We start from the raw sequence: 57,671 nt of genomic DNA on the forward strand, positions 1-57,671 counted from the left end.
TCCGCCTCGGGGGCGGTGGCTTCCTCGGTTTCTGCTTCTTTAGGTTTGCCGGCACCTTCGAGAAGCCGGCTGAGAGGGCTTTTGTATTTGAACATGGTGACGACACCTTTTGTTACTGGGCACAGGCTTTCTGACCTGTGGGGCTGCTACTCACCTCTGCGCAGGATCGCGCAGCGGTACTGATGATTGAAAACTCTTGTCACTCATACTTTCCGCGGCGGGCCGGTCCCCGTCGGGGTAGCGCTGACTTTTGCGCGACCCTCAGCAAACACACACTGGCGGACTACAATTGAACCGGTCTGATCACTCCTGCACCAATTGCATGACAACTTCTGCCTCGGCGCCGTTTCTTAACACCGTCAAACGGGCCTGAGATTTGTCTTCAGAAACAAGGCTGCTCAGGATGGTATCCAAGCTTTCCGGTCCATCGATTGCAGTTCCGGTTTGCGCCTCAGAGACCAAAACGTCGCCTTCCCGCAAACCGCCTGCCGCATCGGCCGGAACGGTTTCGGTGACTGTCGTCCACGAAGCGCCGTCCGAATTGCGGATTTCGAACCCGTATCCGTTTTCAAGGCCAACCATGCGAATTGCAGGCAAAGCCAGTAGTCCGTTCTGGGCGCGTGTCTTCCCTAGCGCCCGATAACGTGCGGTGATACGGATAAAACCGTCAGGATCGACGTTCAGGTCGTTCAGAACTTGCGCAGCAAAGGTGGCGTCAGCCTGAACAGGTTTGCCGTTCAAAGTGTAAATGGCCGCGCCACGCCGAACCCATTCACCGATTATCGACATGTCGCGGGTTGCATCTACGCCCGTGACTGCGATCACGTTGCCCGTTGAAGCCCGGCGCTTGGAGGTCTGAAACGGAATTTCAACGTCCCAGTGGGAAAACGCAACCTGAGTTTCCGCAGGTGTGCCGGTTTCCACCGGGGCGGGGGCTTCTTCGGTTGGGGTTCCGGCTGCCGGGGCGTCTGCCTCTTGTGTGGCAGCCGGTTGAACCAGGGTCTGCTCAATAGGTTCTGGCTCGGGTTCTACCTGCTTGGGTGCCTGTTCTGTCGCGACCTCAGGTGCGGCCTGAGTGTCTTCTGACAACACTTCAACTATGGGCTCGGGATTTTCTATGCTGGGGGCCAGCGATACTTCTGCGTCTTGGGTTGCGTCTTGTGCGGGTGCATTGTCCGTGCCGGACATCAGGAAAAACCCACCGGCTGCCAACGCTGCCGCGACGACCGCGACGCCAGCAATCAGTTTGCCGCTGCCGCCCGATCCGCTTTTGACGACAGTGTCCACTGCCACCGGCGGTTCTTCTTTTGGCGTGAACTGGGCTAGTTCATCTTCTTTCTTGTCTTCATTGCCCAGAACAATGTCCGAGTTTCCGGCCAACAATGCCGTTACAACGGCCTCAGCATTTTCGCTTTCGGCCTTGATGCGGGCTTTCTCGGCGGCTTCATCCTTTCGGTCCATTGCGACGATCACCGAAACGGGCCGGTAATCGAACGAGTCAAACATCACGCCCGGACCACGGAACATACGCAGCCAATCCAGCGCGCTTTGCATACGATCCGTTGCGTGGACTTCCATCGCCTTGTCGATCGCTTCCAGGAACCCTTCCGGATACCCATTAAATCGACCGCTCAAAGGCTCGTACGGGTCTTCCTGGCTGTTGTTGAAGGCGTTCAGACGCGTTTGGCCGTCAATCGGGCGTTCACCGCTGATTGCGTGATACAGCGTCGCTGCCAGAACATACAGATCACTGCTGGGCCCTTGCTCGGCCCCGCGGACGTAGAATTCGTGTGGCGAATAGCCATCCTTGATCACACGCAGCGTCAGAAGGGCGGCGGATTGGTTGGCGGCCTGTTCCCGTGCCGCGCCAAAGTCGATCAACTCGGGCTCACCATTCTCGTCGATCAGAATGTTGTCGGGTGAGATATCCCGGTGCAACATGCCGCTTTGGTGAATGAAGGACACCGCAGAAAGCATTTTCTCGGTCACCTGAACGATAAAATCAGGGCCTGCGTCGTTGTCTGGGTTTTCGACATAATCCAGAAGATCGGATCCCTGGATGAAATCCATGGCGATGTAGGCGGTATTGTTGTCCTCGAACACCTGATGAACGTCGACGATGTTGGGGTGGACAAGGCGCGCGTGATTTCGGGCTTCCTGAATGAACAGATCAATGATCGAGCGTAGATCGCTTTCAAATCCAGGTTCGACAGGCTCTACAAGATCGCCGTTTCGGCGGCACAACGCCCCCGGATAGCATTCCTTGATGACGACTTCCCGCTCAAGGCTGTTGCGTGCCAGATAGGTGATACCGAAGCCGCCATTGCTGAGAAAGCGCAGGATCTCATACTGCCCACGCAAAAGCTTGGCGCCCGGTTGAAGTCCCTCAATTTTCGGTTCGTCGTGCGTCGCATCGACAGCCTGGTTGTGGCTCATTTCTTCCCGCCCGTTCTAATCATTTTGCGGTTCATTTAACGGGGCAAACAGCCCAACAACTCACAACCAAACACAACCGCAGGACACTTGAGACTGTTAGACGTTTCAAATTTGACTTTATTGGGGCCGCCTCATGGCTTCACTGAGAACGGGAATCGCGGAAAAGCTAAATATAGTAGGATACTTTTGCAAAAAACCTAAATATTGATATCTGGTGCGCAATAAATGCGGACTGAATCGCGAATTTGCAATGATTGGTGGCTGATTCCGAAACAATAGCGCCCCGATTCTGTGGTCTTCGAATCGCTGCCTTACTGCTCAATTATAGCGCGAAACAGTCAGGTGCCGGTCTTGGACTGTACTGAGTCTGCGCGGCTACCGGCCCACGCAAGGTTGTCGCTGAGCTGAGCCAGAATGCTGATCGCATCCCTGAGCGGGGCGTCACCGGACTCAAACTGGAGCAACAGCAACAGGTCAGTGGCCTTTTCAAACTCACCCGGAATCCAATCGGCCTCAGAGTTGATTTCCCCACCTTGCTCAAGACGCTCGGCAAAGTCTTCGACAATTTCCTGACAACTATGCAGGAAGGCAGATGGTTCGATGTCCGAGCTTTCCCTCAGATCTTCGTAGATGCTTGCAATCGCGGCTAGCCAGTCCTCGAGGATCGGGTTTTCCAACGCCGGCATTGCGGCTTCCAGCGTCATTTGAATTGGCGAAATTTCGGGTAGGCTCGGTTCTGCCTCGGGCGGTTCAAACGAGTCTAGATAGGGCATCAGATCCTGCTCAAGATCACTGCGCGCGGCTTCGATGTCCGACAGGCGCCGGTTCGAGGCAATTTCCAGTATATGCTCCGCCAGGTTTTGGCCCCCGCAGGTCTCCCACAGGGCAAAATCAGGTTCAGGTTCCTGCGACATGGCACGAACAGCAACAGGAGTTCCAATCGGAACCACAGACCGGAACATGTCGCCCTTTTCCTTGTTCAGGCGCGCCAGTATCCGATCCATTGAGTCTTTGACGGGTGGAAGATCGGCATGAGTAACTGCCAAGAGGCTATTGGCCCGTAGTTCCTGCGGGACCTGTGACCAAAGATGACGCTCGGTTTCCCGCCACGCGCTGGTGCCGTTGGTGCACCAGATTGCACAGTCGACGAATTTCAACAGATCAAGCGTTGGTTTGTAGGACTCGTCCAATGCGCCTGCGCCGGGAAGGTCAAACAGAGAAATCTCTTGCAGGGCGGGGGTGTTCAAGCCGACGGAAATAAAATCAGGATTGTCTGCCGCTGCCTTTTCCAACGCGATGCCCGAGTAAACTTTGGGCTCTTTGCCCCACCACCCGACGGTAGTTTCTGGTGCCTCGGCATAGGCCACGATCACCAGCGGCAGTTTCAGATGCTGCGGCCCGGTCGGCAAAATATCCGCCCCGGCCAGCATATTGGCCAGGCTGGACTTACCAGCCCCGAATTCGCCCGCAAAACCGATATTCACCGCGTTTGAAAGCCGCTCGGCGTGGGCCAGCGCCCGTTCGCGCAGGTCGTTCAGCACCGGGTCCAGCGGCAGTTTTTCAGTGACGGTCAGAAAGTGCTCGAGTTTGCGCACTTCCTGCTCGGTTCGGGGAAATTCGATCATTCCGCAGCCTCGGGTAGTATCTTGTTAGAGGAGTCGGGGCCAAAGACGGCTTCCAGTTCATCCGCAACACGCTGGGCGCTGTCAAACGCGTGCTGAGCCTCGGTTCTGGCGTTCGTCTCACCAGTACCAGAGCGGTGTTCAAGGTGACCCGCCAACAACGCCAGATAGTGATCCAGCACGGTATTCAGCCGTTCCATCAGGTCTGCGCGCGCGGTGTCCACCAGATCGTCGCCAATCATCTCGAATTCCTGAACGATCATCTGTTCAGCCCGCGAAACGACACTTTTTCTGGAAATCAGACGCGATAACCAAGTGACGCGTAATTCCACCGTGATGCCCCGTGTTAGGGCCGTGGTGTCCGGACGGAACCACCTGACCGCGCTGGTATTCATTCGATTGTCCGTCGTGTCCTGCCAGCCAGGAAGCGAGCGCAGGGCCGCATTGCTTTGCATGTCGACAGCGTACAATTCGCTAAGCATTCTTTGCCGCACAACCTGAGTTGCCCCTTGCACCAGTTCGCGCATGCGATCGCGCAGCGGTCCAAAGTTTAGTTCCGTTTCACCGCCCTTGGCCAGCAACGGAGACGCCCCACCGGGCCCTCTGACAACGCCCGAGACAGCCTCGGCCACCGTGTCGTCCATGACGCCACGCAGATTTGCCAGCACTTCGTCCATATCATTGACGATTCCAGCGGTCTTATTGCTGACCAATTCCCGAAGGTTTGCCAAAGTCTTATCGTTTTCAGACCCTGTGTTCGGGCTGTCTGCGGTTTCATCGTCAATGGCACGCAGATGTGCCTTGGACCGCTCAACTTCACCTTGGGCAAAGCTGTTGAGGTGCTGCCATGCCATGCGAAGATGTTCGTTCCGGGGCCCGTCATTCAGGGCACTGGTCACATGCCGACGCAAGTCAGGAAGGCCAGAAGCAATCATCGCCGCAAAGCGCAGCACGCCCTCGCGACTGATTGGACCGGGGCCTTGTTTGATCTCTTCCACACCGTCCAGATATTGTTTCATCTGTTCGGGATGGGCCCGCAACCAGGCTAGGACATCGTCGTGGTTAATACCGGTTTCATCGCCGGTCAGTGCATAGTGCGCCCATTGCGCGCTGCCCATCAGAACATCAATGTCAGAGTTGCCCAGTGCTTTGTCCAACCCGTCCATCACATCGGAACGTACTTTGGTGGCGTCATCTGCGCCCCCACCAAGTTCATCGACGCGGTTGATGAAGACAACAATCTGACCCAATTCAAGCGCCTGCATCAGGCGGAACAGTTTCAGGTCTGCTCGTGACAGTGCCTGATGCGCTGACAGAACCACAACAAAGAAATCGGATTCCCTAAGATACTGACGCGAAATTTCTTCGCGGATCAGAAGGGGATCGTTAACGCCCGGCGTGTCCGTGACCGTCACCGGAAACGGGAAATGACCGATGTCGAAAAACACCTCGGCCTTGCGCGTGATGTCACTGTACAGCCCACGATCCGAACCGGGATCATACACGCCATCCTCGGACGGATCATCGCCCGCGCAGACATAACGCGCCAAGTCTTCGGATGTGAGTTTTTCCAGATCGTGATGCTGGCCCAGCAGATGTTTGTAGCTTTCACCCAAGCGCAGCTTGGCGCGGGTTTTCATCGCGTCGACCTGCTCTTCGATCATCTCGCGCTTATAGCTGTCCTCATCATCGGGGAACATGTTGCGCAGCTCTTCGCCTTCCGCGATAAGGGCCTGCCACTGGCGATTGTCAAAGAAATGGAATTCTGCTCCGTCGGTTCGCCCGGACGGGTGACCGAAATGCATGTCGGTGATTACAGTCGTCCACGGGTTTACGTCCGAGGGCAAATACCCGGCCTGCGCGGTAAATCCATTGATCAGCCGGGATTTACCCGCCTTGATTTGCCCGACAAACGCGATAGACGGCTTCAGGTTCGAAAGATCGCTGACGATCCGCGAGATGAACTGCTGGGTCTCTTCATTGCTGACCTCGTTCATCTCTTCGGCGATGCGTATCAACTCACGTCGTTGAATTTCACTCATAACACTTACCCTGGCTAATCCTAATCAAGGATTGAATTCGTTGAAAATTTGAATGTTAGGGGCCGGTTCAAGCGTCGGCCTCGGTGAGAGTTTTCCAAAGACTGACAACTGCGCCCAATTTTCGCGCCTCGTGCACGGCTGCCGAGATCTGGCTGCCATCATGCAGGACCGCCAGTGCGGTTCCCTTCCCGCCCGAGGGTCTCAGGACGATCAGTTGGGGAAGTTCCAGTTCCGCCGACGTATCCTTGTCCCAACCGGCTAGATCAGCAGCGAATTGTTTAAGCAGGTCACTGTCGGCATACATGGGCTGTTCGGGGGTACAGGTTCCGTCCGCTTGTATGGCTTCACCATCAGACTTGTTTATCTGAACACGTCCCTGCGCGAAACGCTCGGTACCGGCATAGAATTGGCTGGCCAACCCGTCCGAGGTGTCGGTTAAATCGTCTTCTTCATGATCCGGCACGATCGAGACGACGGGCTCCGCAGGAAGCTCGATCGAATGGCATGCGTCCGAGATTTCGCGGAAGGTGATCCCGACATCATCAGCCTCCAGCGCGATATCGGGTTGCAGAGAGATCAGCACCATTGGCCCCGGTGCGGCGGCGATATCGGATACAAGTTGGGCAAGCTTTTCCGCAAGATTTTCGCGTGCTTCCGTTTCAAAGTCAGGAACAAGGCCCGAACGCACACGAAACACGTCCGTGACCCGAGAGCTGTTGACTTCGATAGCAAGGCAATCGCCATTTGCGGCGGTGAATTCCAAGCGGCGGGGCAGAACCGTGCCACGAATTGTGCGCAGGACCTGCTCACGACGGGCGGTCGCAGTCTCTGCCGTAAGCGTTACGGCAGGATTCAGGCGCGCGACCGAAGTGCGTCCAATATCTGCGAGCAGATCGAGTATCGCTGTATCCATAGTATCGAGACCTCTTTATCCGCGCTTAAACTGCAGCCGCAACCGGCCCAAGGCTGAGATGCGATTTGGTCAGCGCCAACCCAACATTGGCGCTGTTGCGGCAGGTGTAACAGACCACGTGGTCCGGGTAGGCTTGGGTCCGCAGGAAGATATTCAGACGATCTTTTGAAAACACGGCGATCTCGCCAAATCCCGACTGCCCGGCTTCCTCGGTTCCGTTTGCGCGCAACAGCTCTTCAAAGCCGCGCACACCGCGGCCCTGAAACAGGTTGGCCACCGCTATGGCCAAGCTGTCCAGCGCGGTTGCGTCTTCTGGGCTGGCGAAACTTGTTCCCAGCAACATCCCGGTCTCCATATCGACATACCCGGCTGCAATACAGTCGGGTATGGTATGAATTGCGGTATTTAAAGCTGCTTCGATAGACATCTTGTGCCCTGTTTTTCTGCCCTATTTTTTCTACAACACATGCCACTCTGCACCGTTATTGTCATTTGGCTTCGGGATGGAGGACACCGAATCTTTGGACTTGCGGGCGTTGTGTTCTGCCGCAATCTGGTCGAACTCCTGCAGGAAGGACCGGAACATTGATTTCAGGCCTTCCGCATCGTCTGGCAGGTCTTCATCTTCCGTAACCTCGCGCCACATGGCAGCAGCACTTAGGGGTGATCCCGCCGGGACACTTAGTAGATCTTCCAGCCTTTCGTTCTGAGCGGGTGCATCAGTTGCACTACCACTGGTCAGCGGAACAACCTGCATGTCTATCAAGCCGTTGCTTTCAGGCTCTGGCTCGAATTCATCTTCCCCGTCGGTCGTCTGCTCTGCCATGAGGGCTGTAATGGACGACACCGAGGCATCTGTACTCAGTTCGCCGCTTGCGTCCTCAGTGTCTTCCGCCTGCTCGGGGGTATCCGCCAATCTGTCTTCCAGAGACACCATGAACCCGTCGGGTTCAATCGCACTTTCTTCCGGTTGATCCATTTCAGGCTCTGAAGTCAGCTCAAGGCTGTCCTCTTCGAAAGACTCGGAAGGGATTTCAGACAGGTTCAGATTCTGGCTTGGCGTTTCCTTGAAAAAGGCGCGCAAGTCATCCTCTTGCTCTTGCGTTTCAGCGATGGGGGCCACCTCGGACGAGGTTACCATTTCAGCCCGCAGGCGATCCGCTTCATCCGAGTTAATTCTGGACGCTCGGGCGGTCTCTTCTGTTCTGGTTTCTACACGGGCCGGGCGCACAGGGAAGTTGGTGACGACTTCGTTGTCAGCTTCGCTGTCGGCGATAACCGGATCGACCAGTTTCAACGGCCTTGATTGTTCGGCATTTTCTGCTGCCTTTCTTGGCCGCAGCGGTTGCACAGGCTCCGCGATCGCGAGGCTGCTGTCGACCTGGTAACGCGCCAGCAATTCGGCGCGGTTGTCCATGATCTGTTCGGTGATCTCCAGGAAGCTGTCGACCATTTTCCCGCCGCCGCTGCGCGCCCAAAGATCGGCGTCACCGCTTTTGTCGCGTGCGGTAATGGCGTCGCGTGCTGAAAACAGGATTGAGCGGTTGAACAGGTGACCTGCTTCACGATTGACCCGACGCAGAACTTTCTGGCGGTCCTTCGAAGCCAGCACATCGGCCCGCGTTACCAATAGCAACGAGTTGTTTTGCAGCCGCTCGGGCAGGGAAACCCAAGTCGCACGTTCGGTTTCGCGCCAGGCTTGCGTCGCATGGGTGCACCAAAGAACCCCATTTGCTTGCCCGACGGCGCGGCGCCAGACGTCGTCCGAAATCTTCGGGTCGGAAATTCCGGGCGTGTCGATCAGGTCAACAGCTTCCAGAATATCGGATTCAAGGAAAATACGGATGAACTGGACGTCGTTGACGCCAACCGTTTCCAACTGATCCAGTCCGATAGCCTGACGGGTGCCGTCATGACGTTGCACATAGGCCGACTGCTTACCCCAGCTAAACCAAACCGGGGGCAACTGCGTCGCCGTCACCTGCGTCGGCAAAGCGTGCGAGCGCAGCAGAAAGTTCATCAAGGTCGATTTACCGGCGCTGAACTCTCCCATAAGCGCAAAAATGGGTTTGCGCCGTGACCAGTGCTCGATACGATTCCAGGCCTTGGTAGAAACGAAGCGGGTTTGTGAATCTTTTGCCATGGTGATACTCATGCTGCCTCGTTGCTTAGATCTTTGAGAATGTCGCCCAGAATGTCGTCGCGGGATTTTTGCGGCACCATTCCAGCCATCATCGCTGCGTTCCGGTTGGGGTCATTCTCGGCGGCTGCCGAAATGCTCAGCAATGTCTCTTTTTGCTCGCGCATAAAGTCAGACAGGCTGGCACGGACGTTTTCCAAAACCGCTGCAATCTGGTTTTCTTCGATATCCTTGGTTATCGAGTTCGCTTCGGATGCAATCAGACGGGTGTAATCTGCGGCATATGCCTCGAACCCTTTTCGGCGTTGCCACCACCGTCGCCACCATGTGCTTTGAAGGTCCAGAGCAATGGTGCGCCCGATACCCAATGGCGGTGGCACCCGGGGCACGATCGGGGCTTCGATCGTGAATTCGCCCAAATGGTTGCCCAACAACTTTTGATACAGCGCCTCAATGTCTGAAGCCGCTGATGCATACAGCGCCCCGGCGTCCTTGCGCATGGAGCGCGCAAAGCTGAAATACGCCGCTTTTTGCAGGGTTCTCAAACCAGCAGGATCGTATTGCCACGTCCCTTCCTCACCGTTTTGTTCAAGATGTGCAATCAGCGAGTCCGTCGCGCGTTTGACAAAATTTGTCTCGGCAGATTTCAGCCTTTCCAAAACCTTATCGCGCAGGGACGAGGTCAGATCAGCCGCTTTCTTTTCGTATTGTTCAGTGACCTTTTCGATGGCCTCTTCGGTCGAAACGCCATCCAGATCGCGGACAACGCCTTCGCCGCCTGACAGTGTTTTGGCAACCGCAGTTGCGCGGATCTGGCTTGCGATATTGCGTGCCTTGTGGCGCACCCGTTCCAGCAGCCGGTGCCCCGCGCCTTCGGCTATGCGTTCATTCATGGCCAGCAACAGATCCGGCAACCCGGACAGCGCCCAAATCTTGTCCAAAGACGGGGCCTGATCCCCAAACCCGGCCGCCAGATAGAAGGTGTTCAACGCCTGACGGGAATCTTCGTTCAAAATGTCAGGATTGCCCGTAAGCGCGGCTTCGGCCCAAAGCGCGCTGCCGAACACGACGCTAGTGTTTGCGTCGATATTGTTTTGTTTCAACGTGTCCTGGATCCGGTCGCGAATTTCAGGTACCTGATTAACCGGATCGGCCAGTTCGTCGATCCGGTTTACGAACAGAATGATCTGACGGTTCTCGAACTGCGCAATGATCCGCATCAGCGCCATGTCCATGGTCGTCAGGGCCTGACTTGCGGCCAAAACAACGACGCACACCTCGGATCCGCGCAGGCTGCGCAGGGTTATCTGCTCGCGCACCATGAAGGTATCGTTGACACCCGGCGTGTCGCAGAGTTTCAGAGATATCGGGTATTGCGGGATATCCATGTACAGTTCCGCAGATTTTGTAACATCTGCAAACCGCCCTGTTTTGGGGTTGATGTCAGGATCATCCTGATCGCCCAGGCACACGTAACGCTGGATCAGTTCTTCGTCGAAATAGTCATACTGATGGCTCTGGCCAAGGATCAGGTCGAAGTGTTTGCCAAGGCGTTCTTCGGACTTCTCCTTCATCTCTCCGATTTGGCGGCGAATGTCGTCCATTTCGTCGTCTGCGCCGGCCCGGTTGGCCAATTCGCCAAGACGCCCGCCGCCCACCATCAGGTTATCCCATTCTTCCTGCTCAAAGAATGTGAACTTAGATTTGGTGTCGCCTTCGGTACGTGTGTTGATGTTCAGCGTCGTGACAACCGACGTCCATGGGTTCACGTCAGACGGCAAAAGGGCAGGGCGCCCGGCCAGAATGTTTACGATCGAGGACTTGCCGGCCTTGACTTGCCCAACCAGTGTCACGCTGGCGGTGAAGCTTTCCATACGAGTCTTGAGCGTGGCAAGACGGGCGGATGAGCGCGCGTCCGCCACCTCTGTCAGTTGGTCGATCTGCGTGGTCAGGGCTGCCATCGCCGATGTCATGGGCGTTAGCGCCTCGTTTCCGACGGACAGAAGATGGTCATTGCGCGCCATGATTAGCCTCCGGTTCCTGTTGCCGCCATGTGATGCTGCACCTGATCGGTTTGGGTGCTGGTCAGCAGATCAATGCGGGCAATCAAATTCAGTGCGTTGCCCAAAATTGCGGCCTCGGCGCTGGGGGAAATCTTGTCGAAAGCGGTCTCATCGGCCAGAACTTCGATTGAGCTGAACTGCTCGCTGTTCTCCAGACAAGCTACGCTGCGTCCGGTCGGAAACCCGGCGGATTTGGTTTCAGGCAGCGGCATACGCGAGTTAGCGAGCAAATAGTGGCCACCCGAATGCGTGCGGAGCGCGACACCAAAACCCGTGTCGGGGTGGTCGCGGCTCAGGGTCTTGAGTTCACCGAGAAAGCTCTCGCGTGCAAGACCAACAGCGTCTTGCTCGGCAGCAGCGGAAGTCATCATATTGGTCACGGTTAAGCCCTTGTTTTTGAGTTGAGCAGATAGAACTCGTACAGCGCCCGAAGGCAAAAAGACTCAGTAAGTCCACATGCACATCAATGACCCCCAAGGCGGAATTTGTTTGACGCGAATAAGATTTTTTGGCGTTTGAATTGTGGCGCAATTGTGATGCGGTGGCTGTGCCGCGCTTTCACTTAGAAAGGCATTACATGATTTCACGCTGGTTTTATTGACTGCTTTCGCACCTAAAGACGGCTCTTGGTACATCAATTTGTGCAAAGCCAAGAACGGGTGCCGCCAGGTCACAAAGAATATTGAGAACGGGTGCACTTTCCCCCTCGCACTTGGTTTCAAGCTTTGCTATTGACCCGGTCATCGTGCGGGTGTGGCGAAATTGGTAGACGCACCAGATTTAGGTTCTGGCGCCGCAAGGCGTGGGGGTTCAAGTCCCTCCACCCGCACCATTTTTTCAAACACAAATATCGGAGTTCTAATGCGGCGCTTTTCGCCTGTCAGCTTCGATGGATTTCTTCACAATATCTACTGAAAAATAGGGCTGTAGAGAGTGCTCGAAAGACACGCTAACGACCGAATGCCAGTCAGTTAGTCTCTTTTTGGGACTTCCTCTTTGAGATCGACTTTCTCTAAATTAGTGAGGAAGTACCAAACAAAAAAAGAGGACATCGAGTTGGTTAAAGTCGCTAAAATTTCAATCATTGCATTGATGGCTGCACTTCCTGGCATGAGTTTCGCACAAGAGGTTACAGGTGTCGCGACCTTGGGATACGGCACTGGAGACATTTCTGACGGAGGCGGAGACTTTGGAAGTTTCACTGCAGACGCTATTGCAACCGTAAACTTCGAAAATGGCCTGTTTTGGGGCCTTGGTGCAAAATACATCTATCTAGACCCAGATGACGTCCCGGGTGACGAAACCATCTATAATCTGGACACCAACCTGAATTATCAGTTCTCGAACGGAGCCGTCATTGGCGGCTACATTGAATATGCTGATGACGAGATTGACACTGGGCTGGGGTTTGATCTTTCCGGGAATTCTACATCTTACGGCGTTTCCGGCGGATATGTTTCGGGCGGCGCAGGCTTTGAGGCTTGGGTAGGTCAAACTGATACTTCCCCCAGCCTTCCGGGGGGTGATGATTTCCTCGATTACGGCGCGCTATTCCGTTATCAGCTAAGTGAAGAAGGCGTATTCGGTGGGCATATCGCTCGTAGCGATGCCTCTGTCGGAAGCGTAGACTTGGACCTGTACAGTTTAGGACTTGGCGGTCGTTTCGAGTTCGCACCTGGCTGGGGCGCATTTGGCGGCATCTCACGTCAGTCCCTCACAGACTTTGACGTCGACGCAACCACCTTTGGCCTTGGCGTCGATTACAACTTGGTAAACGTAACCGGCTTCCCACTTCAGCTGTCCTTGGAATTGTCCCGCACAAACCTGGATGCTGGTGGTGCCGACGCTGACATTGACACAGTACGCTTCGGTCTCACTGTGCCATTCGGGGGGAGAATCTCTGCGACACCTTTGAACAGCGTTGCGCGCGCGGCGATGGCACCGCGTTACAACACATTTAATACGCTGGTTGATACAGCATTCTAAAGAATTGCCTGTAGCTAATTGAAGGGGTGGATAGTCCAAATTTCCGCCTCTTTTTCTTTGCGAGCAATAATTGTGGAAGCGCTAAAGCCGCGTCAAAGTACGCGGGCAAGAAAGGCCTTGGTTCTGGGCTCGCTGGGGTTGGAAAAAAGCGTTTCTGGCGGGCCTTGTTCCAGGATTCGGCCCGCATCAAGGAAACACACCTTGTCGGCTAGTTCACGTGCAAAGCCCATCTCGTGCGTAGCAAGAACCATTGTCATCCCCTGTTTTCGCAGGTCGCGAAGCACGTCTAGAACTTCGCCGACCAGTTCAGGGTCCAGCGCACTTGTAATCTCGTCAAACAGCATGATCTGCGGCTCCATCGCAAGCGCCCGGATGATTGCCACACGCTGCTGTTGTCCCCCTGATAGCTGATCCGGATAGTGATCCATCCGTTCACCCAGACCGAAACGGGTAAAAAGTTGCGTGACCCGGGGGCGCAGGTCTTCTCTGCTCAGCCCACGTACGCGACGCGGGGCAAGCATCACGTTCTCCGCCGCTGTCATATGCGGGAACAGGTTATAGCTTTGAAAGACTATGCCGATCTTCTGGCGTACAGGCTGAGGGTCCAGGCCCGGCTCGGAAATATCTGTCCCGTCCAGCCAGATCGAACCATCGTCAATCGGTTCCAACAGATTCATACAGCGCAGAAGCGTAGACTTGCCTGAGCCAGACGCGCCGATCAGGCACACCATCTCACCTTCAGCGATATCAAGATCAATGCCTTTGCAGACTTCGTGGTCGTCGAATCGCTTTCGTACCCCGCGCAAGGATAACTTCGCCGTCATGTGCGCGCCTTGTTTTGTTTGTTCATCAGGTAATCCGCGTATCGCGTCGCAGGTATGGTCAGTGCCAGAAAGATCAGCGCAGCGCCGACATAGGGCGTGAAATTGGCGTAGAGCGATTTATAGACACCCGCCTGACGGAAAATCTCGACCGGGCCGATAAAAGACAACAGCGCAACGTCTTTCTGCAGGGCGATGAAGAGGTTCATATTGGCGGGAACCACATTTCGAATGGCCTGAGGCAGCACAACATAGCGCATGGTGTCCCGATCGCTGAGGCCCAGTGAAGCCGCTGCCGCGCGCTGTGAATGGTGGATCGAGTCGATTCCCGAACGGATTACCTCGGCCACGTAAGCGGAGTAGACCAGAACCAGTGCCAAGGTGCCCCAGATATACGGGCTGTTCCATGGCCTTGGCAGGCCCAGACCGGGTATGCCAAAGCCGATAATGTAGATGACAAGTACGACAGGCAGGCCGCGGAAGATGTCGGTATATGCGATCCCGAATAGTCGCAGTGGAAACAACGCGGGCGCGCGGGTGTCCCGACACAGCGCGATGGCAAGGCCAGTGATCGCGATCAGCGGCGCGGACCACGCAAAGATCATCACGTTCACAAGAAAGGCTTCTAGTAAGCCGGGAAAGGTTGCTGTGAACACCCTGCCGTTGAAAAAGGCGCGTTGAACCGCATCCCAACCGGGGGCGAGCGGAACTAGAACGACGAGCGCTAGGATAACGCTGACCGTCGAAATCAAGGCGATCCGATTGGACCGCCGCCGTATCCCGGCCTCATAGATTTCGCGACGCGTTGGCGTTGTGGTCGAACGCTCGGCTACGCCTTTTTGCAACGATGTTTCGTCCATTTATTTGATGACCGGCACACCCGTCGCCTCGGACAACCATTGCGCTTCTATGGCCGCAAGCTCACCGCTTTCGGTCAGTTCCGTGATGGCTGCGTCGACACACTCCCTCAGCGCGCTGCCGTCTTCCATCAAAAGGCCGAACTGGTCGGGGCTTTCCGATTGATCCGGAGGGAACTGTCCCAGCAAGGCGCCACCTTCCACCACAACGGCCGACAGATACAGCGCGGTCGGCAAGTCATAGAGTGCGGCATCAATCTGGCCCGCCATGATAGCGGCGTTCACATCGGCGTTGTCGTTGTAAAGCAGCGGCTCATCCGTGGGCTGGATAACTTCGTTCAGCATGGGAATCGCTGTGGTGGTGGCCACCGCACCCCATTTTAGCCTCTTGAGGCTGTCCAACGTTGCTTGGGCACCTGAATCGACAACATTCTGGGTGGTCAGAACCGCCATGGCAGATGTGTAGTAAGGCAAGCTGAAATCGACCATTTCCTCGCGTTCAGGCGTGATCGAGTATTGCTGCATGTTGAAGTCAAAGTTCTTGGCTCCGGGCTGGATCGCCTCGTCAAAACTTGAGCGGACCCACGTTACGTTGTCTTTCCCGAAACCCATTTTTTCGGCGATGGCGTAGGCGACAGCGGCTTCAAACCCTTCGCCGCTTTCTGGCGCGTCGTTCATAACCCAAGGATAATAGGCCGGGTTTCCGGTCGCGATTGTCAGCGTGCCTTCTGTCAGTGTTTTCCCTGCCGCGCAGGTCCCGTCGCCCGCAGCAAACGCTGCGGTTGCAGAGACAATTGCGGTCAAAGCCGTGCAAGCAATCAGTTTCATCTAAACGACTCCCTATTTTTTGATTGCGCACAGGTTCTTACGGGCAGGCGGATTTGTCTAGGGCAACAGTCGTATGGGCTTGGGCACCCGGCTTCCAAGACAGACGTCAATTTCAACGCACAGGCTGGAAGCAAAAGCTTGAGCGCAGTATCATGGCGTGGAAGGAGTGTGATATGGCGCCCAAAACCGCAGGTTCCACACCGCCGGACAGCCCGGCCCAATCCCAACCGTCCATACAAGCGGTCAGGAAGGTGACTGCGCAGGACGTTTCAGCGTCATTGAAAGCCGGGTTTTCAGACTTTCTTGCGCGCCCTGTGATGAGCGGTTTTTTTGGTCTGTTCTACGCGGTTTTCGGAATTCTGTTTGTGTGGTGTCTGGTCTGGCTGGGCAAAATCTGGATGATTATTCCCGCCGCCGTCGGCTTTCCTTTGGTCGCACCTTTCGCGGCGGCAGGATTATATGAAATGTCGCGGCGGTTGCAGAAGGGTCAGAGCTTTGGCTGGTCTGAAATCCTTACTGTCATGGCCAATCAGCGGAAACGTGAAATGGGTTGGATGGCCTTTGTTACCCTGTTCATTTTCTGGGTATGGATCTATCAGATACGGCTATGGCTGGCGATTATTCTGAAAGATGCCTCTTTTTCGAATTTTGACGGGTTCCTGAACACCATATTCTTTACGCCGCAAGGGTGGACCTTTCTTGTAATCGGGACCTGCGCAGGCGCGTTTTTGTCAACCGTCCTGTTTTCGGTGACGGTAGTGGCCATGCCCATGTTGCTTGACCGGGAAACCGATTTCGTCACAGCGATGCTGACGTCAATCCGGGTGGTGACGGAAAGTCCGCTGGTCATGCTCAGTTGGGCGGCGATCATTTCGGTCACTATGCTGTTGTCGTTGGTTCCAGCGTTTCTGGGGCTGATCTTCACCCTGCCCATCCTTGGTCACACGACCTGGCATCTTTATCAAAAGGCTCTGCCTTCGGCAGGTGAATGAGGTCGTCAAGTCGGGTCGAATTGGATCCATATGCGACGAAAAACAATTCACGGTTGCGGCCAATTTCATTACCCGGAACCCTATTACCTATCGATTTGGCTTGAGGGGGTTAGCCAGATTTTTGATCTCTTGCCTAGATGTGGGTGAGGGAATGAATTGAAAATAAATATTAAAACAAAGCGTTGGCAAGCGGTTGCAGTAGCGTTTTGTCATGTTTCAGCCGACGCCCGGGGCACGGTATAGACCGATTGTGGGTTCTCGCTTAGCCTTTGGGGTGAGAAACCCATATGGAACGTCGGCTTACAACGATAGTTGCTGCGGACATCGCTGGATTCTCGCGATTGGTCGCCGCAGACGAAGAGGGAACGCTTTCGGCACAGCGTTCTCACCGTGACGCGTTGCTTGATCCCCTGATCGAAAAATACTCGGGTCGCGTTGCGAATACCGCCGGCGACAGCTTGCTGATCGAGTTTCCCTCAGCGGTGCAGGCGGTTCGGTTTGCGATTGATACGCAAACCGGGATGGCGCTGCGAAACGAAAGAATCCCACCGGACCGGCGTATTGCTTACCGGATCGGAATAAACATCGGCGATGTCGTACCTGAAGGCGATGACCTGCTTGGCGACGGGGTTAACGTCGCGGCGCGGCTTGAGCAATTGGCACCGGCGGGCGGCGTATTGCTGAGCCGTGCGGTACGGGATCAGGTGAGGGACAAGCTGAATGTCAACCTGAAGGATTTGGGTGAAGTTCGGGTCAAGAACCTGTCTCGATCCATTAGGGCATTCCAGATTGAAAATGGAGCCGAAGCAGCATCGCCGCCCAAATCCGAACAGATCAGCCCGGCAATCTTGCTTGTCGCGGGCATCGCTCTGCTCATTACCGCTAGCGCGTGGTGGTGGTACCAGCGGGGGAACTTGGCGCAACAGGATGTGGACGGGTATGTGCAGAACATGCCTGATGACTCTTCTCTGGCGGTCTTGGCGTTTGACTATATCGGCCCCGGAGAGGCTGAACATGGGTATCTGGCTGACGGAATAAGCGAGAATATCACGACGAACCTTGCCAAGTTGCCGGACTTGCTGGTCATCGGTCAGGATACAAGTTCGAAAGACAGCGGTGAGGGCCTTAGCAGTCTTGACATCGCGGCGCGTTATGGGGTTCGTTACGTGCTTGAGGGCAGCGTCCAGAAATCTGGCGAAGACCTTAGGATATCGGCCAAGCTACTTGATGCCACGTCGGGAAAATACCTTTGGTCTGAGACATTTAACCGAAAATCGGGTGATTTCTTTGATATTCAGGACGAAATTACTCTGTCCGTGCTAGAGCAGGTTTACCGCGGGACGGTAGACGGCGGCAGGGTGACGCTGCGCGAAACAAATGACCTTGTGGCATTTGCGGAAAACGCAAAGGGGCGCGCGCATCGGGTGCGCTTCACCGCCGAAGACAACAAGACGGCGCGTAAGCATTACCAAGCGGCGCTTGAACGTGACGCAAGATATGTTGATGCGCTGGTTGGCATGGCATTTACACATATCATGGATGTTAGGCTTGGATTTTCCAGGGACCCGAAAGAGTCGCTTGCCCTTGCCGAAGATCATCTTGCAATGGCGCTCGACATCGACCCCGGGCGTCCGGCCACTCTGTCCAACCTGGCTGTATTACGCGTCGTACAGAAGCGAGGGGAAGAGGCGCAGGAATACGCCCATCTCGCGTTGGAGGGGGGGATGGGTGACGCCAGGGTCATTCGAAGTGCTGCTTGGGTATTAAAATATGCAGGTGCGGCCGAAGAGTCTCTTCCCTATTTTATCAGAGCAAAGCGCATGACCCCGGTTTCCCTGTGGTGGCTGATCGTGGACGAATACGGTGCGCTGATTGACGCTGGCGAATTTGAGCGCGCCAACGCTTTGACCGACGCTTTCTTGGAAGTATTACCCGAAACTTACCGGGCTGAATTTCTGACCTGGCCTGCCGTCGCCGCGTGGAAGAGCGGCGATACTGAAAGAGCACAGGCATTTATTTCTGAGGCAAGAAGGCTAAAGCCAGGGATTTCTATCGCCAGTATCCACCCTTTTGATCTGGCCTATATCGAACAGTCGATACCTGAACGCAGGTATGAGGTGTTGCGCGAACTTGGTCTTGAGGATTGATCGGCACAAGGGGCGCAGACGTTCTTAGCCCGACCCGGGCGGGCCTTGATCCAGAAGATCCTTCAGCGCGGTTGCGATGTTCAGAAATGCATCTGGCCGCTGCATGAGCTCTTCGTGCTTCATTTCAAGCATGTGACAGGTTTTGCGGCGCAAATGCGTGTCCAGAACATCGCCAATTGCAAGCGACGGATTGCCGGGCGTCAGGAACACATGGGCCGGTTGGTCAAGTCTAGGCACGCGGAAGTCACTGATCGCCAACCCATGAGAGATTTCTACAGCTTCAATATGGAGATCTTTTGAATCCGGTTGCTCATGCAGCGCGGCCATGGTCGCAGGCAGGGTGTGTTTTGCCTTGGCTTTTCGTTTGAAATTCCGAAACAGGTATCGCCAGCGTTTATATGTTCGAAAAAATATCGGCTGCAGTTTTGGTTCTTCGCCCACCATTTTTATCGGAGGATCAAGCAGCACCAAGCCTTTAATCCTGTCCTGCCCCAACTGTCGGGCCAGTTCCATGACCAACGGACAACCGGCTGAATATCCGCATAAAACGATCGGCCCCGTGTTTTCCGATTGATCGAAGTAGGACTTAGTGTCTGACGCCAGATCATCGAAGGTTTTGCCAACTGGAATGTCCATCCCCTGTGTCCGGTGGCTTCGGATGAGGACAACGGAATAATCCGGGCCAAGGCTGCGCGCCATATAGCGGCTGAATTGGACCGAACAATGCGCGATGACAACGGTCGTCTTACCGGGTCCGGGGTTTGACACCTGAATTGTACTGTCGTTTTCAGAAAATGTGACGTTCGTCATCCGGTCCGTGATGCGCGTTGCCAGTTCGGCGACCGTGGGACAACTGAACAGGTCGGTCGGTTCAAACTCCAATCCCATTTCCTGACCCTTCGCATAGGCGGCGATGGTCGTCAGGCTGTCACCTCCCATATCAAAGAAATTTGCGTCCCGCGTGGTGCAAGCTGTGCGCAACACGTCGGAAAAAAGTTCTGCAAGCAGCCCTTCCAATTCCCCCTCGGGCGGGTCGCCGACCTGTACCTGCCTGACGTCTGAGACCATTCGGGCCAGTGTCTGCAGGTCTGTTTTGCCGTTTGGAAGTTGCGGGAACCTTTCGATGTTCACGACCAGGTTTGGATGAAAATGACTTGGTAAAGTTGCCTGGATGTGCCCACTGACAGTCTGACATAACGCCTCGTCTGCCGGACCTTCGATTGCGATCGCGATACTTTTGGAAGCTGCTTGATCAAGCACGACAACCGCGACGGGTTGATTGGGTGTAACGGTGCTGGCTGCGGTTTCTATTTCGGAAAGCTCAACGCGGTGGCCGCGAATTTTGACCTGTGAGTCCTTGCGCCCCAGAAATGTGATGTGCCCTGACGCATCTGCTATTCCCAAGTCTCCAGTCCTGTAGGCTTGTATGTCCTTCAAGCCAGTATGGAAAAAGCGTTCCTGAGTCTGAATGGCATTGTTCAGATAGCCGCGCGCAACCGTTCGACCGGCCACAACGATTTCGCCAATCTTACCGGCGCTGACAGGGCAATCGTCCGCGTCGACAACTCCGACCCAAGTACCGGGGATTGCAGAGCCGATCGGGATATCCGCATCTTCAACATGGCTGTTCGCATCATAGGCTGTGCACCAGACGGTTGCTTCGGTTGGGCCATATTCGTTCACCAATCGGCGACCCGGAAGAACCGTTCGAAATTGTCTTAAGATGGTTGGGTACAAAGGCTCTCCGGCCGTGATTACGGTTCTCAGGCTTTCAAGATCGTGACTTGGAACCGCCGAAAGAAGCGCCTGCGCCAATCCCGGAAGGCAAAGCGTGTGTGTCACCTGGTGATGGGAAATCAACTTGCCAAGCTTTAACGGTTCCTGTTCGGCACGCCTTGGCGCGACCAAGAGTTTCCCACCTGAGCACAAGGTCCAATAAATGCCGGCCACAGAACTGTCGAATGCCAGCGAAGACAAAAGCAGAAAGACGTTTGGCCGTTCCTTGTAGTACGTGTCTCTTGCGGCGGTTGATAGTGCCAATCCCCGACGCGTAATCTCGACCCCTTTGGGTAAGTTCTGAGACCCGGACGTGAACATGACGTAAGCTCTTTCACCGCGCCTGACGTCCACACTGTCCATTGGATTGCCTAAAGAGCTTAGCAAAACGTGGTGAGCGCCGGTTTCAGGCAGCTTGGTGCGTCCGATCTGGTCGGTGACGATGTGACGGGCTTCGATTGCGTTCAGGACTTGCGAGATACGCTCCGAAGGGTAGTCCAAGTCCAAAGGGACATAGGCCGCGCCGGACATCATAACGCCTAAGAAGGCCGAGATTGCCTCGGCTCCACGCGGCAACGCCACCGGCACAATGTCCGTTGTTTTGACCCCGGCATCCACCAAAGCCTGTGCAATCTTCCGCGCGCCGAGCGAAAGTTCCGCATAAGTAAGCGTAGCCTCGCCATCGGATATCGCGACTGCTTGCGGCGAGTTTCGGGCGCAATTTAGAAATCGTTCAATGACATCTTCGCTGTCCGGTTCCGGCGAAGGTTTCATGGCGTCTTGCGCTTGCCGCAACAAATTCTTGACCGCGACTTTTGGGTCATTTGTGATTGCTGATAAGATATCTTTGTAATCGGTGATCACGGACTCCACGTCTTCTGTGCTGAGACTCGAAGGATCGTGGTATAGTTCGACAGTCAGTCTGTCTTGTGGCGTCACCAACAGGGTAAGTGGGTAGTTGCTGAATTGTGTTGTCTTCAGGCGGGTCATGTCGACGTCGCCCAAATCCATGTCCAATTGTGCAAGCCCTTCGTTGACGAACAGCGTATCGAACAAAGGCGTGCCACTGGTAAACGGCGCACAGGATTGTACCTCGGCAAGCGACGCATATTCATGCTTGCGACGCGCAAGGTCTGAGCGCGCGTGATCAAGCAGGAAGTTCTCAACCGGCTGCGCAGGGTCGATGTTACACCGCACGGGCAGAGTATTGACGAATGCGCCTATGGCCTTTGCAATTCCCGGGATTTCGGGTGGTCGGCCCGCAGTTGTCGTACCAAAGACCACATCGTCTTGTTGCAGCAGGCGTCGCAGCGTCAAACCCCACGCGGCCGACAGAATAACGTTTGAAGTCACCTTAATCTGACGTGCCAGATTCTCGACCGAACTCATCAGCTCATGACCCAGTTCTTCCACCCGCCTTTCCTGAAGCGCCGCTTCCGAGCTTGTTGCCGTGGTTTGCAAGGTGCTGGGTTCTGTGAGGCCTGAAAACTGGTCGGTCCAAAACGCTCGATTTGTCAGGTTTTTTTGTTTTCGTCGCCAAATGAGGTAGCTTTTGAAGCTGGGCGCCTGGTCGCGCACGGCGTTTGGATTCCTGTAGGATGCACACACATCTTGAAGCGCGACCCTTGTTGACCATCCGTCGCTGATCAAATGGTGAGCCGTCCAGACCAGTCGCCACGCTGAGTCAGACAACTTGATCAGGGTTACTGCCATTAAAGGTGGTTTTTTGAGGTCGAAGCGACGAATTTGTTCCAGCCGCAGCAGATCGTCCCACCGCTGATCGACATTCCTGACGCCGCTCCAATCAAGTTCGGTCCAAGGCAGGTTGATCTCTTCGCGTACGGCCTGCACGGGTTGTTTTACGCCTTCCCATACGAAACCGGCATGAAGCGCATCACGCCCTGCCAGCATCGCTTTGAAGGCACGTTTAAAGCGGTTCGGATCCAGCGGGCCGTTCAAGGTGCAACTGATGACTGCAACATACTGTCCCCCCAGGGCTGCCTCACCCACAGTATGAAACAGTATTCCCTGCTGGGCCGGGGTCAGCGGCAGGATATCTGCAACGCCTTTGGGAAGCCCCATGTCAGTCCAAAGCCTCAGTTATGCGCGACAGATCATCGTCGTCCAAGTCGATAAGATGAGTGTCATCGTCGCCGCTGCCATGGTCATCGGGCAACGTGTCCGCATAGGAGGCCAATGCCCTGAGTGACCGATACTCGAATAACGCAGTCGCAGGCAGATTTATGCCTTGTTCATTGGCTTTCATTGCAACTTCGATTGCGGCGATGCTGTCTACGCCCAAGTCAAAGAAATCTCGCGTCGTGCTGATCTCTACTTCGCCTAGAACACCGGAAAGGATAGCTGCCAATCGGCGTTGCGTTTCGGTTTCTGGTGCGACGTAATTGCCCGGGGGCGGGTTTTTTGTCGCGGCCTTGGGTAACTTAGAAGTATCCACCTTGCCGTTGGCATTAAGGGGCATTTCATCCAGGATTACAACCTGATCCGGCAACATCTCGCGTGGCAGATGTTCGCGAAGGATATCCCAGACCTGCGACCCATTCAGATCATGACCTGCCACATAAACCGTCAGAGCAGGTGCCCGCGTAACAGGTTCGTCAAATCCGATTTCTTCCAGGATCGCTTCTATTCTTTGCGTGTCGATTTCATCGTTCAGCTCGTCCAGCGCCTGATCGCGTGTCTTGTGACCCATTCGTACGTCCCACGAATAGGGCAGAGCATAGTTGTGAAAGCCTTCCCGCGTTTTGTGAACGTGGATTCCGGCATCGTTGATCAGGCAATTGGTCGATCGTCCCGTGTCCCTTGGGCGTTTCCATGCGGTTTGGGAGTCGAGGAACTCATAAATGTCCGAAACAGGCACATCGACATAGCGATAGATATCCAGCACGTCGATTTGACTGAGAAAACGGCCATCCTTTAGGTCGTCGGTCTGCAAAAGCCGGGATACTGCGTCATCTTCTGCGTGATAAGTCTTGCGGGCTTGCGTAACCATATCATCCAGTTGCGCGCAAGTCGGGGCTGAGTGACGGAACAGGTCAGGCGTCAGCCGCGTCTCAAAAAACTGGCCGCGCGACAGGCCGGTGACGACCATTGCCGCCCCCTCGGACAGGGCTGTTCGGAAGACCAGTGTGTAAAGGGCCTTGAAACATCCTTGGCAGACATTGGAATGCGTTTTCAGGCTGTCTACGAAGATTTGGTTCATCTTGTCCGTGGACAGGTACCTGTGATCCCAGTTCAGGTCGTCAACGACCCTTTGAATGTTCTCTTTGGCTTCGTCCGAGATATACCCATTGTCCAAAGTTACTGCGAGCACTCGAGGCCCATAAGCGACCAGACGATAGGCCGCATAGGTACTGTCTTTACCGCCGCTCAGCATCATGACGACATCGTAGTTGCCAGTGCTGGTGCGGACGGCTTGGGCGATCTTGTCCTCAAGTTCGGGTTCGGCGCGAAAATAAGCCCCGGCGCGGTCTTTATAGGTGTAAAATTCGGCACAGATCGTACACATATCTTGCGTGTCAAAATGCACCCCGGGAACAGCGTCTGTCAGACCGCAATTCTTGCACTGCTGCGTTGATACGATGGTGTGATCGGTTGAAGAAAAGGTGACATGCACCGCGTCGACATCAGGCAAATGGCGCAGAATTTGTTCGTATTCCGCGGTCTCGAAGCGAACGCCGTTTTTCTTGATCTGTTGATCCGCGCGTCCAAGGTATTCAAAACGCCCATCATTCGTGATGCGACCAAGATCGCCGGTCCGATATAGCTTATCCTGTAGGTTCAAAGGATCGCCGACGAACTTTTCAGCAGTCAGGGACGGGCTATTCAGATACCCGTCAGCCAGCCGACCACTAATCAAGATTTCTCCGGTCACTCCTAAGGGACAGATATTTAGCGCCGCGTCGCGAACAGACAGTATGACCCCTGCGGCAGGTTTTCCAATCTGAACGGACGACTGCGTATCCGCGTCGGGGTCAAACCTATGTTGCATGGCCCCAACGACGGCTTCCGTCGGGCCGTATTCGTTGATAATTTTCAATGACGGTGACAGGGTGTTGAGCGCACGACGGCAAAGTGCGGATGTTAGATTTTCACCGCCAAGTATCAGCGTTTCGATGCGTCGGACGGATTGCGCTTGCGTGCAAGCCAAAGCCAGATGCGACGGGGTCAGCTTCACAATGTCGACTTTATCCTCGGCAAAGACGTCAAGGATGGCCATGTCCGGGTCAGAGCGTTCGGGATAAACCCTTATCGACCCGCCAGTGATCAAAGGGACAAACAGCGACGTCAGGGTCAAATCAAACGACACGGACGAAAAGAACGCAAAATGAGCAGGACGGTCGTTAGCAAAAGACCGAGCCGCCCAGCCAATATATCGCGTCAGGTTTTTGTGGTTTACTTCGACGCCCTTGGGTACACCTGTCGACCCTGATGTAAACAGAACGTATGCGGTGTCGTTGGGTTCGATTGCCGCGCTGACAACAGTGTCGTCGTAGTGGGCGGCCTCGACCGTAATGCTTTTATAAGGGTACTTCCGCTGGTCTTCTGGGGTAACAAATATGGCGGATGCACGACTCCCGAGCAGAATTTCGTCCACGCGTGCCGGGGGTATGTTGGTCGCAATTGGTACGAACGCGCACCCGGCCTTCAGAACGCCCATGACCGCAATCACAAAATCCATGGACCGAGGTAGATGGACCGCGACGCAGGAACCGCGGGAAACACCAAGTTCTTTCAAATGGGTTGCAATGTGGTCGCTGAGTTCGTCTAGCTGCCCGTAACTTAGCTCGTGTTCTGCTTGGGATAGGGCAATCAGGTCAGGCGTGTTTCTTACGTGTGATCTGAACCTTTCCAGTACGGAAACTTGTGTGGATTGCGGTTCCGCCGGGCCTTGAACAAGTGACAGATCTTCGGGTCCGGCCGAGAATGCAACGGCCGTTACGCGGCTTTCCGGGGTTGAAACCACGGCCGTTAGAAACTTGACGAAATGTGCGCAAAGGTTGGTCTCTGAAACCGATTCAAGAATTTTGTTCTGAACGTCCAGACTTAGACTTGGAACACCACTTCCTTCAAAGTCGATGACGTGAAGCCTGAGAGAATGGATTGCATCATGTGCGCCGCTATGCAGCCATTCGACCGAGGCAGGGTGTCCGGCAAACGCATCAAAGCGTGCCTGAATATAGTTGCAGACCGCACTGACACCTGATGTGTCTATCTTTGAAACCGCACCTGGCTTGGCCTGTTTCAAGAAAACGCCCAGCCCTTTTTTTACCTTGCCGTGAAGGTCAAGCAGGGTGTCCGACGCATCGAATTGGATTGAGAGAGGCAAGACTTCGACAAACAGTCCGATCGTTCTCCGATCATCCGGCGTTAGTCGATTGTGCGATGGCAGACCAATCGTAATTTCTTCGTCGCCCGTTATCCGGTGAAGATGGGCGAAAAAAGCCGTGAGGTAGATGGCCAACCGCGACAGCTCGGGCGTGAAAAGTCTGAATTCCGGCCTGGCAATTGCATTCTCCAAAGCACCGAAAAGTGCCGGATCAACTGGTATGCGAAGACGCTTCGAAGAGAATGTTCGCTGCGGATCGCTGCCGTACGCAGGTGTTTTGACCGTTGGCGCGGCGACGTGTGCCGCGACCATCGAGGAAGATCGCAAATTCTGACGTTCAAAAAAGTTGGGCAGGCTCTCGACTTTTTCGGTATGCCCCCCTTGGAGACGTTCGTAGCGTTGCGAGACCTGCTCGAACATAAGTGCGCCTGATTGCGCGTCGCAGGCAATGTGGTGCTGACACACAAGCCAAACCCAGTGTGAGTTCGCCAACTTCACCAACCGACTGCGCATCGTTCCCTCAGTCAGTTCAAAAGGGGTTTGGACCCAGTCCGCCGATTCCGAAGTCAGCGTTTCCTGCTGATTTTCATTATCGCTGAGGTCTTTGATCTCGAAAAGATCTTCGTCTATCTCGACGGCAAATTGGACAGGACCTTCGGGTGTATCACGTATTGCGGTTCTGAGTGCTTGGTTAAGCTCAAGCGTTTCAAGGAATGCGGCCTTGAATACCTCGGGCTGAACGGCGAAATGCAGATCGAACCTCCAGGCCATGTTGTACAAGGGTACGTCCGGCTGAAGCTGGTGGCCCTTCCAAAATAGCGTTTGGCTTTCGGTCAGAGGATACGACATTCTTTTAGTCCGCACGCTTTTTTAGCCGCGTTTCCGCAAAATCCATGATCGTTTTGATCGTGCCCATATTCTCAAGGGTGACATCCTCAAACGGCACTTCGATCTGATAGGTTTGCTCAATGAACGAAACCAGCGACATCACCCCCAATGAATCGATCATGCCGCTTAGCAACAATTCCTCGTCATCTGTCACCGACCGACCACTCAAAAGGGTGGTTTGAACGAAGTGGCGCAATGCATGATCATGCGTATCAGGCTGCTCGTTGCGCATTCGCAATTCCTATCAGCTTTTGACGGTCAATCTTTCCGGTCGAGGTGCGTGGCATTGAATTAAGCAGGTCTATCCGGCTTGGGACAGCATAGTGCGGCAACACAGTCTCCAGATTGGACCGGATTTCGTTCAGATCAACGCCTGTCTGCCCCGTTGCAAAGGCTTGGATTTTGCCTTCGAAAAGGATCACGGCGGCTTCGGTGATTTGGGCGCAGTTGACCAGTGCAAGCTCTACCTCGTCCAATTCGATGCGATAGCCCCTCAGCTTGACCTGACGGTCTTTGCGCCCGACCAGAATTAGTTGACCGTTCTGCGCGCGGCGGACGATATCGCCGGTTCGGTAAAATTGCCTTGGCTGCCCGGATTCGTCCGGCAAGGTACAAAAGGCTGCCCGGTTCAGGTCTGGCGCATTCAAGTATCCTGACATTACTTGATCGGAGGCTATTAGAAGCTCGCCTGTGCTTGCTTCGTCAGCCTCCGTCCCGATGCGGACGATGACCCCTTGTTCCGGAAAGCCGATTGGCAAAGGGGTGGTGCCGTCCAGGTCGGCATGTGTGAACTCAGCAGTGGTGCAGTGGTTAGTCTCGGTTGGCCCGTAAGCGTTAAGAAAAGTTGCGTTTGGCGCATGTTTTGAAAATGACCTGAGGGAAGAAGGTGGCATGACCTCTCCTGCAAACATCACGATGCGCAGGGCTTGTAGATTGCGGTCTGCCAAAGCGCCTCGCTCGACCATTTGAATTATGGCGTGAGGGACGGAATACCAAACCGAAATACGTTCGTGTTCCGAGAGCTGGGACAGCGAAGCGGGCAGCTTGGTATAGGCTTCCGGGATCACCACACAGCAGGCCCCGGACAAGAACGTGCAGAAAACGTCGAAAATCGACATGTCGAAATGCAGCGGAGTGTGGTGACTGATCCGATCGCCTGATGTCAGCCGGCACCGTGCGGCAGCCATTCGTGTGATGGCGAGGCCGCTTTTATGGGTGTGAACAATTCCTTTCGGTGTGCCGGTCGTGCCCGAGGTCATCAGGATATAGGCTGCGTCATATTCCGATCTTCGGGGCTGACGATCTGCCATCTTGTCATTCATATTTGCCTCAGGGAAATCCTGAGAAATATCAATGAGCTGAGGCGTGGCAAATACCCCTGCGAAAAGGGTGAGCCGGGGCGTATCCGCGAGGACAAATTTGGGAGAAACTACCGAAACTTGCCCTGCAATACGTTTTGCCGGAGCTGTCGGGTCAAGTGGAACATATACGCCGCCAACACGAAGAATCGCATGCAAGGCCGCAATCGCCTTTAAACCCTTGGCTGTGCACAAAACAATTCTGTCCCCGATCTGAACGCCGCGGTCCAGCAAACAGGCCGCTATCCTGTCGATTTCGCTGTTCAAGGTTTCGTAGGTTGTCACCGTGCCCAACACACTCAGAGCCGGAGCGTCCGGAGTGTGTCGAGCGTGATACCTGACAGCGTGGTCGAGGAGGGCCGGATTGATCATCAGAAGGCAACCTGTGCCACTGTTTCACCGAACACAGGGAACCAGCCGACGGTTCGTTCGTAGAACCAGAATGCCGCGATTGCGATTAACGCGACCGAGCCGAATTGCAGGCCGATCACACGATAGGCGGTCAGACGACGTAGGGCAAAGAAGATCGGGAACAGGACAAGGACGATCGCAAGCTGCCCGACCTCGACCCCGATGTTGAAAGTCGCCAAACCAAGCGCTTTGCGGGTGGGATCAAGCCCAAGCGGTTCCAGCACGTTTGCAAAGCCAAAGCCGTGGAAGATACCGAACAGGAACACGACTTTCCACGATCCAGCGTGAAACCTCGGGATCAGGTTACCAATTGCAACGGCCGCGATCGAGAATGCGATAACCGCCTCGACCAGCGTGACCGGCAGAGTGACGACCTCGAATGTCGCGAGGCAGAGGGTGATTGTGTGTGCGACCGTGAAAACCGTGACGATTTTGACGGTTTCACGCAGGCTGTCCCGAATGCTCTCGGATGGAACCCAGCGCTGGTTTTCGATCCGCATGACCGCACCCAGCAACAGCGTGATCAGGAACAGGACATGGTCAAACCCCAGCCAGATATGCCAAACGCCATGTTCGAAAAAGGTAAGCGCAATATCCTTGGTGGGTTCATCATTCAGATACAGGTCTTTCTGACCCTCACCGGGCGCAAAGATCAGTGAAATATACGCCTCGTTTTCGTCCATCCCGTTGCGCGTATTGCTTCCGATCAGGGCATAACCCCGATGCGTCGGGTCGACATCTGAAAACAACCCGTCATACGACATCTGGATCGTTGTAGGCGTCTCAGTGATGTCGCGAACGGTAAAGTGAAGTTGGGCAAACGTGTCTACCGACGTGCCAAAGAACGAAATATCATCAAATTCAACTTCGTATGGACGGCCTTCGTAAGACAGGTTCATGCGCTCTTCGAAGTAATCGAAGAAAGCCTGCTGAGCGGCGGTGACTTCCTCTTCGGTCAGAGGGGTCTCGATTTCTGCGGTTCCCTGCTGCACGCGGGTCAGGTCCGTCAGAGTTACTTCGATGCGCCCGCTCAGACTGTCATCGGTGACGTCAAAGTACACGTAACTTTCGTTAAAGCTGTGGGCATGGGCCACAGATGTCAGCATCATCAGGAAAAGACCCGCAAACGCCAACACCTGTTGATGTAGCCTGCACGATACGGGTTGGCGTGGCGATGAGTGGTTATGGCTTGAAACAAGGCCGTTAGCCATTGGTTGAGTCTCCCAGTTTGTTTGGTCTGGACCGCTGTCCAATTTCCATTTTGGCAATGATCTGACGCTGAATGTCGGAGGTGCCCGAGTAGATCACGCCACCCAGCGCGTCCCTTGCGTCTTGTTCAGTTGATGCTCCCGCCAGATATCCGCGCCCGCCATGGGTTCTGAGCGCGTCCAGGCTGGAACTGAGGAAGGCTTCGGAAATGTGAAGGTTTGCCATGGCCGCGAATTGGGTGAGGGGTTTTTTAGCATCGTAAAGGTCTGCAGCGCGCTCCAGCATCAACTCGCAAGTTTCTAAACGCACCCGCATATCCGCGATGCGGTTAGCGACGGACTGGAACTCGGAAATGGATTGTCCAAACAGGTTACGGGCCGCTGCAAAGTCGGTACACTCAGCCAATTGCCTGCGCATCGCGCCCACCTGCGATGTCAGGATGAAACAACGCTCCCAGTCCAGGGTGGTTTGAATGATAGCGGCCCCTGCGCCTTCGGGTCCCAGTCGCCGGTCCTCAGAAATTCGGCAATCCCGGAACTCCAGTTCACCCAGAGGAACGCTGTTCAAGCCCAGTTTGCCCTGAGCCGGATGTCGGACGAACCCTTTGTCTCCGGCGTGGACAACAAAGGCGGATAGCCCCCAGCGGCCTTTTCCCGGGTCTGTCTGAGCGAAGACGATTGCGATGTCACAGTTTGGCCCCATACCGACAAAAGCTTTGCTGCCATTCAAGACATAGCCGCCGTCCACACGATCGGCCCGTGTCCTGAGCGCAAGCGCATCGGACCCTGCCTCCAATTCGGTCAAAGCAAAAGCGCCGAGGGTTTCACCTGCCAGCAATTTAGGCAAATACGCGGCCTTTACCTGAGAACTACCAAAGCGGATCAGCGGTTTTTGCAGGGTCCAGATCTGCGAGATCACGGCCATTGCAAGTCCGTTGTCACGGCATCCTTCGCCGAACCCCAAAAAATGGCTGCAAAATTCTTGGGCTGTTCTACCGGAGCCGCCGAACTCGGACGGGACCGCAAAGTTGAAACTTCCGAACTCGGCAATCGTCTTCCAGACCCCGCGCAGGTTTTCGGCGGTAACGTCCGGAAGCGTGACCGCAAAGCTTTTGGCGCCAGAGCCTAAGTCGTTGATCTGAGATTTGTAGTGCACTTTGAGGGTTCATCGACTGCTTCTGAATCCTTTACGTGCCCAAGTCCCGATAGGATCAAAAAAAGTGTTATGCCTTTGCGTTGCGGGTGATTGCCTCAGCCCACGAGCGTTCGCAAATACCGCTCTAGTGTGTCGCCGGACTGTTCTGCTCGGCACTCGGCCTGCATATCTCGGCACCTCCGCGCCATGTCTCGGTCTTCCAGCACGGCATGGATGTCTGCTTCAATCTTGTCGATGGGGTCTTTGGGCGTTCCTGCGCGCCCAATGCAGTGAAATACGACCCGCGCGGCGCTGCCTTTCTGGTCGTTGACATGAGGATATAACAAAAGCGGGGTCGCGGTCTCAACGGCCTCGACCAAACTGCCGGTGCCGCCATGCATAATGGCCATGTCAGCGTGTTCCAAAACACGGTGTTGCGGGACCCATGGAACAACGTCGACATTTTCCGGTGCAGGCAATTCAGAGGCGCGGTCCCAGTCTTTGCCAGCCGTTAACAGGAAGTGCCATTCCGGATGACGCTCGGCCACCGTCAAAAGTTTGGAGACCAAATCGCCTTTTGTTTTCATCATGGTGCCAAACCCGACGAAAATCCGCCTGCGTCGCAAAGCGGGATCGCAAAACCGGGCAACTGTATTTGCATCGTAAGATTTCTGTGGCCGGTTTTCCATGATCATCGGGCCAAGGTACGTCATATAATCGTAGGGTTTGGTCGGCAGGTCCAATGCTTGGGGCAAAAACAATGCTGTCTGGATTTTGTAGGTCCACGGCATCTGCCAACACACGCGCCGCCTAAGTTTGGAGATCGGCACATTGTGCAGTCGGGCCAGTTCCTGAACGGCCGTCGGATAGTCCGTACTTTTGCTGGAAATCCGGTTCCTGAGAATTTTGAGGTTTTACCACGCAAGAAACTGCACCCACAGCAAACAGATCCCAAGCTTGCTGCCGCGAACTCCTTGCCCCGGTATGCCGCGCCTGTTCAGCGGGGGGGCTTGCGGGCTGGGGGGTGACAAAAACATGTTGCTGAATTGGACGACAGGAACACCCAACGTCATCGCAACGACGATATGCGCATGTAATTCGCAGTCGACGAATATCGCATCGGCAGAGATACGGGCTAAGTCCCGCTGCAGTTCATCAACTTCAAACGCAGCAACGGCCGATTTCAGGCGCTCTTGCCTGGACATTGACCGCGCGGTTTCGGAGGGAACCAACGGCGTGAACGCATCAAATTTAGGGCCCGGAATTATGAAATGTTCCAAGCCCGCATGTGCAAGAATCGACGCTGAGGATACCGGAGCAAGAAAAGTGATCTTGAACCCGGTGTCCCTGGCCTGTTGTGCAATTTCCACGGCGCTGCTTAGGGGGCTGTTCAAGCCGCTGGATATGATTGCTAACCGCTTGGACATATTTTGCCTTCTGTCACTTGGTCGGAGCGCGCCTGTGAATTTACTTGGAGGTATTCTAGCGCTGTTTTCAGTCAAGATTTGATCTGGGTATTGCGCTGTCAGTTTCGAATCTCTGTTATATTCGATAAATAAGATGTATCGTGTCATTTGAAAAGCGGTCAAGCAGACAGGCTGGAACAGGATTATGGACGTTTCGTGGATCGACAGGTTCAAAGGGCTGAGCCAATTGCCAGCCGACATTCGAGCGCGACTGGAGGAGGGAAGCCAAATTGTCAGCGTTCCGGCAGGTACGCAGGTGTTCTCACCGGGACAAACTGCCGACAATCTTCTGCTGTTGTTAGAAGGTACGATACGGGTGCAGCAAAAATCCGAAACAGGGCGCGAGGTCTTTTTGTATCGCGTCCACGCGGGCGAAAGCTGTGTTTTGACAACCGCATGCATGCTTGCCTTTGAAGACTATTCTGCAGATGGCATCGCCGAGACTGATGTCAGCGCGGTCGCAATACCGAGACAAACTTTTGACGAGCTGGTGGCAAAGTCCGATGTGTTCCGCAATTTCGTCTTTGCGGCTTATTCCCGCCGGATAACAGACCTGTTCACGCTAATTGATGACATCGTGTTTCAACGGATGGATGTCCGTCTGGCCGCCCGTCTTTTGGAACTTGCTGACCATAGCGATGTCGTTCGCGCCACCCATGCCGTGTTGGGGATTGAACTGGGAACGGCGCGTGAGGTCATCTCGCGACTGTTGTCAGAGTTTCACCGCCGTGGATGGATCGAACAGTCCCGAGGCGAGGTTCATCTGGTGAACAGGGCCGGGTTGGAACAGTTGGCGCGCAGTTCGGCAATGTAAGGCTGATAACTCCGAACATAAAAAGTGAATAGTTTGGTGACCAAGTCACCGAGGCTTGGGTCCGGGCTATGCAAGTGTCGCTCCATTGAGTCTCGATGGAGTGAGAAATGATCACCAATATGGGAAAGCTTGATCGCGGCCTGCGCATTGCTGTTGCCGTTATCCTTTTGTTTGTGGCCTTTGGCACCGGCATGGCTGGGTCTGGCCTACTGTTTTGGCTGGCAGTGATCGTCGCTGCGGTGTTCGGGGTAACCGCCCTTGTCGCGAACTGCCCGATCTACAGCATTGTTGGCCTCAAAACCTGCAAGGACTGCGGATGATGGAGACCGCGTTCACGCCAGTTGCCTCTCTGACCGGAGGCATTCTGATCGGCGTCGCGTCGACCCTGCTGATGCTTGTCATGGGCCGGGTTATGGGGGCGACAGGTATTTTGACCGGGCTGGTCCAGCCTTCCAATCGTCAGGACTTTGCGTGGCGACTGGTACTTGTCGCCGGGATGATCACGGGGCCCGCCCTGTTTTGGATGTTTTCGGGCCAGATGCCTGCCGTTGATGTTCCCGTATCGACCCCCGCGCTACTGGTAGGTGGGGTGATCGTCGGGCTTGGAGTCACCTATGGCGCGGGTTGCACATCCGGCCATGGTGTCTGCGGTATGGCGCGACTTAGCCCGCGATCAATCGTGGCGACGTTGACGTTTATGGCTTTCACCTTCGTCACGGTTTTTGTCGTGCGCCACGTGATTGGAGGCTGATCCATGAAACTCATCGCCACATATTTCATCGGTCTCGTCTTTGGTCTTGGAATATCAATTTCGGGCATGGCCAACCCTGCAAAGGTGATCAACTTTTTTGATGTCGCGGGACGCTGGGACCCATCGTTGATCTTTGTGATGGGAGGCGCGCTGGTCACAACCTTCATTGGCTATCGACTGGTCTTTGGGCGCAAGACACCGATCTTCACGGGCGGGTTCAGCCTGCCAACAAAACGCGAAATTGACGTGCCGCTTGTGGGTGGTTCAGCAGTATTCGGCATTGGCTGGGGTTTGTCCGGCTTTTGCCCTGGCGGTGCCTTGCCCACGTTGGGGACAGGGCAGTGGCAGGTGTTTGCTTTTGTCGCTGCCTTGGTTGTCGGCATCCTGTTGGCAAAATCTATTCAATCCACCACCGCGCGCCGGGCACAGACCACGGCCTGACACGACACAGGAGGAGTACACACAATGACTCATTACCCGATCAACTTGAACACCAAGCCCGATGTTCAGGCCTTTTTTGACGAGGCGACAAACACCATCAGCTACATCGTCAAGGACCCGTCTTCAGCGGCCTGCGCCATCGTCGACAGCGTTATGGACATCGACTATGCCGCAGGCCGGATCACCTATGACCACGCCGACGCTTTGATCCACCAGATACAGTCGCAGGGGTTGCGATTGGAGTGGATCATCGAAACGCATGTTCACGCGGATCACCTGTCAGCTGCGCCATATATCCAAGGCAAGCTGGGTGGAAAGATCGGCATCGGCTCAAAGATCATGGTGGTACAGGACACGTTTGGAAAAGTGTTCAACGAAGGCACAGAGTTCCAACGCGATGGCTCGCAGTTCGATGCCCTGTTCGAAGAAGGCGATACTTACATGATCGGCAACATGCAGGCCTTCGCGATGTATACACCGGGCCATACCCCGGCCTGTATGGTCCATGTCATGGGGGATGCGGCCTTTGTCGGGGATACGCTGTTTATGCCTGATGGGGGGTCGGCGCGCGCGGATTTTCCGGGCGGGGACGCCGGGGTTCTGTACGAATCGATCCAAAAAGTGCTGTCCCTGCCGGACGAAACACGCCTTTTCATGTGCCACGATTATGGGCCGAACGGGCGCGACATTGCGTGGGAAACCACCGTTGGCGAAGAAAAGGTCCTGAACATCCATGTTGGTGGCGGAAAAACGAAGGAGGAGTTCGTCAAATTCCGCACCGAGCGTGACGCGGTTCTGGATATGCCCAAGCTCATCATCCCGTCGTTGCAGGTCAACATGCGAGCGGGCGAAGTGCCTCGGGATCCCGACGGCAACCCCATGCTCAAAGTGCCCGTGAACACTCTGTGACGGAAAAAGGGAGGAGACAGATGGATATCAGATACATCACGGATCAGCTCTCGGTCGGGCCGCAGATCACGGCCGAGGATGTCGCCGCGATTGCAGCCAAGGGTTTTCGCAGCATCCTGTGTAACAGGCCTGATGGAGAAGCCGCTGACCAGCCAGTGTTCGAGGAAATCGAAGCCGCGGCACAGAAACTGGGGATCGAGGCGCGTTATGTCCCGATCACCAGCGGTATGGTTCGGGATCTGGATGTGGCCGAATTTGGCCGGGTCTATCAGGACGCGCCAAAGCCGGTATTGGCCTATTGTCGAACCGGGACAAGGTCGGCTACGCTGTGGTCTTTTCATGAATCCAACCTCCGACCAATGGCAGAAATCCTCGCGGCAACTGGGGCGGCGGGTTATGACATGAACGGTGTAGCGCGCCGCATCGCCAACGGCGGCAAAACGCCAACGGACAAGGGTGACGCGTTTTTTGATATTGTCATAGTGGGCGGCGGTGCCGGTGGTATCGCTGTCGCGGCAAGTTTGAAGTCACGAGATTTCGATCTGGATATTGCCGTGATCGACCCCGCTGATATTCACTATTACCAACCCGGTTGGACCATGGTCGGTGGTGGAATTTTTGACTCTCAGAGCACGGCGCGAACCATGGGCAGCCTCATTCCGAAAGGTGTGCACTGGTTGAAGTCAGCCGTGGCAGCCTTTGAACCCGACAATGATGCCGTGATCCTGGACGGTTGCCGCGTGGTCAAATACGGCCGGTTGGTTGTTTGCCCGGGCCTCAAGCTTGACTGGGGCAAAGTGGAGGGTTTGGAAGAAACGCTGGGCCGCAATGGTGTCACTTCAAACTACCGTTATGATCTTGCGCCTTATACGTGGAAACTGGTGCAGCAGATGCAGAAGGGCAGGGCGTTGTTTACCCAGCCGCCAGTGCCAATCAAATGCGCGGGTGCGCCGCAAAAGGCGATGTACTTGTCGGGTGACGCGTGGTTCCGCCGGGGTGTGCTGAAAGATATCGACATCCAGTTCATGAACGCAGGTGGCGTAATATTTGGCGTGAAGGATTATGTGCCCGCGCTTGAACGATATATTGAGAAATACGATGTCTCGTTGAACTTCTTTCATAATCTGATCGCTGTGGACGGGCCGGGAAAAATGGCCCGCTTTGAAATAGCTCGGCCCGGTGAAGACGTGGAAACCATTGAGGTCGGATTTGACATGATCCACGTCTGCCCACCTCAGACAGCGCCCGATTTTATCCGGGTGTCGCCATTGGCCGACGCGGCTGGTTGGGTTGACGTGGATCAGGCCACCCTGCGTCACGAAACATACGACAACATCTGGTCGCTGGGCGATGTGATGAACGCGCCAAATGCCAAAACGGCGGCTGCAGCGCGCAAGCAGGCTCCGGTTGTTGCAGACAATATCGTGGCAGATATCGCCGGTCGTTCGGCAGTAGCGCAGTACGATGGTTATGGGTCGTGTCCGTTGACGGTTGCGCGGGGTAAAATTGTGCTGGCTGAATTTGGATATGGCGGCGCACTCAAGCCCAGTTTTCCCCCGTTCCTGATTGATGGAACTCAACCGTCACGCGCGGCTTGGTTGCTGAAGGAAAGGCTGCTGCCCCCGATCTACTGGAAGGCGATGCTGCGGGGGAAAGAATGGCTGGCGAAGCCCGAAAAGATCAAGGTAACCGGAAACTGATGCCTAGCAAAATTACCTCGGGCCACGGTGTCGGGCGCTACTTACCGGTATTGGATTGGGGCCGAACATATTCGCGTTCAGCCCTGTCAAACGACCTGATCGCCGCGGTGATCGTCACGATCATGCTGATCCCGCAATCGCTAGCCTATGCGATGCTGGCCGGTCTGCCGCCCGAGGCGGGACTTTATGCTTCGATCGTTCCGATTATGCTCTATGCGGTTTTCGGAACCAGCCGTTCGCTGGCGGTTGGGCCTGTGGCTGTTGTGTCCCTTTTGACGGCCTCAGTTATCGGGCAGGTCGCGGAGCAGGGCACCGCCGGATACGCTGCCGCCGCGCTGACATTGGCTATGCTGTCCGGAGGGTTTCTGGTGCTCATGGGTGTGCTGCGGCTGGGGTTGCTGGCCAATTTCCTGAGCCACCCGGTGATTGCCGGGTTCATCACGGCCTCGGGCATTTTGATTGCGACCAGCCAGCTAAAGCACATTCTTGGCATTGAGGCACATGGCCATACACTGCCCGAGATGCTCGGCTCAATCCTGTCGCACCTGAGCCAGACAAACTGGGTAACGGTGGCGATTGGGACGAGCGCAACCCTGTTCCTTTTTTGGGTGCGCAGCTTCCTGAGACCGACATTGACCAAATTGCGAACGCCGCCGCTGTTGGCTGATATCCTGACGAAAGCGGGTCCGGTTTTTGCGGTCGTCGCGACAACGGTCAGTGTTTGGGCATTTGATCTGGCAGATCAAGGGGTGCTTATTGTCGGTGCGGTCCCGCAGAGCTTGCCGCCTTTTACGGTGCCCAGCCTGTCCTTCGATCTGATCGAAGCGCTGCTTCTTCCGGCGATCCTGATCTCGATAATCGGTTTTGTCGAAAGCGTTTCTGTTGCGCAAACACTGGCTGCGAAAAGAAGACAAAGGATTGACCCGGATCAGGAGCTGATCGGGCTGGGCGCCGCCAATCTGGGTGCTGCATTTACCGGGGGGTTTCCGGTGACGGGTGGCTTTGCCCGTTCGGTGGTGAATTTTGATGCCGGTGCTGAGACACCCGCCGCCGGTGCGTTTACAGCAATCGGTTTGGCGGTTGCAGCGTTGGCGTTGACACCGTTGGTCTACTTTCTGCCGACGGCGACACTGGCGGCCACGATCATTGTTGCAGTCCTCGGGCTGGTGGACCTGTCGATCCTGAAAAAGACGTGGTCCTATTCGTGCGCGGACTTTGTGGCTGTGGCGGCCACCATTTTGTTGACCCTTCTTTTTGGCGTCGAGGTTGGCGTGGCGTCGGGGGTCGTGCTTTCTGTTCTGTTGCACCTTTACAAGACTTCCCAACCCCATGTGGCCGAAGTGGGCCTGGTTCCTGGCACCCAGCATTTCAGAAATATCGAACGGCACGCGGTTCTGACCGATCCAAGGGTCGTCAACCTGCGGGTTGATGAAAGCCTGTATTTCGTGAACGCGAGGTTTCTGGAGGACTACATTCAAAGCAGAGTACCCGACGGGTGTACAGTACGACATGTTATACTGATGTGCTCGGCTGTAAACGAGGTTGACTATTCAGCGTTGGAAAGTCTGGAATCCATCAACCTCCGCCTTGCCGATATGGATGTTGGCCTGCATTTGTCAGAGGTCAAAGGGCCTGTGATGGACCGGCTGAGGCGATCCCGTTTTCTTGAGGGTCTGAATGGGCAGGTTTTCCTGTCGCAATTCGACGCCTGGGATCACCTTGCCCGTTCCCCGCAGCCGAATGCGGCGGCTTGAACAACGTAGCACTGTCGGAAACTAACAGCGCGGTGCCGGGGTTGAGGGTTCGGGCAAGCAAGCTATGGTCCGAACCCGAAAACACCTAAGGGCAGGAACAGCGACAAGGCAGGAAGGGCCACCAGAAGGGCCAGCCTTACGATATCGGCAGCCCAGAATGGCGTCACACCTCGGAAGATTGTTGCGGTTGATACGTCTTGTACCACGGACCTAAGGACAAACACGTTCAGGCCGATGGGTGGTGTGATAAGCGAGATTTCCGTCACCACCACGACGATGATCCCGAACCAGATCAGGGCGGTTTCTCGGGTGATATCGCCTTCGAAAAACCCCAAGGATGCGATCAAAGGAGCGAAGACCGGCACGGTCAGTGTGATCATGGACAAGCTTTCAAACACGGCGCCCAAAACGATGTAGATCAAAATTATGATCAGCAGAATTGTGAATGGCTCCAGCCCGGCCCCCTGAACCAGCGCCAGCAGGTCATCCGGTAATCTTGCGCGTGTAATCAAACGGTTGAAGATATCCGCGCCGATCAGAAGGACGAACAATCCAACAGATGTTTTTACCGTCTGAACCAGTGCTTCGATCAACCCCTTGAACGTGAACCGGCCGATTAGGAACGAAATGACGATCGCGCCAAATGCACCGACGCCCGCCGCCTCGTCTGCGGTGAAGACGCGGCCGTATAGTCCGCCAATGATCAGCGTGAACAGCGCAAGGATCGGAAGGACGCGCAGCAAAGCCTGCCGTGTTTCGGTCCACGAGCTTTTTTCTCCGGCGGGACCGTACTCGGGCTTGCGCCAGACGACGAAGGCGACGGCGCCCAGATACAGCAGTATGCCCAGAAGGCCCGGCAAAATGCCTGCCAAAAACAGTTTCCCGATGGATTGACCGGTCAAAAAGCCGTAGATGATCAGGATAATGCTGGGTGGGATAAGTATGCCCAATGTACCGCCCGCGGCGACGGACGCGGTGGACAGACTATCGTGATAGCCAAACTTTCGCATCGGCGGCAGGGCCACCTTGGACATGGTTGCGGCTGTGGCCAGCGACGAGCCTGATACGGCAGAAAAGCCACCGCAGGCCAAAATCGTCGACATCGCCAAACCGCCCGGTAACCGCCCGACCAACGTGTAGGCGGCGCGATATAAGTCCAGCGCCATGCCGCTTTGTGCGACGATCATTCCCATGAAGATAAACAACGGTATCACCGACAGCGCATCGTTCTGCGTTACGTCCAGTATCGAATCTGCTGCCGGGCCCAACCCTGCGGACCAGCGCCCGTCCCTCAGATAAACGAACCCGACAGCCCCGATAAATCCCATTGCGATGCCGATCGGAACGCGCAGCAGCACAAGAAAGATGACCAGCGCAAAAGCAATCAGTGAGACTTCCATCTTGGTCAGAGTCCTTCAGGATCGGTCGGCCGTACGATTTTGAGAATGGCACTGATCGCCAACAACACGCCGGTCAAACTCACGACGAGTGCGATGAAATAAATGAGCGGGTATTTTGGGATGAACAGCAACTCGCTGGTTACGCCGCGCTCAAGCGCCTTGTCCGCGCGCGCGAACAGCCACACTGCCATTGTCAGCAAGCAAAGCGATGTAAGCGCGTCGATACAACGGTTTCGCCAAAATGCAGCGCGGCGTGTGAAGAGGTGGTCAAGCAGGTCGACGTCTATCTGTTCACGCCGCAGGGTGACCACGGGAAATGCGAAGAAGATAGACAATGCCAGCAGGATTTGCGCCAGATCCTGACGCCCGAAAATCGGTGCGTTGAAGATATAGCGACCAATAACCTCGACAACTGTCAGGCCCATAACGAGCATAAGGCAAAGGCCGCTGCCCAATAGACATAAGTGGGCAAACCAGTGGCTTGCCCGTTTTAGGTTCGATTGTGCGCTCATTTCGCGCTGTATTCGGACATGGTGTCCCGGATCAGTTGCATCGCGGCTTCTGCGTCGACGCCTTTGCCTGAGACTTCCTCAAGCACTGATGCCTGTATCTGCGGCACCAGTGTCTCAAATGGGGCGGCTGCATCACCTTCAAGGTCAATGATCTGACCTGAAGCAGCCTGCGCATCCAGACCCCTTTGGTTGCCGACGTCCCAGGCCTTGCCCGCGAAGGCCGAGAAATCCTCGCCCAATGCCGCGCGGATAGCTGCGGCATCCTCTTCGCCGACAGACTCAAGGAACTCTTCACTCATGATGATCGAGAAGGAGCCGCGATAGAATCCACCCGGTACGCGATAGGTGTAGGGTAGAACTTCGGTCAGGCGTAGAATGGCAATCGTGTCACCCGGAAAGAATGTCCCGTCAGCTACACCGTTAGAAACAGTTTCATAGACTTTGGGCGCGGCAACCTGAACGCCCGCCATATTCAGACCTTTGAGGACATCCCCCATAACGCCGCCGCCCGAACGGATTTTGAGGCCCGCGACATCATCGAGTGAGCTGACTTCCTTGGACAGGTGCAACATACCTGGGGCATGGACCATCATGGCAACCGGAACAACGCCGTCATGTTCATTGGCCACGGCCAGATATTGCTCGTGCGCACGCCAATGGGCCGCAGATGCAGCAGCAGAGTCACCTTCAAGACCCGGAATTTCGATCAGTTTGGTGGTGACAAAGCGGCCCGGGTTATACCCGTGGAAAATCCAGGCCGCATCCGCGCCACCGTCTTCGATCAGGTCGGCCTGCGCCGGGGGTGAGGCCAGATTATATTCGATGGCGCCGGTCACACGGCCATCGGTTGCTTCTTCGATGCGTGAAATGAACTCTGGCCAGATGATCTCGTTCACGATGTGACTGGGTGGCAACCACGAGGAAACCACCATTGTTTTTTCTGCCCAGGCGGCAGTTCCTGCCAGCAACGCGGAAATCCCCAGCCCAAAGGCAGCAAGCGTCTGTTTCATGTTATCCTCCCATAACAAAAGCTGCGTGCAGCTTTGGACTACAGTTTCATAAACCAACCGGTCGGTCAACTATACTGGCGCGCGGATTTTCCGAAAAACAATCGCCGTCGTGTCAATTGGCGAATGCAGCGGGATCCAGTCTGGGCAGATCAGCCATCACCTGGGTCACGCGATGATGGCACCGTGCAAGTGGTCCTTGCGGGATCATCGAAATGTGAGCCCAACTGGAATTGCGCAAAGCTATTTTGCGCCAGAAATGCAGCAGCAGCAGCCGGACTGCAGCCAAGGAAAGGGGTGGCAGATCGCTGATGCCTGGACGCTCGGCAATTTCACAAAGCTTTTGCGCCAGAACCAAAGTTTGAGAGGGAACAATCCGATCTGAAAACCAGTCTGGTATATGGTCCGTATCTGCCTGCAGTCCAAGCGCCGCACCATCGCGTAGAACAGCTTCGACAGGCACCAGCAGCAATGATCTTTCAATGCGAATTGCCGGGTCTGGGGCGGCATAGTCACTTTTGGTCAAAAGCAACTGCCATCCTTGCGGGTATTTTACGTCCTGCCTGTAAACATCTTCGTAGGCGGCGCGTGTCTCGGCCAGACCAACATCCGAAAGGCTATAGGTCACCTCGCGCCCTGATTTTGTCGACACAATCCAACCGTCTTTCCTGAGCCGGTGCAGCGCGACCCGTATGGCCTCGGTTCTTACGCCGACATGTCCCATCAGCAGGCCTAGTTCCTTGCCCGTGATGTGGTGATCGCTGAGGTCGCCAAACAGCGTGACAATCAGCGACCATGTCTTGATCGGCTCAAGGTTGCACAGGTCATCAATCAGGGAGTCGGCGGCAGTCAAAATCGGGTCTTTCCAAAGCGCTTAAATGGAAGTTGACCCTTTAGTTACCACGCCATCGCGCCATGTGGCTATGAGAAAACCCTAAGGTTCATCGCGATGATAGGCGTTCATGGTCAGCAACTCGTATTCGGCGGCAAGATCACCGTCGCTGTTAAGAAGGGTGACTTTCCACCGGACCTCACCATAGTCCTGATTTCGCGGCGACTTTTGCATCACGGTCAGACGAACGCGAATGCTGTCTCCGGCCTGAATTGGCTTGAGGAACCGCAAGTTATCCAGCCCTGTATTGGCCAAAACGGGCCCCTCGTCCGGTTGAACGAACAGACCGGCGGCGAAGCTCAGCAGCAGATAACCGTGCGCAACACGGCCCGGAAAGAATGGGTTCCGCTTGGCCGCTGCATCATCCATGTGGGCATAAAACGTGTCGCCGGTGAAATGGGCAAAGTTCTCGATGTCGTCCAGCGTAATTTCACGTTCCGCGGTGTGCAGGGTTTCCCCGATTTCAAGCGCGTCGAATGTGCGGGTGAACGGATGGTCGTGACTGGTTATTTCGTTTGCACCCGGCACCCATTTACGCCCAATGGCCGTCAGGATGTCGGGGCTGCCCTGAATGGCGGTGCGTTGCATGTAGTGCATCACGCCGCGAATACCGCCCATCTCTTCGCCGCCGCCCGCGCGACCGGGCCCGCCATGCACCATATGCGGCAGGGGTGACCCATGGCCTGTGCTTTCTTTCATCGAGGTCCGGTTGTTGAAATACAGTCGCCCGTGGAACGGCCCGGCACCCAAGGCGACAGTTCTGGCGACGTCGGGATCGTTCGTGATGACCGATGCCACGAGGCTACCGCCACCCCGGTTGGCCATGTGGACCGCGTGTTCCAGATCGCGATAGGGCATGACGGTTGAAACGGGGCCGAACGCCTCGACCGAATGCAGCAGGTTGGCTGTGTCCGGCGACGCGCAATGAAACAGCATCGGCGGGACAAATGCACCTTTGTCTCGATCCGCTCCATGCACCACGAAGCCATCGGGGTTTCCGAAAACGCGGTCCGCCTCTTGCCCGATTAGGGCGGCTTTTTCCAGAACATCCTGTCTTTGGGCCTGGGACACGAGGGCACCCATTTGTGTTTCTTCAGCCGCAGGGTCCCCAATGACGACCGATCCAAGCCGTCTGCTTAGGGCGTCAATCACGGCCTCGACCTGAGAAGCCGGAGCCATGATGCGGCGAATGGCGGTGCATTTCTGGCCTGCCTTGGTGGTCATTTCGCGGGTGGCTTCTTTGATGAACAGATCAAATTCGGGTGTGCCTGCCACGGCATCGGGGCCGAGGATCGACGCGTTGAGGCTGTCTTGTTCCGCGATGAAACGCGTTGCTTTCCCCTGGAAACATGGCGCGCCTCGCAGTGTTTTCGCGGTGGCAGCCGAGCCTGTAAAGCTAACGACATCTTGCCCGTCCAAATGATCCAGCAAGTCTCCGAGCCCGCCGGAAATCAACTGAATGGCACCTTCTGGCAGCAGGCCGCTATCCAGCATGATCCTCACACAGCGTTCGGCAACATAGCAGGTCGCCGTCGCCGGTTTTATGATTGCGGGAACCCCAGCCAAAAGCGTTGGGGCCAGCTTTTCCAGCATACCCCATACAGGGAAATTGAAGGCATTGATGTGAACGGCCACTCCGGTCAGCGAGGTACAGATATGCTGCCCCAGAAAGGTGCCGTGCCGGGACAGCCGTTCGACCTCACCATCCAAATAGATGGTGTCGTCCGGCATTTCACGGCGACCTTTGCTGGCATAGACCATCAATGTGCCGATACCGCCGTCAATGTCGATCAGGTGATCTTTCTGCGTCGCGCCCGTCGCGAATGAAATGTCATAAAGGGCTTGTTTGTGCTGTCCCAAGTGCGTCGCCAACGCCTTGAGCATGCGCGCACGATCATGGAACGTCATCCCGTGCAGGGCAGGCCCGCCATTTGAGCGCGCGAAGTCCAACATGGCCCCAATGTCCAGCGCAGTGTTCCCGGCCCTTCCAATCAACTCACCGGTTACGGCCGAGTGGATTTCGCGGGCTGAACTGTCGCATCCGATCCACTGTCCGGCGATGTAGCTTTCAACATTTTGTACAGTCATGAGGCGGTCCTTGCGTCTGGGTTCGGTGTGACTCAACTCATTAATTGACCTACCGGTCGGTTTATGAAATGTTTAAGTACAGGGCGGAGGAAGATCAAGGAGAATGTGGTGTCCATGACGGTGGGAAGCACGGGCCGGGTAAAAGGCAAATTGGTCGTTTGTTTGTTAAATTCCAAAGGCCGCAAGCATGACGCCTAAAGAGCGCGCGGAACGTGCGGCGCAAGCCATGTGGCGCGAGGACAACGCTAGCCCTTGGGTTGGCATGCGCATTGACGACGTCGATGAGGGCAGGGCGACACTGTCCATGATGATCGAGAAACACCATACCAACGGACATGGTATCTGCCATGGCGGTGTGATCTTCATGCTGGCCGACAGCGCCTTCGCGTTTGCCTGCAACAGCAGAAATCAGTCCACCGTCGCGCAGCACAACAATATCTCATACATTGCGCCGGGCCGATTGGGTGACCGGCTTTTCGCCGATGCGCGCGAAGTCAGCCTGACCGGGCGAAACGGCATTTATGACGTCACCGTCACCAACCAGAAAAACACAGTGATCGCAGAATTTCGAGGCTGCTCCCGCGCCATTCCGGGCCAGCTTTTTGAGGAATAGGGGAGGAGCCCATGAAAGACCTGACGCCAGCCCGAGACAGGCTCGACCCGATCGAAATAGCATCCACTGACGAAATTCGCGCCTTGCAACTGCAACGGCTGCAATGGTCGTTAAAGCACGCATATGAAAACGTCCCCTTTTATCGGCAAAGGTTCGATGCCGCAGGGGTGCATCCGGATGATTTGAAATCGCTGGCGGACCTGTCGAAGTTCCCATTCACCTACAAGGATGACTTGCGGGCCAACTACCCCTTTGGCCTTTTTGCTGTCCCGCGTGAACAGATCGTGCGTGTGCACGCATCATCAGGGACGACGGGCAAACCGACAGTTGTCGGGTATACGCGCGGGGATATCGACAACTGGGCAAAGCTGGTCGCACGGTCGATGAGGGCCAGCGGAACCAAGCCCGGTGACATCGTCCATATTGCTTATGGCTATGGCCTGTTCACCGGCGGGCTTGGCGCTCATTACGGGGCTGAGGAATTGAATTGCACGGTCGTACCTGTTTCGGGCGGAATGACAGAACGGCAGGTGATGCTGATACAGGATTTTAAACCCAGTACGATCATGGTGACCCCGTCCTATATGCTCAACATCCTTGAACAGTTTCATGCCGCCGGAATAGACCCGCGGGACAGTTCGCTGGATGTGGGGATTTTTGGCGCTGAGCCCTGGACCAACGCGATGCGAGCCGAGGTCGAGGCCGAGTTCGACATGCATGCGGTTGATATCTATGGCCTGTCGGAAATCATGGGTCCCGGTGTGGCTAATGAATGCGTCGAGACCAAGGACGGCCTGCACATCTGGGAGGATCATTTCTACCCCGAGGTCATCGACCCCGAGACCGGCGAGGTCTTGCCAGACGGTGAGATCGGAGAGTTGGTCTTTACAACGCTAACCAAAGAAGGGCTGCCGATGGTACGATACCGCACGCGCGACCTGACACGTCTGTTGCCCGGAACGGCGCGGTCGATGCGGCGGATGGAGAAGATTACCGGACGTTCTGATGACATGATCATCATGCGCGGCGTGAATGTCTTTCCGACCCAAATCGAAGAACTGGTTCTGGCGACCCCCGAACTCGCGCCGTATTTCCAGATTGAACTGACTCGCTCGGGCCGGATGGACGCGATGACCGTACATGTCGAAGCCGCGCCTGATGCGGCAGCTGATGCAGCACGGGATGCCGCGGCCGGGGCCTTGTCTAAGAAGATCAAAGATACGATAGGGATCGGAACCACAGTAAGTGTCGGTGTGCCCGGCACTGTCGAACGCAGTCAGGGCAAGGCCCGACGTGTTATCGACAACAGACCAAAGGAGTGAGCCCGTGGCGCGCACGATCGCAAAAGACCACGATAAAAAACGGCAGAGCATCCTTTCGGTTGCGGCCAGTGTTTTTGCCCGCGAAGGGATTGCACGTGCCTCGATGAACCAGGTGGCGAAAAGCGCGGGCATATCGAAGGCCAACATCTATCACTACTACGACAGTAAAGAGGCGTTGCTGTTCGATATACTGGATTCCTATCTTTCCGAGTTGAACGACCGGGTCTCTTCGGTCGAATTGGAAGGCAAACCGCCCGAAGAGCAGTTGCACCTGGTCTTGCGAGAATACCTTCTGGCTTATGAAGGGATGGATTATGAACACAACATTCAGAGCGAAGGGGTCTCACTGCTGCCCGACGCCATGCAGACGGTGCTGAAAGCCTATCAAAAGGATATGGTGACTCAGATGAGTGGTATTCTGGATGCGGTGAGCGGCGGTAAGTTGAGCTCGCAGCCAAGGTTGTTGCGCGAATTGACGATGTCGGTTTTTGGCATGTTGAATTGGTATTACATGTGGCACCCAAAGGCGACTCGATCAGATCGCGAAGGTTATGCAAGAACTATCGCGCAATTTACTGTTGCAGGTCTGCCCGGGGTTCAGGCCGACAGTTAGTGGCCTGCCTCATCGTAATCCCACATCACTTTGTCTGAGACTGGGAAACACTGACAGGTCAGAACAAAACCAGCTTCCACTTCGTAATCTTCCAGTGCGTGGTTTGCCACCATTTCGACTTCGCCTTCTACAACCCGTGCTTTGCACGTGGAACACACCCCTGCTTTGCAGGCGTGAGGCGCGTCAAGGTTCTCAGCAAGCGCGGCTTCCAACAGGCTGGTATCCTTTGGAATGGTCAGGCTGCGGCTCACGCCGCCCAGTGTAACCCGCCCCCTGATGCCTGCATCGTCAATGGCTTTTGAGGTTGAGCGGGTTTTGGCTCGGCCCGGTTGGGAAGAGGCGAACAACTCGAACCGGATCTGATCCTTTGTCAAACCGTGATCCTTGAGCGATTGCGAAATCGCCAGCATCATAGGCTCCGGCCCGCAGATATACGCCATCGAGACAGAGCCTATGTCGATCCAATGCCGAAACAGAGCCGCGCATTTTTCACCGTCGACCCTCCCCCGAAACAGGTCAATCTCCTGACTGTCGTCTTCAAGGATATGTACGATGTTCAACCGGTGCAGGTACCGATTCTTTAGATCCTCTAGCTCTTCTCGGAACATGATCGTGTTTGGGGTTCGATTTGCATAGACAAGTGTAAACCGGGCAGAGGGGTCTTCGGACAGGGCGGTTTTCAGGATCGACAACACCGGAGTAATACCCGATCCCCCTGCAAATCCCAGATAGTGCGGGGCATCGGTTTCCACCGCCGCATGAAAATTACCCATGGGTGGCATTGCGGTCATAACATCGCCCACTTGCAGTTCTGTGTTGGCCCAGTTGGAAAAGGCACCACCATCAACGCTTTTGATCCCGACCTGCAAAACACCTTCATGTGGTGCCGCGCAGATAGAGTAGGAGCGCCGCAATTCCTCACCGTCAAAGTCCCGCTTGAACGTCAGGTATTGGCCCGGTGCAAAGGTAAATCTGTCCGGGCTTTCGGGTTTCAGGGTCACAATAACTGCGTCGCGGATCGTTTTTTGGATTTCCGTCACGGTCAGGGGGTGAAACGTCGCCATAACTCAAGACCTCAGATACATTTGAAATAGTCGAAGGGTTCCAGACAGTCCTGGCAGCGCCATTGCGCTTTGCAGGGGGTCGAACCGAATTGGCTGATCTTTTCAAGCCTGTCGGATTTGCAGTGCGGGCACCGCGTTGGACCGCCCGCGGGTTGCGGCGGAGCAATGCCGAACTCCTCTAGCCGGGTGCGGGCTTTTTCCGATAGCCAGTCGGTCGTCCAGGGTGGCGCGATACGGGTTTGGATCTGCAGATTTACAATCCCGTTTGTGGCCAGAGCCGTTTCTATGTCCATTGATATCACCGCCATCGCAGGGCAGCCGGAATAAGTGGGTGTAACGGTCACCGTCACTGCGTCGCCGGACACGGAAACATCCCGGATCACCCCAAGATCGACCACCGAGATCACCGGGATTTCGGGGTCGGGGACGCCTTCGAGCCAGTCCCAAATCTGTGCTTCGGTCACAGGCATTGCGGCTACCAAGTCGCTCCGGGGTAAGAGCGTTGGAGGGTTTGCATAACCGCCAGCATGTGTCCCAGATGCTCGGTGTGCCGAAACCCGGTGCGCCCACCTGATTGGGCAAATGCTCCCTCGGGCAATGTCAGGCAAGCTTCAGTCAACACGCGTTCAACCGTTTCCAGCCAGACGGAGTGTAGATCCGAGGGCAACGGCGCGACCCCCGCTTCGGCCATGGCGTTATCGGTGGCATCGTCCTTGAAAACCTCTCCGCTATAAGGCCAAAGGAACGTCAGCGCGTCCGTCATGCGGCGGTTGCTTTCTTCTGTCCCATCCCCCAAAGCAATCACCGTGTGAGAGGATCGGTCGAGGTGATATAGCGCCTCTTTCAAGCACTTGGCTGCGATCTCGGCCACGCGCGTGTTTTTCGAGTCCTGCAAGCGTGTCAGCCACGGTACCTGAAAGGCATCAAACAGGAACTGGCGCATTTGCGTCCTCCCAAAGTCGCCATTTGGCACTTCGAGCATCAGAAGATTTCGATAATCGTAAACTTCGCGCAGAAAGGCCAGATCATCGGCGGTTCGCCCGGCACCTTCGACCTCACCGGCATATCCCAGCCACAACTGGGTCTGGCCGATCAAATCCAGAGCCATGTTCGCCAGCGCGATATCTTCTTCTAATACCGGAGCGACCCCGCACCATTCCGAAGTACGATGACCCAGCACCAGGGCATTGTCCCCCTGCCTGAGAAGGAACTCGAACAGAGGGCTTTCAGCAGCAGAGACTGTCATCACATTTTTCCAACTTCTTCCGGGATGTCGTAGAATGTCGGGTGCCGATAGACCTTGTCACGGGCCGGATCGAATAACGGTCCTTTGTCCGAGGGGTTGGAGGCTGTGATTTTTCCGGCTTCGACAACCCAGATGCTGACGCCTTCGTTGCGGCGCGTGTATACATCGCGCGCGTTGCGAATTGCATGCTCGGCATCTGCGGCGTGCAACGATCCGACATGGCGGTGGCTCATGCCGTGCTGTCCGCGGATAAAGACCTCCCACAGGGGCCATTCGTTTTCATGTGTCATCGGGTTACTCCGCAGCTTGAGAGCGTTTCTGGGATTTGCGCGCATGGGACAGCATCGCCTCGCGCACCCACGCGCCGTCATCCCACGCCTTGCGACGAGTGCTCAGGCGTTCGACGTTGCAGGGGCCGTTGCCGGATATCACATCGAAGAATTCCGCCCAGTCGGGTTCGCTGAATTCGTAATGGCCGGTCTCGTCGTTCCAGCGCAGGTTTTCATCGGGGATCGTCAGGCCCAGAAACTCGGCCTGCGGAACGGTTTCATCAACGAATTTTTGACGCAACTCATCGTTGGTGTTTATCTTGATTTTCCAGGCCATCGATTGCGCGGAATGCACGCTGTCCTTGTCCGACGGACCGAACATCATCAACGCAGGATACCAGAACCGGTTCAACGCATCCTGTGCCATGCGTTTTTGATCAGTGGTGCCTTCTTTCGCCATTTTTATCATGATGTGATAGCCTTGACGCTGGTGAAAGCTCTCTTCCTTGCAGATGCGAACCATTGCGCGCGCATATGGCCCATAGGACGTACGCTGCAGCGGCACCTGATTCATGATCGCGGCCCCATCGACCAGCCAGCCGACCGCGCCCATATCGGCCCATGTAAGGGTGGGGTAGTTGAAGATGGAGGAATACTTCATCCGCTCGGAATGAAGCATTTCGACCAACTCGTCCCGGCTGACGCCAAGCGTTTCGGCCGCACAATACAGGTAAAGCCCGTGTCCCGCCTCATCCTGTACTTTGGCCAGCAGATTGGCCTTGCGCTCCAGCGTGGGTGCGCGGGTGATCCAATTGCCCTCGGGCAGTTGGCCGACGATTTCGGAATGGGCGTGCTGACCGATCTGCCGGATCAGCGTCATGCGATAGGCCTCGGGCATATAGTCCTTTGGCTCAATCTTTTCCCCCCGGTCGATACGATCCTGAAAGGCTTTGTCCTCGGGGCTCATGTCGTCCCGGGATTGAACGCCCTTACCGGTGGACTTGACCATCTGTGCATACATGCTTGCGTCCTCCTCAAACGCAAAAACCCGCATATGCGGAGGCCGCGTTTGATCCTGTTTTTGGATCAGAATTGGGTCTTGTCGGCCCTATTATGTTACGGAAATACTAAAGTTACAATATTTTTGTAACATTAAATTTTCCGCGAGTTTGCTTGAGATATTTCCACGCCTAATCAATAAAATATCCGACCAGAACAGGAGGTGACCGGCATGCACAGTTCAAAGGTGAATATCATTGGTGCCGGGCGGGTGGGTCAAACGATTGCTCGGCTTCTGCAGGGCAAAGACGGCTATATTCTTCAGGATGTTTTGAATGCGCGTATGCAATCTGCGCAGGATTTTGTTGAGCTGATCGGTCAGGGCAGGGCCGTTGATAATTTTGCTGAGTTGCGTGCGGCGGATGTTTGGATGCTGACCGTACCGGATACTCAGATTCATCGCGTTGCCGAGCAGATTGCCGAGGCTTATTCAGCCAGCCCGACGCCTTCGGTGGCCTTGCATTGCAGCGGATTCTTTCCTGCCGATCAGATGGCACCACTGCGATCCTTGAACTGGCGGCTGGCCAGTGTTCACCCGGTTCTGTCTTTTGCCGATCCTCTGACCGCCGCGCGTCAGTTCAATGGGGTGCTTTGCGGTGTTGAAGGTGATCCAGAAGCGACGGAAGTGGCCACAACTATGTTCGAAGCGCTTGGTGCCAAGTGCTTTCCAATTAAGTCAGAAGGCAAAAGCCTGTACCACGCAGCGGCGGTCATTTCGAACAACTTCACGGTCGTTTTGCAAGCAATTGCACGTGAAGCATGGGACGCAGCCGGTGTTCCGGATGACGTCGCCCAACAGTTGAACGAAACGCTGCTTCGTGGGACGTGCGATAATGTTTGCGCGCAAGGACCCAAGGCCGCTTTGACAGGTCCGGCGGCAAGGGGTGATAATTTTGTGGTTGAAACACAAGGCCGGGATGTCGGTGACTGGCATCCTGTGGCTGGGCGCATTTACAGCGATCTGAGCGCGTTGGCAAAGTCCCTGAGCGAAGGTGGAAAAACACGCTCAGCAGGGGACTGATTTTATGTGATCAGCAGGGAAAAGCGCTCGACGACCCAGATCAATGCAACAACCGAAATCGAGGCGGCAATGAAAGCCCGCGCCCCGATCCAAACGGACGTCGGCATTCGCCTGAGGATAACGACCAACGGCCATGTCACCAGAACGATCATCAACTGTCCGATCTCGACGCCGACATTAAAGGCCAGAAGGCTTTGCCAGACATTGTCCGCGTCAACCTTTAGAATTTCGCGAAGCATGAACGAGAACCCAAACCCGTGCAAAAGCCCGACACCAGCCGTTACGCCAGCCGCAACAAGGTAAGAGTGTTTGCCCCCCGATCTTTGAAACACGGCGTCGGCGGCCGCGAGTATGATGGTCATGGCGATTGCTGTTTCAACGGCCGGAATGAACCAAGGGGCCGAAGGTGCCAGACCGAAAAACCCCATGATCAAAGTCACGCTATGGCCCAGCGTGAAACCTGTCACCCGCGCAAGCAGGGCCTTAAAGTTCAGCGATCCGATTACCATGCACAGGACAAACAGAACATGATCAATGCCCTCAATTATGTGCCGGACGCCTTCAACGACAAAAGTCGCAGCGGCAGAGGATGCAGTTCCAGTGATTTCGATAGGTTCGGCCAGCAACCCCTTGGCGCGGTAGGTTTGCGTTTCGCCGTTGTGATAATTCAGAATAAGGTTGGCAGTTTCGTCCTGGCCCGCCAGACCGGGATTGGACAACATCGACAGCGCATAGGCGGCATCTGACGCATCACCGAACGTCAGCCATATATCAACGACGGTATCACCCACGTAGACTTGCTGATCGCTGCCTATATTGATGGAAGTCGCTGCCAAGGCTTCTGTTGCCTCGGCTTTTGTCGCAAATCCTGGCTCTTGGCCGATGGGATAGACGTTCAGATTGACGATATGACCTTGGAGCTTGCCATCGGCTTGCTCGATTACAAGCTCGTCGAGGACAATATCCGCAAGGGCAAATGGCGCGCGCCTGAGTGCCTCAACATCGACCAAGTGCATGACAACACCGTCTTGCAATTCATTGGTTGTGAAAGGTGCAGGGCGGGGCAGGCCGTCGGTCCCGGCAGGCCCAACTTTATCCGCCAGAACATAAGCCATCGGCGTGCGCAGCATCACATTTAGTCCGCTGTCGTCACGGACGATATGAAATATGCGAACATTCTGGTTCAGGTTGAAATGCGCCCAGGCCCCACCTGCGACAGACAGATATGATAAAACCAGTACCGCAAAACGTATTGCAAATCGCATTATGTCATCCTTGCTTCTGCGCGTTCAGGACGGTCAAGCCATCCAGATGCCATTGGTCGCCATGTCGCGACACGTTCATCAAACCGCGAAACAGCACGGATTGCTGATGCAGATGTCCCCAATGGCCGCCGCTGACCCGTGCTGTCCAATTCGCGATAATCTGGTGCGAGTTTCTGTCTTCGCCGGACGACAGCCCCTCAATCCGCAGATCGACGATCTTGTCGGTCTTCGCCAAAGCCCCCGAGGGTAGGCTTACGGATAGGCCTCGACGCAGCTCATCGCGAATTTGATCGCGATTGTCGGGTGTGACAAACGGCTCTAACGCCGCTTCCACACCTTTTATATCGGGTTCCAGCATCGCGACGCTCAGGTTGCCAAGCAGTCCCTGAACAACTTGGTGAGTGGTTACTTCATCCGGTGCAGCGGCGGTCATCATTGGCAGGGCATTGCGGATTGGAATGGTCAGCAGCGCCGCTGTCGTGAAGGCTCCAAGCATCACGGCAAAAACGGTTCTTCGACTGGTGTTCGTGCGCAGTGCGAGTCCCGCGCAAATGAGGGCCGCCAAGCCAAACCCGATCGAAAGCATCGGGAGGGAGACCAAACCGGCGGACTTTACGACAACGGGTTGCGTTATGGGGTTTTCCCAAGACGTCAGATGATTGTTCCAAACCACGGTCGGGTCCGATTTGTAGATTTGCGAGGGGACGGCCCCGGCAGGGTCGCTTAGGGTGACCGGAATAATATCGGTCCCGTCGGGGAAAAGTTGCCATGTCATATCTACGCGATCGGCCAGCGTAGCGTTTGGATAGGACAATACAGCGCCCATCAACATGGTTGTCCGTTGCGCCTCGGCCTCGTCGGGTAATACGCGCAACCCGTCCGCACCGACCGCGATCTGCGAGACCTGAACGTCGCGGGGCATTACGCTTGTACCGTTGATTGACAGGGGGTTGTGCTGTTCAAAAAAGGATGCAGCTTCCGATTTCACCAGCGCAACCTGACCCGGTGAAAGGCGTTCCGCCGCGCCCAAATTCAGGTCTGCCCATGCTTCAAAGTCCTTCAGCCGAAAGATTATTTCATGGCGAACTTCCCGGGGCTCCATCGACAGGAACGACATGAGAGGGGACTTGTGATGGCGCGTCAGATTCGGGTTTTCAAACGTGGTAAACCAGGGGTCTTCCCAGTTGGGCAGCATTGTTTCCGGGCGGGACAGGTATCGGTAATCGGTTACGGGCACCCCGAGATGTTCGGCGACCATACCAATTGAGGCTAAAGGAATGCCGCTTTCATTTAGTGGTGGCGTAAACGTGATCTGTGTCGGCTGGCCTTGGAATTGGAATTCCATTTCAACAAATACAACGTCTTCGCTTCGGGGCCGCGGAGCTATGACTTTGCTGGCGGCGGTCAGTCTGGGTGTTCTGCGGCGAACATCTATCGACCGGACCACTGGGGTCAGAGTTTTGCCATCTGCCGCCACACCAAAGGTTCGCCCCGTCCGGGTCGCCAGCGCGCGCCCTGTTCCGTCATCGGGCGCAACAAAAAACGGATAGTCGCCTAGGTCTATTTCCAGCGCGACGCGAACGCGGCCGTCTTCGACCAACAGCTCTGCAAAATTGGGAGCGGTCTCGCCGCCATAAGGGGATACGAGGTCTGCGGCACTATCCTTGGGCCTGATCAACACGCAGGCCAAAAACAATGCCCAAAAACACCAATTCACCGACCGTGCGAGCGTCTTAGAAACGAAAAGTGATAGCCGCATAAAGACCGTTTTTACTGACGTCATAATCAAACTCTCCGTCAGGCTGATCTGTCGAAAAGTCGATGACATAGTACTGATACCCAAAGCGCAGTGATGTGTTCTCCCAACTTTTCCAGTCAAACCCGGCCAGAACGAGGTATCGCTGATCATCCCCGTTCAGGCCGAAACTGATCAGTTCAACTCGGGCCGCGAAGTTCCACCTTTCATTTATGTCTGACACGCGGCGAATGGCAACCATCGGTTCAGCCCAATGTCCTACCCGACCCGGTTCCGGCGATGTCGAATTACTGCTCATCTCCGGGGTAGGCGAACGTTTGCCCCAACACTTCTGACGCTTCTTCGTAGATTGGGCGGAGCACATCATCACATCGTCGATCCCGTCCAGAGTGAACTGTGAAAACGTCATGACCTCTTGTGGTACGCCTGCTTTTTCCGAGAAATCGATACGGTCTTGCATATCGGGCGCCTGTGCGGGTGCGGCCAGTGGCGGCGCCCATGTGTGTTCTTCTGTGACCGCCATGCGGACTGAGATGTCATCCTTGGTGACGTTCCAGACCATGAAATCGTCTGCAAGGGTCAGCGGTCCGTCATAAGTGGAGCGTATTCTTCCATAGACACCGTTGGCCGTGTCGAAGTCATTGAAAAAGTGATAGGCGACGGCCATGCGGGGTTTTATGTCGCTCATGACTTTTCCAAAGGCTTCTGGGGCCGTGTGAACCTGTGTTCCCACCAGAAGGGCGGATTCGGGTGTAAATTTCATTTTCGTGACCAATTCCGGCACCGCAATAAAACACTCATGGATCGCTAGATCGGCATTTTGCGCGTGTTCCTTGAACCATTTGTTAGGATACGTGTCAGAGCTAAAAACAAATTTCAGACCGTTCCATTTCAATGCATAGCTAACTGACCCATCAATGGCGTGAATTGCCGGAAAGGAACGGATGGTCACACCGTTGCTTTCATAAACAATCTGGTTCTCACCGGTGTAGTCAAACTCGTTTATCTCGAGGTTATAGCCCCGGAAATCTGTGTTTCCCGCCCTTGCTGCAAGGTCCCATGTCAGCATCCTGCGCATGTTCTCTAACGCATATGCCGTGCCGAGTTCCTCCACTGGGCCGCTTGGCCCCCACACGCGCAATGGCACGTTTCGCCCCATCAATGCACCGCCGATAAAGAGGTCATGCAAGGCCCCGAAATGGTCAGTGTGGAGGTGCCCGATAAAGACCTTGTCCAAATAGTTGTAGGGGATTTGCAATGATGAAATTCGTTCCGCTGAACCTGATCCGATGTCGAACAGGAACTTGTCGCCGTTTCCCAATTCAACAAGGAAACACGCCGCAGCCTGTGCTGCTCGCGTGGTTGGCATCCCGGTGCCGCAGGCGATGACCCGCATCTCGTCTTCAGCCAGATCTTCGGTGTTCGGGTAATAAACGTCACGGGGGCGGTCGCGCACCATTGTTGGCGAAACCTCCTGAGTTTCTTGTGCATAGGCGGCATTTGGTACGAACAAAGCCTCTATGGTGTTGGTGAAGGTCTGGGGCGCTATAGCCCACGCGCCAAAGACCAGCCCGATCGAAAAGTGTTTGCCGAGATGTGAAAAACGTGTGCGCCGTGACATGGATTTCCCCTTTGTGATTAAATGACAATGCAATTCGGATCGCAGACCAGTTAGGCTTACCTGCGGGGTGTACCCTTTTAATTCTGCACTGTGATGGCACTTCGCGTAAGTGACTCACGGTGAAAATCCGGGTGACTCACGTCGAATTAATTGCAAGTATCTGAATGTGATGGCCGCTTCAGATTGAATCTCGGAACAAGACAAGCGCCGTGCGCTTGCCAATGTGTTGGACGATACGCATTTCGATGGCGCGGATAGGTTGCGTTCTTTTCTAACCTATGTGGTTGAGGAAGAGATCGCAGGTCGGGGGGCCGATATTCGCGGAAAGACGGTCGCGCAGGATGTCTATGACCGCGACACGTCAGAAGGCATAGACCCGGAAAAGGTCGTCCGCGTAGACGCACGGCGACTTCGGCAGCTTTTGGAACTGTATTACGAGGGCGTTGGTAAGTTTGACCCCGTTCGATTGCACATCGACACAGGAGGGTATCGCCCACGATTTGAGCCTGCGACGAAGAGTATTCAGCCCGAACCCGGTAAGTCAGAAAAAATATTTTGGTTGCCACTTACGACGTTCTCCGCAGGTGTGTTTTTGGGCGCGGTCTTGGCGGTCAGCTTTTTGCCTGTAACGTCGGAGCGGGGTTCCGGTTCAAAGCCTGAAAATGTTGCGGTGGGAAAGCCCGACTTGCTGCGTAACGCCGCGATTTATGAAAAGTCTCCGTCTGCTTTGCAGGCCTACAACCTTGCGCAACAGGCCCGCGTGATGACTTTCCCGATTTTTGATTTGCAAAGACAGATACTGGTCCTTTCGGTGTTTGAACGGGTCATCGAAATGGATGCAACCTATTTCGGAGGGTACGCAGGAGCGGCACAGACTCTGGCGACGCTGTCCATCCTGACCCCTGAGTTGCAGGAGAAATCTGACTACGCGACGGCTGCTATGGATTTCGCAAACGAAGCGATGCAACTGGCGCCCGAGCATGGGTGGAGCCAGTCGGCAAAAAGCTGGGCTTATTTTGCCAATGGGGATTATGAGACGGCTTTGACGCTTGGGCGGCGTGCATCCCAGCTTGACCCGGCAGACGGCGCCATTCTGGATTTTCTGGGTGCTGTTGCCC

General features: G+C 55.4%; 48 protein-coding genes and 1 tRNA gene (2 of these 49 only partly in view). 16 read left to right on the top strand and 33 right to left on the bottom strand.

What is annotated here, in order from left to right; all coding sequences use genetic code 11:
* The 9 genes from GOX73_RS14315 to GOX73_RS14355 all read right to left on the bottom strand — a co-directional run.
* Positions 1–95, bottom strand: partial view of an FHA domain-containing protein gene (locus GOX73_RS14315; protein ID WP_171123273.1) — the 5' portion only. The gene continues 901 nt to the left of window position 1, outside the view; 95 of the gene's 996 nt are visible here — the first part of the coding sequence; the start codon lies at positions 93–95; its stop codon lies off the left edge, out of view.
* A gap of 208 nt (positions 96–303) precedes the next feature.
* Positions 304–2,436: a protein kinase gene (locus tag GOX73_RS14320; RefSeq protein ID WP_171123271.1), complete on the bottom strand. Its 2,133-nt coding sequence runs from the start codon at positions 2,434–2,436 to the stop codon at positions 304–306.
* A 338-nt stretch (positions 2,437–2,774) separates the two neighbouring features.
* The gene (locus tag GOX73_RS14325; protein WP_171134983.1) at positions 2,775–4,061 is read right to left on the bottom strand and encodes a dynamin family protein; all 1,287 of its coding nucleotides are present in this window, start codon (positions 4,059–4,061) and stop codon (positions 2,775–2,777) included.
* Positions 4,058–6,100 carry a dynamin family protein gene (locus tag GOX73_RS14330; protein WP_171123267.1) on the bottom strand — a complete coding sequence of 681 codons (2,043 nt, stop codon included), beginning with the start codon at positions 6,098–6,100 and terminating at the stop codon, positions 4,058–4,060. Before GOX73_RS14330 ends, GOX73_RS14325 begins: the two co-directional genes overlap by 4 nt.
* Positions 6,101–6,167: 67 nt before the next feature.
* A complete protein-coding gene (locus GOX73_RS14335) occupies positions 6,168–7,013 on the bottom strand; it encodes a hypothetical protein (RefSeq protein ID WP_171123265.1) in 846 nt (281 codons plus the stop codon).
* 25 nt (positions 7,014–7,038) lie between these two features.
* Positions 7,039–7,440 (bottom strand): hypothetical protein, encoded by a 402-nt coding sequence (locus tag GOX73_RS14340; RefSeq protein WP_171123262.1) that lies wholly within the window; start codon positions 7,438–7,440, stop codon positions 7,039–7,041.
* Positions 7,441–7,470: 30 nt separating this feature from the next.
* Complete coding sequence (locus tag GOX73_RS14345) at positions 7,471–9,156, bottom strand: dynamin family protein (protein ID WP_171123260.1); 1,686 nt, start codon at positions 9,154–9,156, stop codon at positions 7,471–7,473.
* 8 nt (positions 9,157–9,164) lie between these two features.
* Complete coding sequence (locus tag GOX73_RS14350; RefSeq protein ID WP_171123258.1) at positions 9,165–11,177, bottom strand: dynamin family protein; 2,013 nt, start codon at positions 11,175–11,177, stop codon at positions 9,165–9,167.
* A 2-nt stretch (positions 11,178–11,179) separates the two neighbouring features.
* Positions 11,180–11,587 (bottom strand): hypothetical protein, encoded by a 408-nt coding sequence (locus GOX73_RS14355; RefSeq protein WP_174825678.1) that lies wholly within the window; start codon positions 11,585–11,587, stop codon positions 11,180–11,182.
* A gap of 376 nt (positions 11,588–11,963) precedes the next feature.
* On the opposite strand from GOX73_RS14355, the gene GOX73_RS14360 reads away from it, so the two are divergent.
* Together GOX73_RS14360 and GOX73_RS14365 are read left to right on the top strand one after the other, a co-directional pair.
* A tRNA-Leu gene (locus GOX73_RS14360) sits at positions 11,964–12,048 on the top strand.
* 164 nt (positions 12,049–12,212) lie between these two features.
* Positions 12,213–13,202: a hypothetical protein gene (locus GOX73_RS14365; RefSeq protein WP_171123254.1), complete on the top strand. Its 990-nt coding sequence runs from the start codon at positions 12,213–12,215 to the stop codon at positions 13,200–13,202.
* 92 nt (positions 13,203–13,294) lie between these two features.
* Here GOX73_RS14365 and GOX73_RS14370 read toward each other — a convergent pair whose 3' ends face one another.
* The 3 genes from GOX73_RS14370 to GOX73_RS14380 are packed head-to-tail and all read right to left on the bottom strand — an operon-like array spanning position 13,295 to position 15,708.
* Positions 13,295–14,026, bottom strand: coding sequence for an amino acid ABC transporter ATP-binding protein (locus tag GOX73_RS14370; RefSeq protein WP_171123251.1), 732 nt, complete (start codon positions 14,024–14,026; stop codon positions 13,295–13,297).
* Positions 14,023–14,883 carry an amino acid ABC transporter permease gene (locus GOX73_RS14375; protein WP_171123250.1) on the bottom strand — a complete coding sequence of 287 codons (861 nt, stop codon included), beginning with the start codon at positions 14,881–14,883 and terminating at the stop codon, positions 14,023–14,025. The genes GOX73_RS14370 and GOX73_RS14375 overlap by 4 nt, the downstream gene beginning before the upstream one ends.
* Positions 14,884–15,708: an ABC transporter substrate-binding protein gene (locus GOX73_RS14380; RefSeq protein ID WP_171123248.1), complete on the bottom strand. Its 825-nt coding sequence runs from the start codon at positions 15,706–15,708 to the stop codon at positions 14,884–14,886.
* Between the two features lie 173 nt (positions 15,709–15,881).
* Here GOX73_RS14380 and GOX73_RS14385 point away from each other — a divergent pair, with 173 nt between their 5' ends.
* Together GOX73_RS14385 and GOX73_RS14390 are read left to right on the top strand one after the other, a co-directional pair.
* Positions 15,882–16,700, top strand: a complete 819-nt coding sequence (locus tag GOX73_RS14385; RefSeq protein ID WP_171123246.1) for a DUF2189 domain-containing protein — start codon at positions 15,882–15,884, stop codon at positions 16,698–16,700.
* Positions 16,701–16,987: 287 nt separating this feature from the next.
* Positions 16,988–18,847, top strand: coding sequence for an adenylate/guanylate cyclase domain-containing protein (locus tag GOX73_RS14390; protein ID WP_171123243.1), 1,860 nt, complete (start codon positions 16,988–16,990; stop codon positions 18,845–18,847).
* A 24-nt stretch (positions 18,848–18,871) separates the two neighbouring features.
* Here the strand turns inward: GOX73_RS14390 and GOX73_RS14395 are convergent, their stop codons facing one another.
* From GOX73_RS14395 to GOX73_RS14430, 8 genes are all read right to left on the bottom strand, one after another.
* Positions 18,872–22,705 carry a non-ribosomal peptide synthetase gene (locus tag GOX73_RS14395; protein ID WP_171123241.1) on the bottom strand — a complete coding sequence of 1,278 codons (3,834 nt, stop codon included), beginning with the start codon at positions 22,703–22,705 and terminating at the stop codon, positions 18,872–18,874.
* A 1-nt stretch (position 22,706) separates the two neighbouring features.
* Positions 22,707–26,819: a non-ribosomal peptide synthetase gene (locus GOX73_RS14400; RefSeq protein WP_171123239.1), complete on the bottom strand. Its 4,113-nt coding sequence runs from the start codon at positions 26,817–26,819 to the stop codon at positions 22,707–22,709.
* Between the two features lie 4 nt (positions 26,820–26,823).
* On the bottom strand, positions 26,824–27,090 hold the full coding sequence (locus GOX73_RS14405) for an acyl carrier protein (RefSeq protein WP_171123237.1): 267 nt from the start codon (positions 27,088–27,090) through the stop codon (positions 26,824–26,826).
* On the bottom strand, positions 27,071–28,588 hold the full coding sequence (locus GOX73_RS14410) for an amino acid adenylation domain-containing protein (protein ID WP_171123235.1): 1,518 nt from the start codon (positions 28,586–28,588) through the stop codon (positions 27,071–27,073). Before GOX73_RS14410 ends, GOX73_RS14405 begins: the two co-directional genes overlap by 20 nt.
* The gene (locus GOX73_RS14415) at positions 28,588–29,838 is read right to left on the bottom strand and encodes a HupE/UreJ family protein (protein WP_171123233.1); all 1,251 of its coding nucleotides are present in this window, start codon (positions 29,836–29,838) and stop codon (positions 28,588–28,590) included. The genes GOX73_RS14410 and GOX73_RS14415 overlap by 1 nt, the downstream gene beginning before the upstream one ends.
* Positions 29,831–30,991, bottom strand: a complete 1,161-nt coding sequence (locus GOX73_RS14420; protein ID WP_171134984.1) for an acyl-CoA dehydrogenase family protein — start codon at positions 30,989–30,991, stop codon at positions 29,831–29,833. Before GOX73_RS14420 ends, GOX73_RS14415 begins: the two co-directional genes overlap by 8 nt.
* Positions 30,992–31,086: 95 nt before the next feature.
* The gene (locus tag GOX73_RS14425; protein WP_171123230.1) at positions 31,087–31,761 is read right to left on the bottom strand and encodes a glycosyltransferase; all 675 of its coding nucleotides are present in this window, start codon (positions 31,759–31,761) and stop codon (positions 31,087–31,089) included.
* A 123-nt stretch (positions 31,762–31,884) separates the two neighbouring features.
* Positions 31,885–32,544, bottom strand: a complete 660-nt coding sequence (locus GOX73_RS14430; RefSeq protein ID WP_171123227.1) for a hypothetical protein — start codon at positions 32,542–32,544, stop codon at positions 31,885–31,887.
* Between the two features lie 37 nt (positions 32,545–32,581).
* Between GOX73_RS14430 and GOX73_RS14435 the strand changes: the two genes are divergently transcribed.
* The 7 genes from GOX73_RS14435 to GOX73_RS14465 all read left to right on the top strand — a co-directional run bounded on the left by GOX73_RS14435 (position 32,582) and on the right by GOX73_RS14465 (position 38,805).
* Positions 32,582–33,250, top strand: coding sequence for a Crp/Fnr family transcriptional regulator (locus GOX73_RS14435; protein ID WP_171123225.1), 669 nt, complete (start codon positions 32,582–32,584; stop codon positions 33,248–33,250).
* 107 nt (positions 33,251–33,357) lie between these two features.
* Entirely contained in the window at positions 33,358–33,570 is a 213-nt protein-coding gene (locus tag GOX73_RS14440; protein ID WP_171123223.1) for a DUF2892 domain-containing protein, read from the top strand.
* A complete protein-coding gene (locus GOX73_RS14445) occupies positions 33,567–34,001 on the top strand; it encodes a YeeE/YedE family protein (protein WP_254429205.1) in 435 nt (144 codons plus the stop codon). Before GOX73_RS14440 ends, GOX73_RS14445 begins: the two co-directional genes overlap by 4 nt.
* Before the next feature lie 3 nt (positions 34,002–34,004).
* Positions 34,005–34,442: a DUF6691 family protein gene (locus GOX73_RS14450; RefSeq protein WP_171123221.1), complete on the top strand. Its 438-nt coding sequence runs from the start codon at positions 34,005–34,007 to the stop codon at positions 34,440–34,442.
* A 24-nt stretch (positions 34,443–34,466) separates the two neighbouring features.
* Entirely contained in the window at positions 34,467–35,351 is an 885-nt protein-coding gene (locus tag GOX73_RS14455) for an MBL fold metallo-hydrolase (protein WP_171123219.1), read from the top strand.
* 20 nt (positions 35,352–35,371) lie between these two features.
* The gene (locus tag GOX73_RS14460; protein ID WP_171123217.1) at positions 35,372–37,051 is read left to right on the top strand and encodes a bifunctional protein tyrosine phosphatase family protein/NAD(P)/FAD-dependent oxidoreductase; all 1,680 of its coding nucleotides are present in this window, start codon (positions 35,372–35,374) and stop codon (positions 37,049–37,051) included.
* Positions 37,051–38,805, top strand: coding sequence for a SulP family inorganic anion transporter (locus GOX73_RS14465; RefSeq protein ID WP_171123588.1), 1,755 nt, complete (start codon positions 37,051–37,053; stop codon positions 38,803–38,805). The genes GOX73_RS14460 and GOX73_RS14465 overlap by 1 nt, the downstream gene beginning before the upstream one ends.
* A 62-nt stretch (positions 38,806–38,867) precedes the next feature.
* On the opposite strand, the gene GOX73_RS14470 is transcribed toward GOX73_RS14465, so the two are convergent.
* From GOX73_RS14470 to paaZ, 5 genes are all read right to left on the bottom strand, one after another.
* A complete protein-coding gene (locus GOX73_RS14470) occupies positions 38,868–40,205 on the bottom strand; it encodes a TRAP transporter large permease (protein WP_171123215.1) in 1,338 nt (445 codons plus the stop codon).
* Between the two features lie 5 nt (positions 40,206–40,210).
* Positions 40,211–40,717: a TRAP transporter small permease gene (locus GOX73_RS14475; RefSeq protein ID WP_171123213.1), complete on the bottom strand. Its 507-nt coding sequence runs from the start codon at positions 40,715–40,717 to the stop codon at positions 40,211–40,213.
* Positions 40,714–41,727, bottom strand: coding sequence for a TRAP transporter substrate-binding protein (locus tag GOX73_RS14480; protein ID WP_171123211.1), 1,014 nt, complete (start codon positions 41,725–41,727; stop codon positions 40,714–40,716). Before GOX73_RS14480 ends, GOX73_RS14475 begins: the two co-directional genes overlap by 4 nt.
* 112 nt (positions 41,728–41,839) lie before the next feature.
* Positions 41,840–42,577 carry a hypothetical protein gene (locus tag GOX73_RS14485; RefSeq protein ID WP_171123209.1) on the bottom strand — a complete coding sequence of 246 codons (738 nt, stop codon included), beginning with the start codon at positions 42,575–42,577 and terminating at the stop codon, positions 41,840–41,842.
* A gap of 81 nt (positions 42,578–42,658) precedes the next feature.
* Positions 42,659–44,704, bottom strand: coding sequence for a phenylacetic acid degradation bifunctional protein PaaZ (gene paaZ / locus GOX73_RS14490; protein WP_171123207.1), 2,046 nt, complete (start codon positions 44,702–44,704; stop codon positions 42,659–42,661).
* A 187-nt stretch (positions 44,705–44,891) separates the two neighbouring features.
* Here paaZ and paaI point away from each other — a divergent pair, with 187 nt between their 5' ends.
* Genes paaI through GOX73_RS14505 form a run of 3 tightly spaced genes read left to right on the top strand, consistent with a single transcriptional unit; the run spans position 44,892 to position 47,252 of the window.
* Positions 44,892–45,317: a hydroxyphenylacetyl-CoA thioesterase PaaI gene (gene paaI, locus GOX73_RS14495; protein ID WP_171123205.1), complete on the top strand. Its 426-nt coding sequence runs from the start codon at positions 44,892–44,894 to the stop codon at positions 45,315–45,317.
* Positions 45,318–45,328: 11 nt separating this feature from the next.
* Positions 45,329–46,639, top strand: a complete 1,311-nt coding sequence (gene paaK / locus GOX73_RS14500) for a phenylacetate--CoA ligase PaaK (RefSeq protein ID WP_171134985.1) — start codon at positions 45,329–45,331, stop codon at positions 46,637–46,639.
* Positions 46,640–46,643: 4 nt separating this feature from the next.
* Positions 46,644–47,252 carry a TetR/AcrR family transcriptional regulator gene (locus GOX73_RS14505; RefSeq protein WP_171123202.1) on the top strand — a complete coding sequence of 203 codons (609 nt, stop codon included), beginning with the start codon at positions 46,644–46,646 and terminating at the stop codon, positions 47,250–47,252.
* Here GOX73_RS14505 and GOX73_RS14510 read toward each other — a convergent pair.
* Genes GOX73_RS14510 through paaA form a run of 5 tightly spaced genes read right to left on the bottom strand, consistent with a single transcriptional unit; the run spans position 47,249 to position 50,852 of the window.
* On the bottom strand, positions 47,249–48,316 hold the full coding sequence (locus GOX73_RS14510) for a ferredoxin--NADP reductase (protein ID WP_171123200.1): 1,068 nt from the start codon (positions 48,314–48,316) through the stop codon (positions 47,249–47,251). The two genes, GOX73_RS14505 and GOX73_RS14510, sit on opposite strands and share 4 nt — an antisense overlap.
* An 11-nt stretch (positions 48,317–48,327) precedes the next feature.
* Entirely contained in the window at positions 48,328–48,786 is a 459-nt protein-coding gene (gene paaD, locus GOX73_RS14515; RefSeq protein WP_171123197.1) for a 1,2-phenylacetyl-CoA epoxidase subunit PaaD, read from the bottom strand.
* 5 nt (positions 48,787–48,791) lie between these two features.
* Entirely contained in the window at positions 48,792–49,562 is a 771-nt protein-coding gene (paaC, locus tag GOX73_RS14520) for a 1,2-phenylacetyl-CoA epoxidase subunit PaaC (RefSeq protein ID WP_171134986.1), read from the bottom strand.
* A complete protein-coding gene (paaB, locus tag GOX73_RS14525) occupies positions 49,562–49,852 on the bottom strand; it encodes a 1,2-phenylacetyl-CoA epoxidase subunit PaaB (protein ID WP_171123193.1) in 291 nt (96 codons plus the stop codon). Before paaB ends, paaC begins: the two co-directional genes overlap by 1 nt.
* A gap of 4 nt (positions 49,853–49,856) precedes the next feature.
* A complete protein-coding gene (gene paaA / locus GOX73_RS14530) occupies positions 49,857–50,852 on the bottom strand; it encodes a 1,2-phenylacetyl-CoA epoxidase subunit PaaA (RefSeq protein ID WP_171123191.1) in 996 nt (331 codons plus the stop codon).
* Between the two features lie 210 nt (positions 50,853–51,062).
* Here paaA and GOX73_RS14535 point away from each other — a divergent pair, with 210 nt between their 5' ends.
* Positions 51,063–51,911, top strand: a complete 849-nt coding sequence (locus tag GOX73_RS14535; protein WP_171123189.1) for a Rossmann-like and DUF2520 domain-containing protein — start codon at positions 51,063–51,065, stop codon at positions 51,909–51,911.
* 2 nt (positions 51,912–51,913) lie between these two features.
* Here the strand turns inward: GOX73_RS14535 and GOX73_RS14540 are convergent, their stop codons facing one another.
* The 3 genes from GOX73_RS14540 to gntH are packed head-to-tail and all read right to left on the bottom strand — an operon-like array spanning position 51,914 to position 56,553.
* Positions 51,914–53,176 (bottom strand): HupE/UreJ family protein, encoded by a 1,263-nt coding sequence (locus GOX73_RS14540; protein ID WP_171123187.1) that lies wholly within the window; start codon positions 53,174–53,176, stop codon positions 51,914–51,916.
* A 4-nt stretch (positions 53,177–53,180) separates the two neighbouring features.
* A complete protein-coding gene (locus GOX73_RS14545) occupies positions 53,181–54,959 on the bottom strand; it encodes a hypothetical protein (protein WP_171134987.1) in 1,779 nt (592 codons plus the stop codon).
* Entirely contained in the window at positions 54,910–56,553 is a 1,644-nt protein-coding gene (gntH, locus tag GOX73_RS14550) for a guanitoxin biosynthesis MBL fold metallo-hydrolase GntH (protein ID WP_171134988.1), read from the bottom strand. The genes GOX73_RS14545 and gntH overlap by 50 nt, the downstream gene beginning before the upstream one ends.
* A 259-nt stretch (positions 56,554–56,812) precedes the next feature.
* Between gntH and GOX73_RS14555 the strand changes: the two genes are divergently transcribed.
* Positions 56,813–57,671: the 5' portion of a tetratricopeptide repeat protein gene (locus tag GOX73_RS14555; RefSeq protein ID WP_171123181.1), read on the top strand. The gene runs 380 nt beyond the window's last position; 859 of the gene's 1,239 nt are visible here — the first part of the coding sequence; its start codon is at positions 56,813–56,815; the stop codon falls past the right edge of the window.

This window comes from Ruegeria sp. HKCCD7221 (assembly GCF_013031225.1).
Lineage (GTDB): Bacteria > Pseudomonadota > Alphaproteobacteria > Rhodobacterales > Rhodobacteraceae > Ruegeria.

Coding starts and splice junctions, on each gene's coding strand:
- GOX73_RS14320 (WP_171123271.1), bottom strand. CDS start 2,436: ATGAGCCACAACCAGGCTGTCGATGCGACGCACGACGAACCGAAAATT.
- GOX73_RS14325 (WP_171134983.1), bottom strand. CDS start 4,061: ATGATCGAATTTCCCCGAACCGAGCAGGAAGTGCGCAAACTCGAGCAC.
- GOX73_RS14330 (WP_171123267.1), bottom strand. CDS start 6,100: ATGAGTGAAATTCAACGACGTGAGTTGATACGCATCGCCGAAGAGATG.
- GOX73_RS14335 (WP_171123265.1), bottom strand. CDS start 7,013: ATGGATACAGCGATACTCGATCTGCTCGCAGATATTGGACGCACTTCG.
- GOX73_RS14340 (WP_171123262.1), bottom strand. CDS start 7,440: ATGTCTATCGAAGCAGCTTTAAATACCGCAATTCATACCATACCCGAC.
- GOX73_RS14345 (WP_171123260.1), bottom strand. CDS start 9,156: ATGGCAAAAGATTCACAAACCCGCTTCGTTTCTACCAAGGCCTGGAAT.
- GOX73_RS14350 (WP_171123258.1), bottom strand. CDS start 11,177: ATGGCGCGCAATGACCATCTTCTGTCCGTCGGAAACGAGGCGCTAACG.
- GOX73_RS14355 (WP_174825678.1), bottom strand. CDS start 11,587: ATGATGACTTCCGCTGCTGCCGAGCAAGACGCTGTTGGTCTTGCACGC.
- GOX73_RS14370 (WP_171123251.1), bottom strand. CDS start 14,026: ATGACGGCGAAGTTATCCTTGCGCGGGGTACGAAAGCGATTCGACGAC.
- GOX73_RS14375 (WP_171123250.1), bottom strand. CDS start 14,883: ATGGACGAAACATCGTTGCAAAAAGGCGTAGCCGAGCGTTCGACCACA.
- GOX73_RS14380 (WP_171123248.1), bottom strand. CDS start 15,708: ATGAAACTGATTGCTTGCACGGCTTTGACCGCAATTGTCTCTGCAACC.
- GOX73_RS14385 (WP_171123246.1), top strand. CDS start 15,882: ATGGCGCCCAAAACCGCAGGTTCCACACCGCCGGACAGCCCGGCCCAA.
- GOX73_RS14390 (WP_171123243.1), top strand. CDS start 16,988: ATGGAACGTCGGCTTACAACGATAGTTGCTGCGGACATCGCTGGATTC.
- GOX73_RS14395 (WP_171123241.1), bottom strand. CDS start 22,705: ATGGGGCTTCCCAAAGGCGTTGCAGATATCCTGCCGCTGACCCCGGCC.
- GOX73_RS14400 (WP_171123239.1), bottom strand. CDS start 26,819: ATGTCGTATCCTCTGACCGAAAGCCAAACGCTATTTTGGAAGGGCCAC.
- GOX73_RS14405 (WP_171123237.1), bottom strand. CDS start 27,090: ATGCGCAACGAGCAGCCTGATACGCATGATCATGCATTGCGCCACTTC.
- GOX73_RS14410 (WP_171123235.1), bottom strand. CDS start 28,588: ATGATCAATCCGGCCCTCCTCGACCACGCTGTCAGGTATCACGCTCGA.
- GOX73_RS14415 (WP_171123233.1), bottom strand. CDS start 29,838: ATGGCTAACGGCCTTGTTTCAAGCCATAACCACTCATCGCCACGCCAA.
- GOX73_RS14425 (WP_171123230.1), bottom strand. CDS start 31,761: ATGCCGTGGACCTACAAAATCCAGACAGCATTGTTTTTGCCCCAAGCA.
- GOX73_RS14430 (WP_171123227.1), bottom strand. CDS start 32,544: ATGACACGATACATCTTATTTATCGAATATAACAGAGATTCGAAACTG.
- GOX73_RS14435 (WP_171123225.1), top strand. CDS start 32,582: ATGGACGTTTCGTGGATCGACAGGTTCAAAGGGCTGAGCCAATTGCCA.
- GOX73_RS14440 (WP_171123223.1), top strand. CDS start 33,358: ATGATCACCAATATGGGAAAGCTTGATCGCGGCCTGCGCATTGCTGTT.
- GOX73_RS14445 (WP_254429205.1), top strand. CDS start 33,567: ATGATGGAGACCGCGTTCACGCCAGTTGCCTCTCTGACCGGAGGCATT.
- GOX73_RS14450 (WP_171123221.1), top strand. CDS start 34,005: ATGAAACTCATCGCCACATATTTCATCGGTCTCGTCTTTGGTCTTGGA.
- GOX73_RS14455 (WP_171123219.1), top strand. CDS start 34,467: ATGACTCATTACCCGATCAACTTGAACACCAAGCCCGATGTTCAGGCC.
- GOX73_RS14460 (WP_171123217.1), top strand. CDS start 35,372: ATGGATATCAGATACATCACGGATCAGCTCTCGGTCGGGCCGCAGATC.
- GOX73_RS14465 (WP_171123588.1), top strand. CDS start 37,051: ATGCCTAGCAAAATTACCTCGGGCCACGGTGTCGGGCGCTACTTACCG.
- GOX73_RS14470 (WP_171123215.1), bottom strand. CDS start 40,205: ATGGAAGTCTCACTGATTGCTTTTGCGCTGGTCATCTTTCTTGTGCTG.
- GOX73_RS14475 (WP_171123213.1), bottom strand. CDS start 40,717: ATGAGCGCACAATCGAACCTAAAACGGGCAAGCCACTGGTTTGCCCAC.
- GOX73_RS14480 (WP_171123211.1), bottom strand. CDS start 41,727: ATGAAACAGACGCTTGCTGCCTTTGGGCTGGGGATTTCCGCGTTGCTG.
- paaZ (WP_171123207.1), bottom strand. CDS start 44,704: ATGACTGTACAAAATGTTGAAAGCTACATCGCCGGACAGTGGATCGGA.
- paaI (WP_171123205.1), top strand. CDS start 44,892: ATGACGCCTAAAGAGCGCGCGGAACGTGCGGCGCAAGCCATGTGGCGC.
- paaK (WP_171134985.1), top strand. CDS start 45,329: ATGAAAGACCTGACGCCAGCCCGAGACAGGCTCGACCCGATCGAAATA.
- GOX73_RS14510 (WP_171123200.1), bottom strand. CDS start 48,316: ATGGCGACGTTTCACCCCCTGACCGTGACGGAAATCCAAAAAACGATC.
- paaD (WP_171123197.1), bottom strand. CDS start 48,786: ATGCCTGTGACCGAAGCACAGATTTGGGACTGGCTCGAAGGCGTCCCC.
- paaC (WP_171134986.1), bottom strand. CDS start 49,562: ATGACAGTCTCTGCTGCTGAAAGCCCTCTGTTCGAGTTCCTTCTCAGG.
- paaB (WP_171123193.1), bottom strand. CDS start 49,852: ATGACACATGAAAACGAATGGCCCCTGTGGGAGGTCTTTATCCGCGGA.
- paaA (WP_171123191.1), bottom strand. CDS start 50,852: ATGTATGCACAGATGGTCAAGTCCACCGGTAAGGGCGTTCAATCCCGG.
- GOX73_RS14535 (WP_171123189.1), top strand. CDS start 51,063: ATGCACAGTTCAAAGGTGAATATCATTGGTGCCGGGCGGGTGGGTCAA.
- GOX73_RS14540 (WP_171123187.1), bottom strand. CDS start 53,176: ATGCGATTTGCAATACGTTTTGCGGTACTGGTTTTATCATATCTGTCT.
- GOX73_RS14545 (WP_171134987.1), bottom strand. CDS start 54,959: ATGACGTCAGTAAAAACGGTCTTTATGCGGCTATCACTTTTCGTTTCT.
- gntH (WP_171134988.1), bottom strand. CDS start 56,553: ATGTCACGGCGCACACGTTTTTCACATCTCGGCAAACACTTTTCGATC.